Genomic DNA, 54,082 nt, shown 5'->3' with positions numbered 1-54,082 from the left:
GCAGCCGCAGACAGGTGCCGCAGGCCGTTTCAGACGCAGTCGCCATCAGCGCGGCCCCACCTTGCGGTCGCAGTTGAGATAGACCAGATTGGCCCGCCCCTGCCCTGCCCGCCGCGCCGCCTTGGCCGATAACATATCGGCGGTGCGACGCACGGCATCCAGCGCCTCGGCCAGGATCGCGATGCGGTCCTGCGCGCCATCCTCTGCGAGAGAGGCACCACCAACCAAGGCAATGACCGCGCAGCGCAGGGCATGATCCGCACGCGATACCGCCGCGTGATCGCCCGTCTCGGCTGCTGCGACAAGCGCGGTCGTCAAGTTACGGATCTGATCGCCAAGAAGGCTATAGGTCATCTGTTGTACCACACGTGTCATACCGCCTGCGCCTTGACCTGAGATCCGATCTGTTGCCAGGCGTCCAGAATATCGCCCATGGCGGCGGCGGCCTCGGTCAGGCGCGCGCCCTCCTCGCCCCGAAGACCTTTGAGCACGTGGAACCGTGCAAATTCGTACAGCTGGAACAAATCCCCTGCCAGATCGCCACCCGCCTCGAAATCAAGGCTCGATTGCAGGATGTAAATCGCCGTCAATACCCGATTGACGTGATCAGAGGGCAACGGGCGCGCCTCTTGTTGGGTCCGCGCCAAGACACCAAGCGAGCGGTTGAGTTCGCGCAGCGTGACAAAAACGATGTCATAGGGGTCGGTGGCCGCCTCCTGCACGAGGGTCTCGGCCTGACGGTAACGGGAACGGGCGAAGGCGAAACTCATCGAAACTTCCTTTGACATGATTGCCAGATCTGTTTTTCAAAACGGCAAAATGCGTCAGGATGTTAGCCCCGGTGGCATGACCACCGGGGCAGAGTTTCACGCGGCCACGCTCGCTGTGCGCGTATCGCCCGAAACCAAGGCGCTGACGGCCACGACCATGCCCACTTCGCCCCCCGACAGGACGGCGATACCGCTCATGTCGCGCATCCCCGACAGAACGCCCTGCAATGGACGCAGCATCACAAGCTGCTGCCCCAAGAGTTCGTCCACCGGAATGGCGATGCGCGTTTCGTTGCTGCTCAAAATCACATAGAGCCGCGCACCCCGCGCCGCCTCGGGGGCCTCTGGCATCAGCGGATGCACCGGCACCAGCGCGCCCTCATCGATATTGAGCATCCGCGTTGCCCCAGAGGCCGACACAGGCAAAAGCCGGTCGGTCTGAAGGATGCGGTGAATCGTGTCCACAGGCAGCACATAGCGCACATGCCCCACCCGGACGACCATGCCATCGAGGACGATCATATGCTGCGGCACGCGCAGATGGAACCGCACCCCGGCCCCAGCGGGCAGGCTGACGCGGCGCAGCGCACCCTTTTTGCGCGCCATCTCATCGGCTAGCGCAGCATAGGCTGGGGCTGTCGCAGCCTCGGGGCTGTTATCGGTCAGCTCGACGCGCACGTGATCGCTTTCGGCCTCGACCGAGATATGAAACCGCGAGGCAGGGTATTCTCCCGCCAGTCGCAGATTGACCAGGGTCTTGAGCGGGCCGCGCAATTCCTCGATCAACATTTGGTCGAGCATTGCATCGCCGCCCACATAGGTGACAGTTGCATCGACCCCGATCTTGCGCGCGCGTGTGGCGACATAGGCCTTGAGCGGACGCAACAGCACCTCGGCCGGGCGCGACCGCTGCGCCACGCTTTCTTGTTGCAGATGTGACAGCTCTGTCGAGAGTTGCGCACCGGACTCGCTGATTTCCTGAAGCCGCAGATGATGCTGCTCCAAACGGTCGCGCAGGACAGAGCGCACACGCTGCTCCAACTCACCCACCCCGGCGACGCGCAGCGCCTCCAGCACATCCTGCACCAGATCAACCGAGGCCAGTTGCGTCAATTCATGCTCAAGCTGCGCATGGCTGGCGGAAATCGCCCCCACCGCCTCGAGCAACGCGAGGCTGTCGCCAACATCCGACATCGGGATCAGGTCGAGCGTGTCAGGTTCGACGGCATCGCTTTCAGATGCCTCACTTACCCGCAACGCCCGCGCCATCATCAGACGCGCGCCGGTTGGGTCGAGCATGGCAAGCCGCTCGACCATCCGATCTTCTTCCAACGTCGAGGCGACGAGGAAATCAAACAGGGTCGCCTTATCCAAGAACACCGTCACGTTGGTGATCATGCGGACGACGCCAGTGGTAATCCACTCAAGAAAACCCTGCGCCAGCGCGTCATCATCATTCAGATCGGCGCGCAAAACGTAGAAATGCAAGCCTTCCTTGATCGCCTCATGGGCGGTCTTGACGCTCTCGGGCGACATCACGCGGTGGAATTCCGGTGGCAGGCCCAACCGCGTCTCGATGCTCTTGGCGGTCATCACGCCACTGGCTACGAAACAGGCGTTGGTCGCCTCTTCAAACATCTTTTCGATCCGCGACGTATCGGGCGTATCGCCCTGATCCAGCGCATCGAACACCAGTTCCATCGTATCGATGAACCCGCGCCCCATCTGGAGCAGGATCACATCTGGTGCCTTTTGATCAACGCGCACCCGCGCGAATAGATCAATCAGCGCCATCGTCAGTTGCGACGCGGTGTCGATCCGATAGTTCAAACAGGCGAAATGAACCTGCCGCATCAACGTGTCGAAGGCCGGGAACCAATTGGCCTCTGCCTCGCCACCGCGCGCCTCCAGACCCTTGCGCAGGCTTTGCAGCGTCTCAAAGATATGATCGGCGCACCACATGCTCAAAAGCTTGCTTGGTGCCATTCTCTCGGCATCGAAGACCGAGGCGGGCAGGCTGCGCTCGACGCTGACCAATTCCTCATACAGCGCCAGTTCAGCCGCGCGGTAAGCCTGGCCTGCAGGCTCTTGCGACAGCCTATGGGCGCTATCGACCAGCCGCACATAGCCGCGTGGCGCGGCCAGATCGGCAATCCGTTCCGCCAAATCGCGCCGCTCGTCCATGGTGCAGGGCGTTTGGCCCGCCATCCGTATGCCTTGGTCGGAAATCAGCGGATAAAGCTCTGCAACCGCGTTGAAGAACGCGCGACCATCGCTGATCGCATCGACCGGCTCAGGCGTGGGCGTAGGGATGTGACCGGCCGTGAAATCCTTGGCATAACGGGCCCGCAGCGCGGCGACATGGCCGTCGGCGTCGGGGTGGCTCATGCCTGTGGCGTCGGCTATCGGGTCCAGCAGCGCAACCCAGTCTGCCAAATCCAATTGCCGCGCGGCATAGCGCAGGCCATCCGCTTCTTTGCGCAAAGTGGCTGGGCTTGTCGCCTCTGACCAATCCGAGCAAAGCGCGTCTAGTTTCTCGAGCGTTTTGGCCACCATATCGGCAAAGATCTGATGATACGTCGGGTCTGCCCGCAGCTTGCCTTCGGTGATTTCGACAACGGGTTTGGGCCGTGCTTTGGTTTTCTTTTGCGGCTCAGCCTCGGGTTCAGGGGCGGCCGCAACCTCGGGTTCAGGCTCTGGCTCAGGGGCCGCAACCGGGGCCGGCGCTGGCATTGGCTGTGCCTCTGGGGCGGGCATGTCCACCGCTTCAGGCTCGGCGCTCTCTCCGCCCAACAGGCGACGCATCGCCTTGCTCAGATCGCGGGTTGCGGTAAGGTCCGGGGCATCTGCATCTAGAAACGGTCCCAACAGGGCCAGCCAATCGGCAAGGTTCAATTGCCCGGCCGCATAGTGCAGGTTATCCGCTTGTTTGCGCGCAGCACGAGGGCTGCTGTCCTCGGCCCAATCCGCAACCAGAGCGTCAAGCCCGTCGCACGCCTTGACGGCCATATCGTTGAAAATCTTGTGATGCTCCGGGTCAGGTGCCAAGAGCTTGCCTTCTGTAACCTCGGCTACGGTCTTGACCTGCGGTGCGGGCTCAGGCTCGGGCTCCGCCTCCAGCTCTGGCTCTGGCTCCAGCTCGGGCTCAACGTCAGGCTCTTCCTCGGCCTCTGCCTCGGGGGCTAGGTCTTGGTCAAACTCCGGCTCGTCATCGTCACCTTCGAATTCGTCGAAATCCGCGCCATCGCCGCCATCCAATTGATCCAGCAACCCCGCCAGACCCATATCAAAGGCCGGAACCTTGGGTTTGGGTGCGGGCGCGGGCGTGGGCGTGGGTGGAGCGGCTTCCGGCTCTTCTTGCACGTCAGCGGGCGTCGGCGCTGTCTCATTCTGCGGCTCGGCGGCCTTGTCCTCAGACGGGGCCGCGGGTGCCTCGGCCTCGCGCCCTGTCAGCCGCCCGATCATCGCGCGCAAATCCTGTTTCAGCCCCGCCGTCGGTCCTGGCTCTACATCGGCGCGGGTGTCGGCGGTTTCTTCCAGCATCCCGCGCAGCGCATCACCGGTGCGCATCAGGATGTCGGTGATCTCACCACTCATCGGCACGCCTTCATCGCGCACCAGCCCGATCAGATCCTCGGCCAGATGCGCCAGCCCCTCGACCTGGGCCAGTCCCAGCACGCGCGAGTTGCCCTTGAAGGTATGGACAGCCCGGAACAGAGCGCCGATATGCGCGCCCATATCGCCTGCGCCCCCTTCAAGGGCATCGAGCGCCGCTTCCATAGCGTCAAGGGACTGCGCGCCGTCATCGGCATACAGCATCCAGATTTCGTCCATCTCGTCCATCATGGTGTCACCCGCCCAGTGGGTTGCATTCCGGCCCTTAGGCCCCGACCAGCGCCCGCATTACGCGCGTCAACTCGTCTCCGGTCTTTTCCTCGAGGTCATGCGACACCGTGCCAGAGGGCTTGGAAACCACCCCATCCGCCCCCAGTTCGCGCGCCTTGGCAGCCAAGGGCGACCCCTGCACCGTCACCGAGGACAGCATGCAGATTTTGGCCCGCGTCTTGAGCTTGGCGTGACGCAGGAATTCCAACCCGTCCATCACCGGCATCTCGATATCGAGCAGGATCAGGTCAAGGTCCGGAAGATCCGGCAACTTGTCCAGCGCCTCTTGCCCATTGGCAGCCTGTGCCACAAGTTTGAAATCCTTGCGGGATTTCAGAAAGCTGGAGATGTAGAGCCGCATCATTGCGGCATCGTCCACCACCATTACATTGTAAACCATCGTCATTACTCCGAATTATCTGGAATTGCGCGGGAATGAGGCGGCACCGGGCCGCCCCCCGCTTGCCTCAGAAGCCGTGAAAGCCGCGTGCGTCGAGATCAAGCGATCCGCCGCCGTTCAGACGCCCGTTGGGCTTGCCGCTCATCATCGCCTGAATCTGCGCCATCATCTCGGGCGTCAGACCGTTGAAGCCCCCCATCGGCATAGCCGCAGCCGTGCGACGCAGCTTGAAGCGGCCGATTTCCTCTTTCATCTGCTGGGTGGCCGCACTCATCTCGGCGGCTCCGGCAGCAAGCTCATCCGCCTGTTGGCTGGAATCGAGCGCGGATTTGGCGATTTCGGTCATAGCCATCGAAATCTGCGCCACGCCGCGTGACTGTTCCGCGCCAGAGCGATCAATCTCTTCGACGATTTCCTTGACCTGCGTGATCTGCTGGGAAATGCCGGTGAAGGCTTCGGATGTCTCATCCGCAATGCGCACACCCGCATTCACCCGGTTCGACGCATCTTCGATCAGATCCGAGGTCTCGCGCGCTGCTTTGGCAGAGCGCCCGGCGAGGTTGCGCACCTCTTGTGCCACCACCGCAAAGCCGCGCCCGTGCTGCCCAGCCCGCGCCGCCTCGACCGCCGCATTCAGCGCCAAAAGGTTGGTCTGGAACGCAATCTCGTCGATCACTTTGATGATCTTGGCAATGTCCTGAGAGGAGGTCTTGATGCCATGCATGGCGGTGACCATGTCCTTGATCTTGGCGGCACCCTGATCGGCCAGACCCACGGCGCTGCCCACGAATTTCGACGCTTTCTGTGTCGACTCGGCGTTGGCGCGCACCTGCTGGTCTGTCTGGTTGACCGACGCAGACACCTCTTCGACCGAGGCCGAGGCGACCTGTGAATTGGTCGAGAGCGTCTGGCTCGAATGGGCCACCTGAGTGACCGTTGTCGCCACCTGATCCACCTGCTCTGCAATCACCGCAAAGGCACTGTTGAGGCTGCCAAACGCCTGCTCGAAAGATTCGATCACACTGCGGTATTCACCCTTGAACTTGGACAGGTCGGCCTGCACGTCAAGATTGCCCGCGACAATGGAATCCGACAGCGTGCGGATTTCAGCAACGACCCCCCGGAAGTTGCCGCGCACCTTCTCGATGATGGTGTTGAGGAACACCTTCTTGCGCGGCATCTGCGGGAAGGGCGCATCGAAATTACCTTCACCGAACTCTTCAAAGACACCCATCGCCAGCTTCTTGGTCTCGATATGCGCCAGCACCATAGCATTGAGCATCTCTGCCGCCTTGCGGACCTCTGCCTTGTCAAAGGTGTTGCTGTCGATGAAGACATCGATATCGCCCGCATCATGCGCCGCGGCCATTTTTTCCATCTCGGACAGCAGAAGCCGGAATTGATCCAGCGTGCGGTCATTCTCGGCCGTGACGCGCTTGATCTCGGTCACGTCACGCCATTCCACCAGCACGAATTGCGTGCCGCGCTCGACGCCCGGCACGGGCGTCGCGGTGAACTCCAGAGAGATGCCTCCGACGGTAAACGCCCCCTCGTGCGGACCTGTCATGTTGTCCATGATACGCCGCTGGTAATGCGGGTTCTTGTGGAACACATCGACATTCTTGCCGATGATGTCGCGCGCCCGGAAATTCGGCAGATCGCACCGGATGTCATTCTCGATCCGCTCGAACATCTGGAACCCGGTTTCGTTGCAGTAGAGGATGTTGTAATCCTCATCCGCAACCATGATGGGATTGCCAAGCGAGGCCAACAGCGTGGTGGCCACAACGCGCTTCGAGAAATCCATTTCTTTCATATCGTCCATGGTGTCGTTGGCCTTGGGTTTGCTGTCGCGCGGGGATTGCGAGGTCATTTGTTCTTTCCTTTCGGTGTCGCCGGCGGGCTGGTCCGGCGCGGGCTGGGGGGAGGATGTCTCCGTCGTCGGCGTTGCGGCCGACCGGGACGTGAAAACAAGGTCCGGATCGGTCTCCGGGGGATTGGGTTCTGGGGCAGCCATGGATCAGGCCTCGGCCATCATTGGCGGGACGAGCGCGTCATCCTCGACCAGAAGGTTGACATTGAGCAGGATGGCCACCCGCTCTTCCAGACGGCCCAGACCCAACACAAGGCTGCGGCCCTCAGAGCCCGAGAAACTATGCGTCCGGTCAATCTGGTTCGCCGGAATATCGAGCACCTCGTTGACACCATCGACAATCAGGCCCACCGGCGCATCATTGACCTGCAACACGATCACCACGGTACGGTCATCATAGGCCTTGTCCGGCATGCCAAAGCGCAGCCGCACATCCATCAGCGGGATTACCTTGCCACGCAGGTTGATCACGCCCTTGATGTAATGCGGCACGTCCGGCACGCTCATGATGCGTTGCAATCCGACAATCTCGGTCACGACGCCAATCGAAACCCCGTAGAGCTCAGAGCCGACCGGAAAGGTCAGATACATGGTCTCAATGGAATCCGACGGCTCGGCCTGAAGCTCGGTCTGCGGTGTCTGCGTATCGGCAAACGCGGTTTTGGTCATGGTCAGACTCCTCTATGGGTCATTCGGGGGGCCGGGGCGGCGGGTGCCCGCTGGGTTGCAGATGTCGTGCCAACCGAAGCCAGCAATTGCGCCGCCATCTGGTCGAGCGGCACTTGCGCCAGCGCAGCCCCTCTCTCCCAGGCGCGTGCAGGCATGCCAAAGACCAGCGATGTTGCTTCGTCCTGCACATAGGTCTGCGCCCCGGCAAGACGCGCAGCCAGCAGGCCATTGGCCCCGTCGCTGCCCATGCCGGTCAGCACGGCGGCACTCAGGCGCGGCGCAGCCACTTGCGCGGCTGATGTCAGCAGCACATCGACGGAAGGCATCGAAAAACAAACCGGATCGCCCGTCACCAGCTCGACCGCCAAGGCCCCCGAAGCGGCGCGGCGCAGCCGCATGTGCCGCTCGCCCCCCGGCGCAATAAGGGCGAGGCCAGGGCTCAGACGGTCGCCATGTTGCGCCTCGCGCACCTCGATGGCGCAGGTCGCGTTAAGCCGTCGGGCAAAAGCCTCGGTAAAACCCGCAGGCATATGCTGAACAATCACGACAGGCGGACAATTGGCAGGCAGTGCTTGCAACAAAGAGCCAAGCGCCTGAACCCCGCCTGTCGACGCGCCAAGCGCGATCACCCAATCGCGCGATAAAACAGGAGCGGCCAGCGTCGGCGACGGCACTGGCGCTGGATCCGAAACCGGCGATTTCATCCGGTGCATATCGACCTGTGCCACCGCCCGCACCCGTGCAGCAATGGTCGCCAACGCGATATTGTCGACCATACCCGGCGCCACGCCTTGCGGCTTGGGCATCACATCGACCGCCCCGGCCTCGAGCGCCTCGATACTGCGGCGCGCCCCAAGCTGCGTGCTTGACGAGACAACGATCGTGGGAATTCGCAGCCGCGCCACAGTCTGACGCAGGAATTGCATCCCGCCCAGCCCCGGCATTTCCAGATCAAGCGTGATCACATCCGGACGGCGCGCCATGACAAACTCATGCGCCTCTTCGGCACTCGCGGCCTCGCCGATCACCTCGATGCCGGGATCAGCACCAAGCGTCCGGGTCAGAAAGCGCCGGAAAAAACTTGAATCGTCTACGACAAGCACCGTGACGGGTGCAGCAGAGCGGGTCATCATGACCTCCTTCGGTAAAGACCGGTGGCGACAGGCTCCCATAGGGTGCCCAATTGGCGCACGGATTCCGTCACAGAGGTGATCAGCCAGCCACCCGGCTCGACCACGTCATAGAGGGCATTCACCGTGGCAACCTGATCGGCCCGGTCGAAATAATAGAGCACGTTCCGGCAGAACACGGCCTGAAACGGAAGGTTGAACGGATAGGGTGTCGCCTTGAGGTTCATGCGCCGAAAGGTGCAGGCCCGACGCAACTCGGGCGCCACCCTGTATTGATCCAGCCCCGCAGGTTCGAACCAACGCTTGAGCACCATCGGATCGGTCTGCGAAAACTGGCGGTGGGAATAGATGCCCAACTCGGCCCGCTCGACCATCGGATCGCTGATGTCAGTGCCCAGAATATGCGTGCGGTTCAGCGCCGCGGGCCCCAACCGGTCGGCCAGCATCATGCCGACGGTATAGGCTTCTTCGCCACTCGAGCAGGCCGCCGACCAAAAGCGGAACTCAGGCCGCTCTTTCAACTCGGGCAGGGCAAGGTTCATGAACTGATCCAACACCTCGATCTCGCGAAAGAAATAGGTGTGGTTGATCGAGGCCGCGTGCAGCACCGCAAGCTGTAGATCCTGCGCGCCGACGCGGTCCAACTCGCGCGCGAGATGGTTCAGATCGGGCAGATCAAACCGCCGCAACACGCGCTCCATACGCTGCCGCAGCAGATCAGCCTTGGACGGACCAAAGGTGATCCCGCAGCGGCGGCTCAACCAATCGCGCAACTGCTCGAATCCGGCCTGATCCGCATAGACCTGCATCAGCGCCCGCCCCCGTTTGCCAGTCGCTCGCAATCGAGCACCATCGCCACCTCGCCAGAGGACAAGAGAGCAAAGCCCCAGCTCGCGCGCACCCGTGTCAACGTGCCTTCAAGCGGCTTCATCACCACCTGCTGACGGTCAAGGATTTCATCAACGGGCACCGCAATCGGCCCAGAGGTCGACTCGAACACGATGAACACCATCTCTGACAGCGGCGGCAATTCGCTACGCATACCGTCAAAGAACTTCTCAAGGCGGCACACCGGAATGAACCGGTCGCGCTGTCGCAACATCTCGCATCCGCCCTCGGCGGACAGGGCCAGGTGATCCCCGAGACCCGGTTTGACGATCTCGGCGATATCGTCGATGGGCACACAATAAAGCTGCGTGCCCAGCCGCAGGATCACGCTATCGAGAAAGGCCAAAGACACCGGAATATGCAGCGACACGGTCGTGCCCTTGCCTTCTTCGCTCTGGACCCCGATCCGCCCCCGCAAATCTTTCATGGTGGTGTTGAGCACATCCATACCCACACCGCGCCCAGATAGGGTTGTCACGGCTTCGGCAGTCGAAAAACCGGGCTCAAAGATCACCTTCCAAACGGCGGCATCTTCAGGCTCTTCGGTCGGGCCAAAGAGACCCCGCTCGCGCGCCTTGGCCAGGATCTTACCCCGGTTCAGCCCGCGCCCGTCGTCGATCACCTGAATACGCACCTCGCTGCCCACCTGAGCGGCAGACAGGATTATGCGGCCCGCAGGCGATTTGCCCGCCGCCTCGCGCTCGGCCGGCGGCTCTAGTCCGTGATCGGCGGAATTGCGCACCACATGCAGCAACGGATCATACAGACGGTCCGCTACCAGCTTGTCGATGGATGTATCCTCGCCACGCATCTCAAGGTCGATCTGCTTGCCGGTTTCACGCTGCAATTCGCGCACCATGCGCTTGAGCCTGCGAAACACCTCATCCACCGGAACCAGCCGCAATTCGCTTGCGGCATCCTGCACCTCGCCCACGATCATCGACAGCCGATGTGCCGCCGCCTCGAACCCCACAAGGTCGAGATTGGCCAGTTCCGGCGCGTTGATGGTTTCAGACACCGACAGCGACAACTCGCCCACGAGGTCCATCAATCGCCCGATCTTGTCCGACGAGACGCGAAGCAACGCCCCGCCAGAGGCCTGCTCGGGCACCTGCTCTGCACGCGCCGTCATGCCTGCGGCCCTCGTTCAGGACACAGCTTGTTTGGGAACACACTCGCCATGTGATCAGGTCTTTCTCAATCTGTCGGCCTGCTAGCCGGTGACATCTGCATGCGCCGATGCAACCGGCGTGCCAGACTAAATCCCGCGCTCAGGCGGCATCTTCGGCGTTCCCATCGAAATTGAAAATACAGACCCCCTCGAACCCGGTAGATCGAAAGAGAAAGGTTTTCTTCATCGTCTGGATGAAGCCCCCATGTTTCTTTTCGAAGTTCTTGAGATCCGCGATACTCGGGAAGAACAGGTTGACGGAAATGTCCCCCTCCTTGCCGATCATGACGGTCAGGCCTGAGATACGGCATTCCGGAATCGCATTCCCCAGAATCTCCGTGATGAAAGGGGCCGCGATCTGTGCCGCATCGAGGCTTGGAAACTTGAGATGATACGTTTTCGATAACATTGTTGCCTACCAGTTGAGCTCTTCTGAGTTCCCAAACGGACCCCTGCCCAAAAATGTGAGCGCCCAGACGACATATCTCGCGAGTATCTTTGGTGCGTGCCCGCTCGCTTTTGGCGCGATCCGACGCTGAAAGCGCAACATGATCCAAAGGACAGCGCCGCATCTCTGCCCGAATGACGAAGCCTCGACACGTGACAGTCGACACCTCGCGTTTTCGTCGGAGTTGCGACGTTTTCAGGGTCCTGGGACCGAAATTTCCCCACAAAATCGCGACTTTGGGCAATTCCGGGGGTGAATTGCCCCCAAATCCCGCGTGGCACGATCCCTGCTTACAGTTTTCATATCGCAATCAACGAGGTTTCCCATGGCCGACATCTGCATCACCGCCGCGAATTTCCCTCAGGCACAAGCCCTCAAGGCCCTGCTCGACGGGCGTCGTCTGAATGTTCGCATCGGCTATCAGCCCACCTGTCACACCTTGGTGCAGGGGGCGCCCGTGACCGACCAGCGCGCGCTGGTGGAACTGGCCCGCAAGCTGGGGGCGAAACGGATCGTGGTGATCGAAGGTCAGGCCGCAGAATTTGCTCTGCGCGAGGATCTGGGCGGACGCATGCTGACCGTATCGCTGCCCGATAGCGGCCTGCCCGCGCTGCGCGATGCCGCCTTGATGGCAGTGGCCGATCTCTTGGCTGCTCCGTTCGGCACCATGGTCGCCGCCGACCCGAACTCTGGCGCGCTGATCGACATGGCCCGCCGCGTCGCTCGCTTTGACGTCAGCGTCTTTATCAACGGCCCCACCGGCAGCGGCAAAGAGGTGCTCTCGCGCCTGATCCATCAGGCCTCGCCGCGCGCCGACAAACCGTTTGTCGCCATCAACTGCGCCGCCATCCCCGAGAACATGCTCGAAGCGCTGCTCTTTGGTCATGAAAAAGGGGCCTTCACCGGGGCCAACACCGCCAACAAAGGTTATCTGCGCGCCGCCGACGGCGGCACGCTGCTCCTTGACGAGATTTCCGAAATGCCGATGGCGCTTCAGGCCAAACTCCTGCGCGTCATTCAGGAAAAGGTCGTGACCCCGCTCGGTAGCCAGACCGAAGCTCAGGTTGATGTCCGCATCCTTGCCACCTCCAACCGCGATATGGAGGCCGAAATTGCACGCGGGGCCTTCCGCGAAGACCTCTACTACCGCCTCAACGTGTTCCCCTTGGAAACGCTGGCCCTCTGCGCCCGTCCGCAGGATGTGCCGGTGTTGGCGCAGGCCATGCTGCGCCGCCACACACCCGAGGGCCTGCCCACGCCGCTTTTGTCGCCCGAGGCCTGCGACATCCTCGCCGGTCACGCCTGGCCCGGCAATGTACGCGAGTTGGAAAACGTGATGCAGCGCGCGCTGGTGCTCGCCGATGGCATGGTGATTGCACCCGAACATATCATGCTCGTTGCCCGCCCCACCTCTTTGACACGCTCGCGTCCCGCAGCCCTTCCCACCTCTCTTGCCGCCTGATCCTGACCTGACATGAGCCTGACCGGCATCTCCTCTTCCGTCAGCATGATGCACGCCTCGCAGGCGGCAGCACGCCCTGACCCTATTCAGCGCCCGACCGCCATGGCCGACGCGCAGGGGCCGGGCTTTGCTGAACGGCTGGGCAAGGCGGTCGAGAGCGTGAACACCCAGCAAAGCAAGGCCTCGCAGGCCGCCCGCGATTTCGAAACCGGGCGGACCGAAAACCTCGCCGCCGTCATGGTCGAGCAACAGGTCGCATCGCTGGGGTTTCAGATGACGATGCAGGTCCGCAACAAGGCGCTCACCGCCTATCGCGACATCATGAATATGCCGGTCTGAGGCCCAGACTAGAACCACGGAAGTAGAGACTATGGACGGACAGCAAACCACCCTCCCGGCACAGGCTGGCGCCACCTCGCTTGTGCAACGGGCGCGCCTTGCGCTCTCGGGCATGGATGGGTTCATCGCCCAGCCTGCCCTGCGCCGTGCCCTGCCCGCGATTGGCGTGCTGTTGGTCGTGACCCTTGGTCTGGCCGCGTGGCTACTTTTGGCCCCCGCCAACCGCGTGACCCTTCACGCGGGTCTGCCCGAAGCGGAAAAATCCCTGGCCCTCGACGCGCTGACTGCGGCTGGCATGGACGCCCGGCTTGATCCCTCTTCCGGCGCGCTTACCGTGGCCGCTGACCAGTTTCACAGCGCCCGTATGCTCTTGGCCACCCAAGGTTTGCCCGAAGGGGCGACCGACGGCATGTCGGCCATTGACGAAATGCCCATGGGCACCTCGCGCCAGATCGAATCCGCGCGCCTGCGCCGGATGCAGGAACTCGACCTTGCCCGATCGATCCAGGAATTGCGGCCAGTGCGCGCCGCACGCGTGCACCTTGCCCTGCCCGAGCGCAGCGCCTTTGTCCGCGACAGCCAGCCGCCCCGCGCCTCTGTGTTTCTCGAACTCGCCCCGGGCATGGCCCTGGACCAAGCACAGGTGCGCGCCATTGTCAGTCTCGTTGCCGCCGCCGTGCCCGATATGCCGCGCGGCAATGTCTCGGTCGTGGATCAGACTGGCACGCTGTTGACCAGCCCCGAAGAAGACCCGGTGCAGGCCGAAGCGGACCGCCAGATGCAGCACCAGCGCCGGCTTGAAACCCTCTACCGCGACCGCGTGCTGTCGCTGCTCACCCCCATCGTGGGCGCGGGCAATGCCGCCGTCGAAGTAACACTCGATATGGATTTCACCCGCTCCGAGATCACCAGCGAAGAATACCTGCCCGACACCGCCCTGCGCAGCGAGCAAAGCAGCAGCCAGCAAACCAGCGGCGCGCAGGCGGGCGGCATTCCCGGTGCCGTGGCCAACACGCCCCCGAATGAGGCGCAAATGGCCGAGGCCGCCACCCAAGGTGCCAAGAGCGGCACCACCAACAGCGCCACCTCCTCGACCCGCAATTACGAGGTCAGCCGCCGGGTGGAAACCCGCCAGCCGCAGACCGCTCAGATCAACCGCGTGCATGCCGCCGTGCTTTTGCACCGCCTGCCGACCCCCGCCGCCCCTGCCGAGGGTGAAGCCACCTCCGCCGCCCCCGAGGCCGTGCCCCTCGCGGAAATCGAGGCGCTGACCCGCTCCGCCATCGGCTATAACGCAGAGCGTGGCGATATCGTCACCGTGGCCAGCGCCCCGTTTGTGGTGGCCCCCTCCGTCATTTCGGCAGAGCGGTGGTATGACGCGGCTTGGCTGCCGACGCTGGGGCGCACGCTTGCTCAACTGGCGCTCTTTGGCATCATCGTGCTGGGTGTCGTGCGCCCGATCCTCAATCGCCTGCTGCCCCCCGTCGGCGCTACTGCCGCCACTGGCATGACCTATGGCGATGCCATCGAAGTACCCCGTGGCGAGAGCCTGTCAGCCCTGCGCCAGCGCCTTGAAACCGCCGCCCCGAATGCCGAGGACCTCAACGGTGCCATCACCTATGAGGAAAAGATCGACCTCCTCCGCCAGATGGCTGGGTCCGAGACCAATCGCATCGCGGGCGTCTTCAAATCCATGATCACCCCCACTGGTGAGGACCGGCCATGACCCTCGCGCTCCCTGCCCCCTCTGGCACGCGCCCCGGCGCGGACCTGACCCCGGTGCAAAAGGCCGCCATCCTTATGATGATCTTTGGTGAGGAAACCGCCGCACAAATCCTGCGCGCCCTTTCCCCCTCCGAAGTGCAGGTTCTGGGCGAGGCCATGTTCACCGTGCAGGGCGTCGATCACGACACGGTTGATGCCGTGCTCAACGAGTTTCTGGGGCTGGTCAGCAACCAGACCGGCATCGGAATCGGTGCGGGCAATTACGTGCGGCAAGTGCTTGATCAGGCGCTTGGCGCCCATAAGGCGCAATCTGTGCTTTCGCGCATCGTGCCCTCCAACAGCGAACGCCCGATCGAAATCCTTGACTGGATGGACCCCTCTGCCGTGGCCGAGCTTATTCAGGATGAACATCCGCAGATCATGGCGCTGGTCATCGCCTCGCTCGACTATGCCCAAGGTGCCGAAGTGCTCAAGCTGCTGCCCCCCGAGGCACAGCCCGAAATCATCCGCCGCATCGCCACGCTCAACACCGTACAACCCGAGGCGCTGCGCGACCTCGAAGAGGTGATGCGCGCCAAGTTCAAGGCCAACACCACACTGCGCGCCTCGCAGATTGGCGGGGTCAAGGCCGCCGCACGGATCATGAACTTCACCCGTCAGGACATGGAAGAGCGGATTATGAAAGACATCCGCAAGGATGACAAATCGCTCTCCGAGGATATTCAGGACAATCTTTTCGTGTTCGATTACCTCATCAAATCCGACGAACGCGCCCTGCAAACCGTGCTGCGCGAGATCGACAGCGAGATTCTGATCCTCGCCCTCAAAGGGTCCAACCCAACCCTGCGCGACAAGCTCTTGGGCTGTGTTTCGGCCCGCGCCGCCGCCAATATAATGGACGAGATGGAGGCCATGGGCCCCGTACGCCTGAGCCAGGTGCAAGAGGCCCAGAAACAGGTCATCACCGTCGCCCGTCGTCTGTCGGACGAGGGTAAGATCACGCTCGCCGGACGCGGCGGCGAAAAGATGGTCTGAGACCATGACCGCCATGCCTGCCCCTGACCTTCCCCCCGCGCCCGGCGCACTTACGCCCGAGGATCTGCTGGCGCTGGTGCGCCGCTCTTCGCAGCAATTCCAGCGCCGCGATCCTGCCATCCCTGAAACGCAAGCCGAGAGCAGCTTTGCCCCGCAGACCGTGGTGCGCCCCCTGCGCGCGCCCGCGCCAGAGGCAGAGCCCGCGCCTGTCACCGCAACGCCCGAAGAGAAACCCACCGCCAGCTTCACCCCTGCGCCACCCCCGGCCACTTTTGACATCGAGGCCGAGCGCCGTGTCGCTTGGGCCGAAGGCCACGCCGCCGCCCTGCAGGACATCGAGGCCGCCCGCGCCGCCGCCCGCGCCGAAGCACTGGAAGAGGCGCGCGCCACCGCCGCGCAGGATATCGCTGAAACGCGCGATGCTTTCACTGCCGCGATCACCCGCCTCACCAGCGCCGAAAACGAACGTTTGGCAGACCTGAGCACCAAACTGGAACTGGCCGTGCGCCAATTGGCCACCCAACGGGCCGGGCAGAAAATCGACGAGGCCCCCCGCCCCTTTCTGCGCCGTATCGAAAAGATCACCCATCAAATCGCCGCCGGGGCCGAGAATACCGTCGTGTTGATGAACCCCGCCGACCTTATGGCGATCAAACCGCATATCAAGGATTTTAGCCCATTGGCCAAGGGGCGGCTGTCGCCCGACACCACCTTGGGGCGCGGGGATCTGCGCATTCGCATGGAAGATATCACCTTCTCCGATGTGATCGCCGAACGCGACGGGGGGCTGGCATGACCGATCTTCTGGCGCGTCTCGCACAGGCCACCGAGGCCATGACCGAGGTGCCGCCCCCCGGCTATTCAGGTCAGGTGCTGCGCTATGATGGTCTCATCCTCGAATGTGCGGGCTTTCCTGCCAGCCCCGGCACGCGCTGCCACATAGACACCGAGGATGGCAAGGGCGCCACCGGCGAAATCGTGGGCTTTGCCAATGGCCGCAACCTGCTCTTTCTCGATCAACCCGGTGCGCGCATCACCCATGGCTGTCAGGTGCACAAGATGCGCGGCGGTCACAACGCCGCCATGGGCGACGCCCTCTTGGGCCGCGTGCTTGATGCGGAAGGCGCGCCGCTTGACGGCTATGGTCCGCCCGATTGCCCGGAAACCCGCCCGCTCTCGGGCCGCGAACAAAACCCGCTTGCGCGCCAGCCCGTCGATGCCCCGCTTGATGTTGGCGTGCGCGTGATCAACGCCGCCCTCACCGTCGGGCGCGGTCAGCGCGTGGGCATCATCGCAGGCTCGGGCGTCGGTAAATCCGTGCTCATCGAAATGATGACCCGCTACACCTCTGCCGATGTGATTGTCGTTGGGTTGATCGGGGAACGCGCCCGCGAAGTGGGCGATTTCGTCTCCAAGGTCATGACCGGTGAGAACCGCGCCAAGACCTGTGTCGTCGCCGTGCCCGCCGACCGCTCGCCGCTTCTGCGGCTGCGCGCGGCACATCGCGCCACCGCGATTGCCGAATATTTCCGCGATCAGGGCAAGCAGGTCATGCTGATCATGGACAGCCTCACGCGCGTGGCGCATGCCCGCCGCGAAATCGGTCTGGCATTGGGCGAGCAACCCACCGCCAAGGGCTATACGCCCTCTGTCATCTCGATGATCCCCGGCCTGATCGAGCGCGCCGGTCCGGGCCTGCCCGGTCAGGGCAGCATCACCGCGTTCTATACCATTCTGGCCGATGGCGACGACACCACCAACGATCCCGTTGTGGACACGGCCCGCGCCATTCTCGACGGGCATTTCGTGCTTTCGCGCAATCAGGCGCAGATGGGCATCTATCCCGCCATCGACCTCACCCAATCGGTGAGCCGTGTGATGAAGGACATCGCCGAGAAACCCCACCACGCAGCCGCCATGCGCCTGCGCCGCCTCATTGCCCTGTATATGGAGAACCGCGACATGATGCTCATGGGTGCCTATTCCCCCGGCCAAGACGCCACGCTTGACGAGGCCGTCACCCTCTGGCCCCGGATCGAGGCCTTTATCCGGCAGGATATCCATGAACCCGCCAGCCTTGAGGACAGCATCAGCGCCCTTTGCGCGCTGACAGGCGGTGCCGCATGAGCGCGCGCCAGCACCGCCTGCTGACCCTGATGGCCCGGCAGGAAAACCGCGAGTTGGGGCACCTCTCCATGCAGCTTGGCCATTTGCGGCGGCAGGAAATGCAGCAATTCGACATGGCCGACCGACTGGGTCAAATGCTCGACCAGAGCGCACAGGCCCCGGCCGAGCCGATGACCCCCGGCCAACTGAGCACGGCGCATTTCATGGGGCGCACCCTGGTGCAGCAGCTTGAGGCGACGCGCAGTCAGATGGCCCGCACGCGGCAAGAGCGCGCCGCCGTGGAACAGGACTTCTCGCAGCACCAACGCCGCCAGCAGATCCTGCAAGAGCGCGCGGACCTTAGCCGCCGCGCCCTGCACGCGGCCCGCGCCGAGGCCGAAGACAACGCCACCCTGCCCCGTCGCACGCGGTAACGCGATAGCGCCGCTATCGCACCAGCCCGTCACGCAACGCGCGCAGATGCGCGGGGATCTCCCGCGCCGTCACCCCTGCCTCGCGCACCAGCCCGTCGAAATGTAACGTGATCGCCTCGATACGTTCGGTGTCGCGAAACACCATATAGTTGCGCCCAAGATAGAGCACCGCCAGCAGCGGCCCAAAAAGCGTGATCGGCGCGGAATAAACCCGCCGCGCGTCAAAGAGATAAAGCCGCAGGCGCGGATAGAGCTGCGTCGTCGTGGCAATCAGGTGATCAAGCTGCGCGCGGCGCAGATCTGCGGGCAACCCGCGATAATAGCCCTCGCCGCGCGCGAAACTCTCGATCTCATACAGCGGCAAAGCAATCTCGTAATCCGACCGCGCCGCCCGCATCCAGGCCATGCGATCCTCTGATGCGCCAATCGCCTGATCGGTGGAACGGCCCAGATGCGGCGCATATTCCCATTCCAGCATTGCGCGGGTCTTGAGCATATCGGGCAGCGCGGCCGGCACATGGCGGATTTTGTATCCCGCCGCCTCCTTGTGCCACGCGAAAATCTGTTCATCGACAAGGGCGCGTGGGGCCTCGGTCAACGACAGCGTGTTGGCCAGCATATCGGCGGCGGTTTCGGGTCGGTCGGTCAGGCCCAACAGCCAATCGGCAGAGACCCCTAGCGCCGAGGCGCATTCCCCCACCACCTGCGCATTGGGCAGCCGCGCAGCATCGCCCTTGAGCAATTGCGACACGGTCGAGCGATCCACCTCAATCGCCCGCGCCAAAATGCTCTGATTGCTGCCCCGACGGCGCATCGCCTCGGTCAGCCGGTTTCGAAACAGGGTGGCCCGCAGGCGTTTGTCGATTTTTTTGGACATGCGGTGACTATAATCACAGTTGCGGAGAAATGTTAACCATTTCCGAAATGGCGCACTCAGAAGATTGAAACGACTGTCAGAGGAAGATGCACATCAAAAGGACCCAGAATGCACGCCCCATCGCAGCTGAACGCGCGCCCCGAAGCAGGCAGACAGCCGCCCAAGACGCGGCAGGCGGCTCGCGTTGAATGGCCCACGCTTGGCCTGCTGGCGCTCTGCTACGCGATGTGGATCTTTGGCACCACTGCGGCGTCGGCCCTCGCGTTGCCGCTTGGCATTGTCGTCACCGGCCTCGCCATCGCCCTTCATTCCTCGCTCTGCCATGAGGCGCTGCACGGGCACCCGTTCCGCTCTCAGCGCCTGAATGAAACGCTGGTCTTTCCCGCCCTCTGCCTTGCTATCCCCTATGCAAGGTTCCGCGACACCCATCTTGCGCATCACCGCGACGAATTTCTCACCGACCCCTATGATGACCCCGAGGCGAATTACCTTGATCCGACTGTCTGGGTGCGGCTGCCGGGTTGGGTGCGGGCGGTGCTGCGGTTCAACAACACGCTGGCGGGGCGGATGCTGATCGGGCCAATGGTGGCGCAGATCTCTTTTCTGCGCAGCGATTGGCAGGCGATCAAGACAGGCGACCGTGCCGTGCGCGATGCTTGGCTCTGGCATATCCCGGCGGTGGCGCTGGTGCTGGCTTGGCTGTGGATTGTGCCGATGCCGGTCTGGGCCTATCTGCTGGCGGTCTGGCTGGGCTTGGCGATCCTGAAAATCCGCACCTTTCTAGAGCATCGCGCCCATCTGCGCGCCAGCGGCCGTACCGTACTGATCGAGGATCGCGGCCCCTTGGCGTGGATTTTCCTCAATAACAACCTGCATGTGGTGCATCATATGCACCCCGAGGTGGCATGGTATCGCCTGCCCGCGCTCTATGCGGCGCGGCGCGACCATTACCTGCGGCGCAACGATGGCTATGTCTATCGCTCCTACGCCCAGATTTTCGCCGCGTATTTCTGGCAGGCCAAGGACCCGGTGGCGCATCCGCTCTGGCCCGGGCGCTCTGACGGCGACGCATAGGCAGCAGCACGGGTTAACCCCGCAGCACCGCCCCCGGATTCATGATTCCCAGAGGATCGAGCGCCGTCTTGATCGCGCGCATCGCGTCCAATTTCACCGGATCACCATAGCGCTCCAGATCCTCGACCTTGAGCCGCCCGATGCCATGTTCGGCGCTTACCGATCCGCCCATCTCATGCACCAGATCATGCACCGCACGCTTGATCTCGTCGCGCTCCGCCACATGATCCGCACGTCCCCGCCCCGGCATGGGAAAGACGTTGTAATGCAGGTTGCCATCGCCCAGATGCCCAAAACAGTTGATCCGGAACGCGCCGATCCCAGCGATCACCGCATTCGCCTGCACGATAAAATCGGGGATCAGCGACATCGGCAGCGAAATGTCATGCGAACTGATGGATCCGATGCGCCGGTTGGCCTCTGGAATTTGCTCACGCACCTCCCAGAACTGATGCCGCTGGGTTTCGGATTGCGCGATCATGCCGTCGCTGACCAGCCCAGCCTCGAACGCCTCGGCGAATAATCCCTCCAACACCGCCGCCGGATCAAGCCCACTGGCAAGCCCCACGTCGATCAGCACGAACCATTCAGGCATCTTGGCAAAAGGCTGGCGGATATCGGGCAAGGTCTCGGCCAGAAACTCGAGCCCGGCTCGGTGCATGATCTCGAACGCGCTGACCCCCTCGCCGATGCGCGCACGCGCCAGCGCCAAAAGGTCAAGCGCGGCGCGCGGTCCCTCGACCACCATCAGCGCCGTGCCCTCGCCCATGGGGCGCGGTGAAAGCTTGAGCGCCGCAGCAGTGATCACCCCCAAGGTCCCCTCGGACCCGATCAGAAGGTTGCGCAGATCATAGCCTGTGTTGTCCTTGCGCAGGCGTTTCAGACCATTCCAGATGCGCCCATCGGGCATCACCGCCTCTAGCCCCAGACACAAATCGCGCGCATTGCCATAGCGCAGCACATTGACGCCGCCCGCATTGGTGGCAAGGTTGCCGCCGATCCGCGCCGATCCCTTGGCGGCGATGCTGAGCGGGAAGAGCCGGTCCACTTCGGCGGCGGCGGTATGGATATCTTGCAGGATCGCCCCTGCCTCGACCACGATCACGTTTTCCGCCGGATAAATGCCGCGCACCGCGCGCATCCGCTCAAGGCTCAGGATCACCGGCGTCGGGCCACCGGGGGCGATCTGCCCCCCCACAAGGCCGGTGCCGCCGCCATAGGGCACCACCGGCACGCGCGCAGCGGCACAGGCACGGACAATCTCGGCCACGTCTTCGGTGTTGCCGGGGGCCAGAACCACGCCCTGCCCCTGCCAGCGACCGCGCGGCTCCTCAAAATAGCCGGGCGTGGCCTCGCGGAACACGGGCGCGGGCAGGCGCGCGCGCAGCGCGTCGATGAAAGCGGGGGTGGCTGGGGCCAAGGTGGGAGTGTGGGTCATGCGCTTTACCTATCACGTTGCCCGCATCGGTCCAGCCCTTCGTGAGAGGCAAAGAAGCGGCGCATGGAACGCGAATGCACGGCTTTCCCCCTTGTCTCTGCGCGCCCCTCGGGTCATTTTGCGCGCCATGCAGATGATACCCCGCGCCCCGCTCTTTCTTGGCCTTGCCGGCCTCTTGCCCTTTCTCTGGGGGGCACTGACCGTGGTCCTGCCCGACCTCGGCCTCTGGACCGTGCAGACCATCGGGCCGCGCTTTGCCGGACCCTATGTGATGCTTTTTTACGGCGCGGTGATCCTGTCGTTCATGTCGGGCGTGCTCTGGGGTTTCGCCACGCGGGCGACGGGCACGATGGCAAGCATCTGCTATGGCCTTTCGGTCATTCCGGCCCTTTGGGCGTTTTTCATGACCGGCGGCGGGCCAACCTCGGCGGGAACAAGCCTCATCTTCGGTTTTGCAGGCCTTTTGGCGCTGGATTGGCAATTCTGGCGATGGGGCCTCACCCCGCCTTGGTGGATGGCGTTGCGGGTGCTGCTAACGGCGGTGGTGATCGGCTGCCTTGCGGTGGGGGTGTTGCTCTGATGCCCGCGCTTTTCGCCTATACTGACGGGGCCTGTTCCGGCAATCCCGGCCCCGGTGGCTGGGGGGTGCTGATGCGCGCCATCGACGGCGACGCCATTCTCAAGGAGCGCGAACTCTCGGGGGGCGAGGCCGATACCACCAACAACCGGATGGAGCTTTGGGCCGCCATTGCCGCGCTTGAGGCGCTGTCGCGCCCCTCAACCATCACCATCGTCACCGACAGCGCCTATGTCAAAAATGGTGTGACCGGCTGGATGCACGGCTGGAAACGCAACGGCTGGCGCACCGCCGACAAAAAGCCGGTCAAGAATGTCGAGCTTTGGCAACGGCTGGACGAGGCGCAGAAACGCCACACCGTCACATGGGAATGGGTCAAGGGCCATGCAGGCCACCCCGAGAACGAGCGCGCCGATGAACTGGCCCGCGCTGGTATGGCCCCCTACAAGCCAAGCAAGGCCAAAGGATGAGCGCGCTCATCCTGCTCGATTACGCTTCAGTGCTGATCTTTGCGCTGACCGGCGCGCTTGTGGCCTCGCGCCAACAACTCGACATCGTGGGCTTTGCCTTTATCGCCTGCCTGACGGCGGTCGGCGGTGGCACGCTGCGGGATGTGCTTTTGGATCGCAACCCGGTCTTCTGGCTGGGCAATCCCAACTATATCCTCATTGCCTGCGTCGCCGCCCTTTTTGTGTTTTTCACCGCTCATCTGGTCGAAAGCCGCTATCGTCTCTTGCTCTGGCTCGACAGTTTCGCGCTGGCCGTGGCGGTGCCTGCGGGCGTAAGTGCGGCGATGGTGATGGGGCAAAGCCCGGTGATCGTGGTGCTGATGGGCATGGTCACGGGCTGTATGGGCGGGCTGATGCGCGATGTGGTCTGCAACGAGGTGCCACTTGTGCTCAAACAGGGCGAGCTTTACGTGACCGCCGCCTTTGCCGGAGCCTTGGGCGCAGTGATTGCCGCAACGCTCACCAACGATCCGCTTGTGATCTTGGGCACCTGCGCCGCCCTGACGTGGGCGCTGCGCGTGGGCTCTCTCACGCTTGGCTGGCGGCTGCCGGTCTACCGGGCGCGCCCGCCACGGCAATAAACCTCAGCGCCGCTGACCGATCATCTTCCACAGCCAGACGAGCAGCATCGCGCCCAGAACCGCACCGATCAACCCGCCAAGAAAACCCGTGATCATCAGCACCATGCGAATGACCACCGCCCCGATCAGCGTTCCGGCAATGCCGATCAGAATGGTGGGCACCACGCCCACCTCAACCCGCATCAACCGCGTCGCCAGAAACCCGGCCGCAATCCCCACGATCAAAAGCCCGATGATGCCCATGCCTTACCTCCGATTGCGCCAATGGGTCGGCACGATGATCAGCGCCCCGATTGAGGACAGGATCGCATCAATCCCCGGCGCGCCAAAGCGGATACCGAACATGATCCGGACAAAGTAAAACAGAAACGCGCCGCCGATGCAGATGATGATCGAGGGCAAATAGCCATTGCGGGTGAACCCGCTCTTTTCGCTGGCGTAACCCACGATGCCCGCGATCACCACCGTACCGAATAGCTGCATGAACATCGCGTCACCCCAATTGCGTGCCACGCGGCAAGGGCATGCCGCGCAAGAACTCGTCAGCATCCTGCGCCGCGCGCCCGGCCCGTTGCAAGCGCAAAAGCCGCACAGATCCCGTGCCGCAGGCTACGGTCAACCCGTCCGCCAAAACGACACCCGGCGCGCCGTGCGCCTCTGCCATGGCAGAACAAAGCAGCTTGATCCGCTCGCCCCCCACCTCGCACCAAGCCCCCGGAAAGGGCGAGAGGCCCCGGATCAGCCGGTCCACCTCTGTGGCGGGGCGCGTCCAATCCACCCGCGCCTCGGATTTGTCGATCTTGGCGGCATAGGTCACGCCCGCCTCGGGTTGTGGCTCTGGCGTCAAGGCGTCGAGCCGCTCCAATGCCGCGACGATCAACCGCGCGCCAAGGGCAGACAATCGGTCATGCAATTCCCCTGTGGTTTCTTGGGGGCCAATCGCCACAGGCTCGCGCAGCAGAACCGGCCCGGTGTCGAGCCCCGCCTCCATCTGCATGATGCATACGCCTGTCTCGGTATCCCCCGCCATGATGGCGCGGTGAATGGGCGCGGCCCCCCGCCAGCGGGGCAAAAGGCTGGCGTGAATGTTCAAACACCCGCGCGTGGGCGCATCGAGCACAGCCTGCGGCAGGATAAGGCCATAGGCCACCACCACCACCACATCGGCCTTGAGTGCTGCAAACTCCGCCTGCGCCACCGCCTCTTTCAAACTCACCGGATGGCGCACCGGCAGGCCAAGCGCTTCGGCGCGCGCCTGCACCGGGCTGGGGCGGTCTTTTTTGCCGCGTCCCGCCGGGCGCGGCGGCTGGCAATAAACCGCCGCCACCTCATGGCCCGCGGCAACCAAAGCCTCAAGCACCGGCACAGAGAAATCCGGCGTTCCCATGAAGATCACACGCATGCCGCCCCCTGTCCCTGTTCCCAGAATACTCAAATCCGCCGCTGCCCCAAACGCTGCCTCAGCCGATCTTGCGCGCCCGCCTGAGCAGCATATCGCGCTTGACCCGGCCCAGACGGTCGAAATACATCCGCCCCTGCAAATGGTCGATCTGATGCTGCACGGACGTGGCCCAGAGGCCGACAAAATCGCGCTCCTCAACCTCTGCGTCGGCATTCAGGAACCGCACCGTCACCGCGCGTGGCCGCTCGATCATCGCCGAGACACCGGGCAGGCAGGGGCTGGCCTCTTCATGGGGGCGCAATTGCACGCTCGCGTGCAGGATTTCGGGGTTGGCCATACGCACCGCTTGGCCCCGCGCCGTGCTGGCATCGACCACCGCAAGCGCCTGCATCTCGCCCAGTTGTGTGGCGGCAAGACCCACACCCGGCATCGCCTCCATCACCGCGATCATCTCATCCCAGAGGGCGCGCGTTGCATCCGTGATCTCCGAGACTGGCGCAGCGGGCTGGCGCAGCCGCTTGTCAGGCCAGCGCAGACAGGGGCGCGGCGCCACGGCTTAGCCCCGCGCCAGTTCGCGCTTGAGCTTTTGCATGCGCCGGGTGATGAGTTGCCGCTTCATGGCGCTGAGGTAATCAATAAAAAGCTTGCCATCGAGATGGTCGATCTCATGCTGCACGCAGGTGGCCCAAAGACCGCCAAACCCTTCCTGATGCTCAACCCCATCCAAGTCCATCCACCGCATCTCGACCTCTGCAGGGCGCGTGACATCGGCGAATTGATCCGGAATCGACAGGCAGCCTTCCTCATACACGCTCTTTTCCTCGGAAAAGGCGGTGATTTCGGGGTTCAACATCACGATCGGGCGCGGGGTGGCCCCCTCATCCTTGACGCAATCCAGCACGATCAGACGATCCATGACGCCCACCTGCGGCGCGGCAAGGCCGATGCCCGGCGCGTCATACATGGTCTCAAGCATATCCTGCGAGAGTTTGCGCAACGCATCGGTCACGTCCTTCACGGGCGTGCAGACCTTTCTCAGGCGCGGGTCGGGATGGATCAGAATGGACCGTTTCATGGCGGCTATTTAGGCGATGACCGGGCGTTCTGCAACGCCCCTTGCGCTCGGGCCGTGATCGGTTAGCCTGCGCGCCAAACGCAGAGCCGGAGACCCCTATGAATTTCGACGAGATCATCGACCGCCGCGGCACCCATTCCGACAAATGGGACATGATGCAGGCCAAATATGGCGTCTCGCCCGAGGATGGGATTCCGATGTGGGTGGCGGATATGGATTTCCGCCCGCCCGCCTGTGTCACAGAGGCGCTGATCGGCATGACGCAGCATGGCGTCTACGGCTACTATGGCGACGATGCCGCCTACCGCGCCGCGATCCAGTGGTGGATGAAGACACGCCACGGCTGGACGGTCGAGGCGGATGCGATCTTTACCACCCATGGCCTGGTGAATGGCACCTCGATGTGCATCGACACATGGACCGCGCCGGGGGATGCGGTGGTGGTCTTCACCCCCGTCTACCACGCCTTTGCCCGTGTGATCCGTGCTGCGGGGCGCGAGGTGCGCGAATGTCCCCTCGTCAACACCTCAGGCCGCTACGAGATGGATTTCGACGCCTATGATGCGCTGATGACGGGCAATGAAAAAATGCTCATCCTCTGCTCGCCGCATAATCCCGGTGGCCGGGTCTGGACCAAGGCAGAGCTTGAGGGCGTGGCCGATTTCGCCCGCCGCCATGACCTCATCCTCGTGTCGGATGAAATTCACCATGATCTTGTGATGCCCGGCCAGCGCCATACCGCCATGCCCCATATCGAGGGTATCGCTGATCGGCTGGTGATGATGACCGCCACCACCAAGACCTTCAACATTGCAGGCGCGCATCTGGGCAATGTGATCGTGCCCGATGCAAAGCTGCGCGCGCAGTTTGCCGCCCGCATGGGCGCGATGGGGATATCGCCCAATTCCTTTGGTCTCTTCATGGCCGAGGCCGCCTATAGCCCCGAGGGCGCAGAATGGGTTGATGCGCTCTGCCTCTATCTCGATGGCAACCGGCAACTCTTTGAGGCTGGAATGCAGGCCATTCCGGGCGTGCGCGCCATGCCGCTCGAGGCGACCTATCTGACGTGGATCGACTTTGCCGGCACCGGCATGCCAGCGGCGGACTATACCGCACGGGTCGAGAGGGATGCGCACGTCGTGGCCAACCACGGCCCGACCTTTGGCACCGGCGGCGAGAGCTTCCTTCGGTTCAACATCGCCACACCGCGCGCCCGCGTCGCAGAGGCGGTCGCGCGCATTCAGACCGCCTTTGCCGATCTGCAATGAGCGTCCGGGGCGCGGGCCGATGACGCGGGTTTTTATCACCGGCACCGCCGGATTTATCGGCTATCATCTGGCAAACCTGCTGCTGGATGAGGGCATAGTGGTGCATGGCCTCGACGGCATGACCGACTATTACGACGTCAGCCTGAAACAGCGCCGCCACCAGATGCTGATGCAAAAGCCGGGGTTTGTCGCGACCGAGGCCATGCTAGAGGATCAGACAGCGGTGGACGCCGCGATTGACGCCTGCGCCCCTGACATCATCGTGCATCTCGCGGCGCAGGCAGGCGTGCGCTACAGCCTTGAAAATCCGCGCGCCTATATCGACGCCAATATCGTCGGCACCTTCAACATCATGGAAGCGGCCAAGCGCCATGCGGTGCGCCATCTCCTGATGGCCTCCACTTCTTCGGTTTACGGCGCGAATACCGAAATGCCCTATGCCGAGACGATGAAGGCCGACAGCCCGATGACAATCTACGCCGCCACCAAAAAGGCGACCGAGGCCATGGGCCATGCCCATGCCCATCTGTGGAACCTGCCCACCACGATGTTTCGGTTCTTTACCGTCTATGGCCCATGGGGCCGCCCCGACATGGCCTATTTCAAATTCGTCGAGGCCATTCTGGCGGGTCGCCCCATCGACATCTACAATCACGGCGAGATGTATCGCGATTTCACCTATGTGGGTGATCTGGTGCGCGGTATCCGTCTGCTGATGGATGCCGCCCCCGTGCGCCCCCTGACGCCCGAGGATATCGCCCCCGGTGACAGCCTCTCGCCCGTCGCCCCCTACCGGATCGTCAATATCGGCAATTCCGAAAAGGTGCGCCTCTTGGATTTCGTCGCCGCCATCGAAGACGCGCTAGAACGGCCCGCCATCCGCAACATGATGGAGATGCAAAAGGGCGATGTGCCCGCCACTTGGGCGGATGCCCGCCTGCTCGAAACACTGACCGGATACCGCCCGCAAACCAGCGTGCGCGACGGGATTGCCCAATTCGTGCGCTGGTATCGCAGCTATTATCAGGTCTGAGCGGGAATCTAAGGGCAGAGGGCGGCAAGGGCCATGGCGTCGCGCGACCGGCGCTGCTAGCGTGCGCCTGAACTCAGCCCCCCAATGACGGAGACAGCCCGCCCATGAGCAAGACCGGCAAACCGATCAATCTGGCGCTTCAGGGCGGTGGCGCGCATGGGGCCTTTAGCTGGGGCGTGCTGGACTACCTGCTCGAGGATGGGCGCCTGCATATCGCGGGGGTCTCTGGCACATCAGCCGGGGCCATGAACGCCGTGGCTTTGGCAGATGGCTTTACCCGCGCCGGGCCCGACGGCGCACGCGCGGCGCTTGACCACTTTTGGCGCAGCATGAGCGGCAGTGTCAAACATTCGCCGATGCAGCGCACGCCGCTGGACCGTCTGACCGGCAACTGGGGGCTGGAAAACAACCCGTTTTACCATTTCATGAACGCGCTCACTGGCGTTGCCTCGCCCTATCAACTCAACCCCATGAACATCAACCCGCTGCGCGATCTGGTAGAAGAAAGCATTGATTTCGAGATGGTGCGCAAATGCACGGCGTTCGAGCTCTTTGTCTCGGCCACCAATGTTGAAACGGGCCGGGTCAAGGTCTTTGCCCGCGAGGAATTGACCGCCGATATGGTGATGGCTTCGGCCTGCCTGCCGCAGATGTATCAGGCGGTCGAGATCGACGGCGTGCCCTATTGGGATGGCGGCTATATGGGCAACCCGTCGCTTTTCCCGCTCTATGGCAAGACTGGCACCGATGACATCGTGGTCATCCAGATCAACCCGATCGAGCGCAAGGGCGCACCGCGCTCGGCGCAGGAAATCCAGAACCGCCTGAACGAAATCAGCTTTAACGCGAGCCTGCTCAAGGAACTGCGGGCCATTGATTTCGTGGACCGCCTGATTGCTCAGGACAAGCTCTCGACCGATCACTATCGCCCGGTCAAGGTGCATCTGATCGAGAATGAAGCAGCGCTGAAACCGATGGGGGCCTCGTCCAAGATGAATGTCGAATGGGCGTTTCTGACCCGCTTGCGCGACATCGGGCGCGAGACGGCAGCGGCATGGCTTGATGCGAATTACGACCATGTCGGCGTCAAAAGCACGGTGGACCTGCGCGCCATGTTTCAGGGCATCGGGGCCGAGCATCAGGGCTGAGAGGTGCTGCTGCGTGCAGTTTCAGGCGAACCGCGTCAACCATCCCAAACTTGCCTCTGTGCCCGCCTCACCGGGCCGGTACTCTGCCCCGAACGGCCCTGGCCAGCCGAGCGCCGCAATCTGCGGCAAAAGCCAGCCATAATCCACCTCGCCTTGGTCCGGCGCGCCACGGTCCGGCACGCCGGCAAACTGCACATGGCCAATGATAGGCTGATAGCGGGCAAAGCGGCGCAGCAAATCCCCCCCCATGATCTGCAAATGATAGCAGTCGAACATCATCCGCAAATTATCCCGCCTCAGCGCCGCGATGACAGAGGCAGCATGAGCCGTCGACGACAGGTGATACCCCGGCACATCGCGCTGATTGATGGGCTCGATCAGGATCATCAGCCCCACAGGCGCGGCCAGATCACAGGCATAGGCCAGATTGCTCCGAAATGCCGCCTCTGCCTCTGCCCCGCTATCGGTGCATCCGGCCATGACATGCACAGCCCTTGCTCCAATGGCCTGCGCATAGTCCACCGCCTGCCGGATCGCTGCGCGGGCCTCGTCCTCGCGGCCTGCAACAGCAGCCAGCCCGAAATCGCCCGCCGCGCGGTCGCCCGGCCATGTGTTCAGCCCCAGCATCGGCAGCCCGGTTTCCTCCAATGCCGCGCGCACCTCATCTGCGGCAAAGTCATAAGGAAAATGGCATTCCACCGCCGCAAATCCCGCCCGCGCCGCGGCATGAATCGCCTCGGGCAAAGGCCGGTCGGTGAATAGAAACCCCAGATTGGCCGAAAACCGCATCAGTCCCAATCCACCTCGAATTTGCGCACCACCTGCGCGATCTGCCCGGCCTCAAGCGGACGTGCCCCGGTGCCCCGCAAAATCAGCGCCAGCTTCGCGGTTTCCTCTAACTCTTCCATCGCGAACACCGCCGCCTCCAGATCCTTGGCCGCCACCACCGGGCCGTGATTGGCCAAAAGCACCGAGGCACGCCGCCCCGCCAACCCCCGGATCGCCTCGGCCATCGCGGCGTCGCCGGGCACATAGAACGGCAAAAGCGCCACCTTGCCTACCCGCATCACCGCATAGGCGGTAAGCGGCGGAATGGCATTGTCAGGGTCCGTGTCGGGCAGGATCGAGAGGGCGACGGAATGCGTGGAATGCAGATGCACCACTGCCCCCGCACTCTGCCGCGTCTCATAGAACGCCGCGTGCAGCGGCATTTCCTTGGTCGGCGGATCGCCCGAAATCAGCCGCCCGCCCGCGTCAAACCGGCTCAGCCGTGCCGGATCGAGCCGCCCCATACTGACCCCCGTCGGCGTGACCAACAGCCCGCCATCCTCGGTCCGCACCGAGATATTGCCCGAGGCCCCGCCGGTCAGCCCCCGGTCAAACAGCGACTTGGCCCAGAAACACAGGTCTTCGCGCAGGCGGTTTTCGCTCATGTCGAGGTCTCCATCCGCTGCGCCGCCTCGACAAAGAAATCCGGCCCGCCGAAATTCCCCGATTTGAGCGCCAGCACAAGGTCATGCCCCGCCCGTATCACCGGCACGCCGGGGGCAATCTCGGGTCCGATCTCAAGCTCTTTCAATCCCAACGCTTCGACCACCGCGCCCGAAGTCTCGCCGCCTGCAGTCACAAGCCGTGTCACACCACGCGCCACCAATGCGCGCGCCAGTGCCGCAAAGAGCGCCTCAATGGCCCCCGCCACTGCCACAGCGCCGAACTGCGCCTGATCCTGCGCCACCCGTGCCGGATCGGCAGAGGAATAGATCATCGCAATCCCTTCCTGCGCAGCGGCCCAATCCGCCAGATCCTCCGCCGCAACCCGGCCCGCCATGACGTCAGCCGCAGAGATTTCCCGCGCCGGATGCGCGGTTGCATGCCGCGCCACCTGCCCGCGCGTGGCCTCGGAACAGGACCCGGACAGAACGACCACCGGACCAGACTGCCCGTGCCACGCACCAGCCTTGCCCGCCAACTGCCCCCGCGCCCGAAAATTGTCAGGCAGGCCCATGGCGATCCCTGATCCCCCTGTGATCAGCGGCGACTCTGCCGCCACGTGGCCCAAGGCCACCAAATCCGCATCGCTGACCGCATCCGCGACAATCAACCGATGCTCTTGTGCCGCAAGGGCCGCCTTGATCGCCTCTGGCCCCTGCCGCACGATCTGCGCGTCCAGATGCCCGACCGTGCCGCGCACCTGTGCGCCCAGCCAGCGGCGAATATCAGGATCGGTCATCGGCGTCAGCGGATGATGCTGCAACCCGCTTTCGCTCAGCAGGCGATCCTTCACAAAGAGATGCCCTTGATAAACCGTGCGCCCCGCCCCCGGAAAGGCCGGGCAAAAGATCACCTGCCGCGCGTCCAAGGCATCGGCCAAGGCCTCGGCCACCGGGCCGATATTGCCCTCGGGCGTTGAATCAAACGTCGAGCAATATTTGAACAGGATTTGCTGGCAGCCCTGCGCGCGCAACCACTCTAGCGCCGCCAGCGCGTGCGCCACCGCCTCGGCCACAGGGATAGATCGGGATTTGAGAGCGACCACCCCCGCCTCAACCCCCGTATCGGCAGGCGCATCCGGCACGCCCACATATTGCACCGTGCGCATCCCGGCCTTGGTCAGCGTATTGGCCAGATCACTTGATCCGGTGAAATCATCGCCAATACAGCCCAGCAGCATCAGGCGTCCCCCGGCAGGCGCAATCCGGCGCGGGCCGCAATGTGTTTGGTGATGGCCGCATCATCCTCGCGCCCCAATCCCGCGCCCGACGCCGCGCGATATTCCGCCAGCGCCGCCGCAACCAGCGGCAAAGGCAGAGCCACGCGCGCGGCCATCTCTGCCACGATCCCAAGATCCTTGGGCCAGATGTCGATGGCCGAACGCGGGGCATAATCCGCCTCGATCACATGCGGCGCGCGGTTTTCGAACATCCACGAATTGCCCGCCGAGACCTTGATCACTTCCAGCACACGGGCCAGATCCAGCCCCTGCGAGGTGGCAAGGCTCAGCGCCTCGCCCATGGCCGCGATATGCACGCCCGCAAGCAATTGATTGACCGCCTTCATCGCCGATCCCGGCCCGGCGCAATCGCCCAAGCGATGCACCGTTTCGGCCAATGCCGCCAAAGCCGCATCGGCCCGGTCAAACGCCTCGGCCCGGCCTGACGCCATGATCGAAAGCCGCCCCTCGGCCGCCTTGACCGCCCCGCCGGAAATCGGCGCATCCAGATAGAGCAGCCCCCGGCGCGAGGCCTCTTCTTCCATCTCGCGGGCAAACTCCGGCGCGACCGTGGCACAGCCAAGGATCACACCGCCCGCCTGCACCCCTCCGGCCCAGCCTTGCGCCCCAAAGAGTGCATCGCGCGTCTGCGCGGCATTGAGCACAACACAAACCAGCACCGCCGCCTTGGGCGCACCCCGATTCAGCGCGCGCGCCCCCGCCGCAACCAGCAAATCGCGACGCCCCGCGTCCGGATCATGGCCATACACCTCGAACCCCGCCCGCAGCGCCGATTGCGCCATGCCAAGGCCCATCGACCCCAGCCCAACAAAATGCACGATCTCTGTCATTGTCCCACCGAAAGAATGGTCTGCATCGGCCAGAGCGTAATGGCCGGAATATAGGTGATCAGCATCAAGGCCCCGAACACGGTCAGCACGAACCAGAAAAGATGCGGAATGACCTTTTCAATCGAGAGATTGGCCACCGCACAGGCCGCGAATAGATTGACGCCCAGCGGCGGCGTGATCATCCCCAGCGCCAGATTGACCACAAGGATCAGCCCGAAATGCACGGGATCAACCCCGTAAGACACGGCAATCGGGGCCAGAATTGGCGCCAGCACAAGGATCGCCGCCGAGGTCTCGATGAACATGCCCACCACCAGCAGCATCAGGTTCACCACCAAGAGAAACGCAAAGCGGCTCTCGAAAATATCCTTGAACCAAGCCGCGATTTCATTGGGCAGACCCGAGCGCGTGATGAGAAACGAGAAGAGCGCCGCCGCCGAGATGATCAACATGATCGCCGCCGTCGCCAACACCGTCTTTTTCAGGATTTCGGGCAGGTCCGCAAACCGCAACTCGCGGTAGAACACCATGCCCACGATCACGGCGGCGGCCACAGCGGCGGCGCTCGCTTCGGTCGGCGTGAAAACGCCCGAATAAATGCCGCCCAAGATGACCACCGGCACGATCAACGCGGGCAAGGCAGACCAGAGCGCCGGGCCAACCCTTGGCCGGTCGCGCCCATCCTCAAGCCCGATACCCCGCACACGGCACAGGATCAGCACCAGGGCCATCAGCGACCCCGCCACCAAAAACCCCGGTCCGATGCCTGCAAGGAACAACTGGCCAATCGAGGTATCCGTCGACACGCCATAAAGGATCAATGGAATCGACGGCGGAATAAGCACGCCCAGTTCGGCGGAACTCGCCTGAACCGAGGCCGCCATCGGCGCGGGGTATCCATGTTTCACCATCGCCGGTATCAGGATCGCACCAATCGCAAAGGTCGTTGCCACCGACGAGCCAGAGACCGAGGCGAACATCATGCACGTCAGCACGCAAGAGGCCGCAAGCCCGCCTTGGATACCGCCCACGATGGATTTCGCCAGTTCCACCAAACGATGCGAAATCCCCCCCGCCGACATGAGATTGCCCGCCAGAATAAAAAGCGGGATCGCCATCAGCGGAAAGCTGTCGATGCCCGTGAACATGCGCTGCGCCACCAACAGCAGCGGCAAGCGCCCATTGGCCTCGATCCCGATGACCGAAGCCAGACCAATCGCCACCGCAATCGGCACGCCAGCCAGAAAAAAGATCGCGAGCGAAAGGGCAAGGGCAGCGTTCATTGCAAATCCGCCGAGAACGCAACCGCGCCCTTTTGAACCGCCCGCAACATGCAACCGAGAATGGCCAAGAGGATAAACACCGATCCCACCGGCAGCGCCGCATAGACCCAGGCAATCGAGATTTCCAACGCCGCCAGCTTTTGCGACATGACCCGTTCGGTCATCGCCCAGCCTTGCCAAAAGAGAATGCAGAAAAACACCACCGACAGGCTCATCGACACGAGGTAAAGCGCAAAGCCCAGACGGGGCGGCAAGATCTTTTGCACGATTTCAACCGCGATCATCGCCCCCTCACGGAACGCCGGGGCCACGGCCAGAAACACGCACCAGATCATCGCCGAGCGCGTGATGACCTCGGACCATGTCGACGGGTGCCCGAACACAAACCGCGTGGTCACCTGATACAGCGCAAGACCGACCGCGATCAGCAAAAAGACAATCGCCAACCGCAGGGCCAGTTGCGTGGTGATGGCCTCAAATCTCAGAAACAACGTCATGCGCGCCCTTCCGTCCGCCCCGGTGCGTGGGACGCACCGGGATCAGCTTCGTGCCTTGGATCACTCGACGGCCTTGATCCGTTCGATCATCTCGCCACCGTATTGATCCGTGTAAACGGAATACGAGGCCTGTTCCGCCAGCGCGGCAAAGGGGGCCTTGTCGATATCGGTGATCACCTCCATGCCGTTTTCCCGCAAAAGCGCAACACCCGCCTCTTCCAGCCGGTTGACCTCGGCCCGCGTCGCCGCTGCCGAGGCCTTGGCCGCCTCATCGAACCAGCCGCGCTGCTCGTCGGTCAGACCGTCCAGCAGAACCGGCGAGGCCAGAACAGCGGCAGGCGAATAGACATGCCCGGTGAGCGAGACATATTTCTGCACCTCCCAGAATTTCGACGCCGTGATCACCGTGACCGGGTTTTCCTGCCCGTCGACCACACCTTGTTGCAGGGCCGAAAACAGCTCGGGGAAGGCCATCGGCGTGGGGGCCGCGCCCATACCTTCGAACGCCGCCATATGCACCTTGTTCTCCATCGTGCGCAGCTTGAGCCCCGCCAGATCCTCTGGCGTGCGCACGGCGCGCTGCGAGTTGGTCACATGGCGAAACCCGTTCTCGGACCAGGCCAGCGCCACCAGATTATTCTTGCTGATCTCATCCAGCAATTCCTGCCCGATCTCGCCATCCAGCACAGTGCGGGCATGGTCATAGTCGCGAAACAGGAACGGCAGATCGAGCGCATAGACCTGCGGCACGAAATTCCCCAGAGGGCCGGTCGACGTGATGACCACATCCAGCGAGCCGATCTGCAAGCCTTCGATCATATCCCGCTCGCCGCCCAACTGCCCGGCGGGGGCCTGCTCGCCGGTAAAGGCACCGCCCGACAATTCGGTCAGCGTGTCGATAAAGGCCTGCGCCCCCACCCCGTAATGCGACGTGGGCGAGAGCGCATGCCCCACCACGATATTCTGTTGCGCCTCTGCCGCCGTGGCCAAACCCAGCGCGGCAAACGCTCCGAGTGCAAAATGTTTCATGTGATCCTCCTCCTTTGTTTTCGTTGGTTCAGTCCACCGGGGCCTCCCGCACCCCGTTAGCCTGTTGTCAGACTATCCATATATTCGCGAACAATCTCGGCAAAATCCCGGTTGGGTGCAAATCCCAGCGCCTCGGCGCGTGGCGTCATGATCTGCCCCGGCCATGTGCTCACGATCCGCTCGATCGCGGCATCGGGCTGCTCTGTCACCCGCGCCGCCACCTCTGCGCCCGCCACGGCCTCTAGCGTTTCCAGCATCGCGCCAACTGTCACCGAAATCCCCGGCAAGGTGACGGTGGTCTCCAGCCCCAGATCGGCTTGCGCCAGCCCAATGGCGGTCAGCGTATAGTCAAGCGCCTTGGCAGGCGAGGCCAGATGCATCCGCAATCCGCGCCCCACCGGCAACTCGGCCGCAACACCGGCCAACGGCTCGCGGATGATCCCGCTGGCAAAGCCTGATGCGGCGCGGTTGGGCTTGCCCGCCCGCACCGCGATGGTCGGATAGCGCAGCGCGCGGCCTTTGATAAATCCCTTGCGGCTGGCATCGCGCACCAGCAACTCGCCCATCAGCTTTTGCGTGCCATAAGAAGACAGCGGCGCAGGCAAGGTCTCTTCTGAAATCGTGTCATTGTCGGCGCAGGAAAACACCGCGACCGACGAGGAAAAGACAAAGACCGGCGGCTTGCGCAGGCTACGGCAGGCGTCGATCAGGGCAATCGTGGATTGCAGGTTAACGGCCATGCCCAGCGCGTAATCCTCTTCTGCCTGCCCCGAGACGACACCGGCCAGATGGATCACCAGTTCGGGCGCATCCTCGACAATCCGCGCCAGCACGTCGGCACTGCCCAAGGGGCCGGGCACCGCATGCACCCGTCGGCAGGACTGCGCCAGATCAGCCAACGGAGCCTCGGCAATATCGGTGGCCAAGATGGCCGCGATCCGGCGGTCCTGTCCGTCCACGATCAGGCTGTCACGCTCAGAGAGCGCGCGAACAACGCGCTGACCGATAAATCCCGCCGCTCCGGTAATCAGAATACGCACGCCAAATCCCCCTCGACCCAGACTGAACCAAGTTATGACAGCGCTGTCAACATGGTTCTAACCCACCGCCTCATTGCCGCAAGATCGGCGCGCGCGCCAATTTACAAACGACAGCGATCCGGCCTGACAGGCACCTTGGCCCCTATCCCCAAGGTGCGGCCTCAAAGCGCCGCGGTCACCGCCGCGCAGCACCCGCCTGTCCCCTCGGACGGGCACTGTTACTTCAAATCAAAACATTGATAATTATCATATATTTTCAGAAACGAAATGCCCGCCCGTCAAATTACAGCGCCTATGCAACGGACGATCACCGCGCGGTTCATCGCTTGGGGTCAAGGTCTATTTCTGCCCGAACAGAACCTGCCCCGCCATTCCTCTCAGTCTCAAACATCAGGTGCCACCAGCCCCAAAAATCATTCCTCTGCTACAGATTCTCAATGACAGCGCCGTCATTTTGCGCAATCTGGGGATATGGACCCGAACGCGCCCGAACCCCCTATCCGTCGGCCCACCCTCTCTCAGGTGGCCAAGGCCGCAGGCGTCAGCGAGATCACCGCCAGCCGCGCCTTGCGGGGCGGCAGCGCCGTGGCCAAATCCACCCGCCAAAAGGTCGAGCGCGCCGCACAGGCCCTAAACTACATGCCAAACCGCCTTGCCGGAACGCTCGCGGGCGGGGCGTCGCGCCAGATCGCGGTGGTCCTGCCCTCGCTCTCCAACATCGTCTTTGCCGATGTGCTCAAAGGGCTGGAGCGTCGGCTTGAGGATGATGGCTATCATCCGATCTTGGGCATTTCGCATTACGACGCCAGCCGCGAAGAACACCTGCTGCGCGATCTTTTGTCATGGCGACCAGCAGGCCTCGTTCTTGCGCCCACCTCTGGCAACGCGGCCACGCGCGCACTCTTGCGTGCCGCCGAACTGCCCGTGGTCGAGGTGATGGATACAGACCCAGACCCCGCCGATCTGGCCGTGGGCTTTTCGCACCGCGCCGCAGGCCGAACCATGGCGCATTACCTGATCGGGCGCGGGTATCGCCGGATGGCCTATATCGGCCATGACATCGCCACAGATTTCCGCGCCCTTGCCCGGCTGGACGGCTTCAAGGATGCGCTAAGCGACGCGGGCCTCACCCTATCCGACACGCTTATCCTCGATGGTCCCTCCTCTGTGCCCTTGGGACGAGAAGGGCTGGCCCGGTTGCTCAGCCAGAGCAAGGCAGCCCCCGATGCGGTCTTTTTTTCCAATGACGACATGGCTGTCGGTGGGGTCTTTCATTGTCAAACCGCCGGTCTCGCGCTGCCCCATGACATCGCCTTGGCCGGGTTCAACGGGCTGAGTATCGGGCAGGCATTGCCCACGCCGCTGACCACCATCGCCTCGAACCGCGAACATATCGGCTATGTCGCCGCCGACCACATCCTGCGCCGCCTCAAGGGCGAGGCCCCGCCCCGGATCACGCAAATTGACTTTCGCCTTGTACCCGGTGCCACGGCCTAAGGCTGGCAATCGCGCGCGCCCGCCCCATCTAGCCCCTCACCAAGGCTGAGCAGAGGCAGGCGGCATGACCGAACAGAACAATCAGACCCGCACCGCCCCCGTGCCCGGCCACCGCATTGGGCGCATGCTGCGGCTGGGTGGCATGACCACCGGCATCATGGGGGATATGCTGGCCGGTGGCCTGCGCCAGATGGCGCAGGGCCAGCGCCCGCATCTGCCCGGCCTCTTGCTCAGCCCCGCCACGGCCCGCCGCGTCACCCGCGATCTGGGTCAGATGCGGGGCGCTGCGATGAAACTGGGGCAGATGCTCTCGATGGATACAGGCCTTGTGCTGCCGCCCGAGATGACCGCAATCATGGCGGCATTGCGGGCCGAGGCCCCGCATATGCCACCCAAGCAGTTGCAATCCGTGCTTAACACCGCATGGGGCACAGGCTGGTATGGGCGGTTCAAGCGCTTTGATTTGCGCCCCTTCGCCGCCGCCTCTATCGGACAGGTCCACCGCGCCCAAACGCCCGATGGTCGCGATCTGGCCATCAAGGTGCAATATCCCGGCGTGCGCGCCAGCATCGACAGCGATATCGACAATCTGGCAACGCTCCTGCGCGTTCCGGGTCTTATCCCGCGCGAGATGGACCTTGCCCCGATGCTGCACGAGGCCAAGGCGCAACTGCATCAAGAGGCGGATTATATCGCAGAGGCCCGCCACCTGACGGCGTTTCAGACGCTTCTGTCTGGCTCAGATGCATTCCGCCTGCCCGAGCTGCACCCCGACCTCAGCACGCCCGAGGTGCTGGCCATGACCTATGTCGACAGCCAACCCATAGATGCACTGACCGATGCGCCCCAAGATCTGCGCGATCACGTGGCGCAACAGTTGATTGACCTGACCTTGCGTGAACTGTTGGAGTTTGGCCTGATGCAGACCGATCCCAATCTGGCCAATTACCGCTTTGATCCCGCCTCGGGACGGATCGTGCTTTTGGATTTCGGGGCGGTGATGGCGATTGATCCGGCCCTCACCGAGGAGTTTCGCACCCTGCTCAACGCGGCATTGGACGAGGATGCCGCACGCACCCGCGCGGCCATGCTGCGTATCGGCTATTTCAGCGCCGCCACCGCCCCCCGGCATCAGGCCCTGATCCTCGAGATGTTCAACACCGCCATGGCCCCGCTGCGCCAAAGCACAGCGTTTGATTTCGGGGCCTCCGATCTGGTCCGCACCCTGCGCGACATGGGTATGGCCATGGGCTCAGAGCGTGAGTTGACGCATGTGCCGCCCCCCGCCACGATGTTCCTGCATCGCAAGATCGGCGGCATTTACCTTTTGGCCAGCAAATTGGGTGCCCGCGTCGCACTGCGCCCACTGCTTGAGCGCCACCGCTGAGAACGGCGCCTAGTCGGCCAGAACCGGCAAGATTGCCGCGTCTCCCAGCACCGGGCAACGCCCACCCAGATCCAGCAACCCATGGCCAAAGATGTCATCCACGCCCGGCGCGCCCAGATCGGCGGCGCTCTGGCTAAGCGCCGCGCGCAGCTCTGCCGGGGTCATCCCCGGATTGCCCTGTTGCCAGAGCGCCACCGCCGCCGTCACATAAGGCACCGCAAAAGAGGTGCCGGTTTTCCACCGCGCCCCCTGAACCGAGGCCGCAGTCCAGACCTCGACCCCCGGTGCCGCCAGATCCACATGCGGCCCCCGCCCGGCGCGGCGATAGATCCCCCCGGCCTTGTCCACCGCTGTCACGGCAATCACGCTGTCATAGGCGGCGGGATAGGCGGGCGGCGCGTTTGGCCCGCCATTCCCCGCCGCTGCCACCACAACGACAGTCTGCGCCGCCTCAAGCGCTGCCAACGTCTCTTGCAAGACGCTGTTGGGCGGCCCCGCAAGGCTGAGGTTGATCACCGTCGCCCCGGCCCCGACCAGCTGATCAAGGCCCCGTACCAGCGTAAAGGCATCGGCGCGCTCATCCCCCGACTCCTTGTGAAACGCATCCACCGCCACCAGCGGAACTCCCGGCAAGAGCCCCGGCGCACGGGAGGCCGGATCGCCCACCAGCAGCGCCGCCACCGCCGTGCCATGAATGGCACTCGAGGCGTTGTAATCCTCAGGGGCCACCCGCGTCAGTGCCACCTGCGCGCCCGTAAGCGCGCTGTGATCGGTGTTGATCCCGGTGTCGATCATCCCGATCGTCACCGGCGCACCGCATCCCTGCGGCCCCAGAGGGTTGGGCCAGTCAATCAGGGCCCGCGCCGGACAATGCAGCCCCTCACAAGGCAGGGGATCACTGGTCTCCTCATCCGGCGCGCGGCTTTCCTCGGCTTCGACCCGGTAATAATGGTTGAAATCCGCCGTCTCGCCGGTGGGCAACGCCTGCACCGCCGCCCGCGCCTCGTCCAGCGTGGTGCCCTCTGGCACCGAAAGGCGTTGGATGTTCACACCAAGGCTAACCAGATCAATGCGGTCGATAATGCCATAGCCCTGCGCCACCAAAGCGGCGGCATCCACATCATTCAGCCCGCGCGCAATGATTTCGTTGGGGGCTTCGGTTGGGCGTGGCGCTGCACGGGGGGCTTGGGCGCGGGCGGCCTGCCGCGCAGGTTCTGGCAACGCGCCCCGAAAGAGCGCACGCAGATTGCGGCGATAGTCGCGAAGCGTGGTCTCACCCGTTCCAATCCCGCCAGACTTGCCACCGCTTCGGCTGCCACTGCTGCTGCTACTGCTGCTGCTACTGCTGCTGCTCCCGTCATCCCCATCATCCCCGTCGCCGTCGCCGTCACCATCACCATCACCGCCGTCGCCGTCATCGGCCCAAGCCATCGAAGCAGAAAAGCCCCCCTCAGGCCAAGGTCCAAGAGGCACAAGCCCAAGGATCAGAACCCAGACCAGTATCGCTCGTAACACGCGCACGGAATTTCCCCTCTTGTCGCCTTGCCTCAACATGCCATGTTACACAAAACGCTGTAACCCCGGTTTTATTCCCGCCCCCGTTTCAAAGGCCGCGCCGCAATGCCAGACAAGTTTACCGAGGATGTCGTGGCCTTGCTGCCTGCCCTCAAACGCTTTGCCCTCTCGCTCTGCCGTCGGGGCGATCTGGCCGATGATCTGGTGCAGATCACCGCCGAACGGGCGTTTCGCGCCCGCGACCGGTTTGACCCCGCGACCCAATTGCAACCCTGGCTCTTTCGCATCCTGCGCAATGCCTGGATCGACACGCTGCGCCGCGATGCCACCCGTGGTGAGGTGGTGGACATCCACGAAAGCCCCCAGCCCGATCCCTTGGACAGCGCCGCCCAAACCGATGATCGCCTGACCCTGAACGCCGTGCGTCGCGCGATGGAGGAATTGCCCAACGACCAGCGGCAGGTCTTGCACCTCGTCTGCATCGAAGGGCTCAGCTATGCCGAAACCGCCGCCACTCTCGACATTCCCCAAGGCACCGTGATGAGCCGCCTCAGTCGGGCGCGCTTAGCGCTTGCAAAATCCGTGGGAATAGACCGAGACCCCAGCCGTTAACCCCGTGTCAGGGGAAGGATCACACCGATGCAGATGGATGACGACAGATTGATGGCCCTCGCCGATGGCGAGATCACCGGCAGCGAAGCCGAGGCGTTGCACGACCGCATCGCCGCAGACCCGGACTTGGCCGAGCGCTATGCGCTTTTTGTCGAGACCGCGGAATTGGCGCGCCAAGCGATGCAGGACCTGCCCGAGGCGCAGGTTTCCGACGCGCTCGTCGCACGCATCCGCGCGATGGGCGCGGCCAGCGCCCCGCCAGAGGCCTCTAACGTGGTGCCCCTTCGCACCGCGCCAGCGCCCGCCGCGCCAACCCGCTGGCAGCCGATGGCACTCGCCGCCAGTCTTGCGCTTGCCGTGGGTCTGGGCGCGGGGCTGATGCTGTCAAACGGGGCTGAAACGCCGGTTGGTGCGCCCTTCAGCACCGCCCTGACCGAACATTTGGACAGCCTGCCTTCGGGCAATGCCGCGCAACTGCCCGATGGCACCGCCCTGACGGTGGTCGCCTCCTTCACCGATGCCGCAGGCCAGTTCTGCCGGGAATATGAGGCGGCAACGCCCGGACGCGGTGGCTTTGTCGCCGTCGCCTGCCGCGAGGATGCCGGATGGCAGCTGCAATTTGCCATGGCGCAAGCCGGTAACGCAGGGGCCGAGGCCGGATATGCCCCCGCCTCCGCGCTCGAAACGCTTGATGCCTATTTCACCGCCACCGGCGCAGGCCAGCCGATGACCCCGGACCAAGAGCGCGGCTTTCTGCGGTAAGGGGGCTGCGGGGCGCAAGGCACCCTAACCCGGAATGACAAACCGCCGGTCCGGATGCTCCAGCCAATCCGCAGATCGCGCCCTCAGCGCGCCCACCAAGGGCGCGAACCAATCCCAATTGGCCGCCGCACTGTCATTCACCACCAGCATCTTCTTGCGGCTATAGATCGGGGCCTCGCGCAACTCAAAAAGCCGCCCCTCCGACACCAGTGGTGCCGCCAGCGCACGCGGCAGATAGGCCGAGCCCCCCCGCTCCAGCAGGAATTGCAGCGCCCAAAACGAACTGTCAAAACTCACCCGCGCGATTCCGGCATCGTGATACGTCTCGCCATGGGCGCGGCGATACTCCTCGCCATGATCCACGAAAATATACTTGGGATCAGCCCGGATCGAAGTCACTTCGCGGTCAGAATAGAGCACCAATTCCTCGGGCGGCAACGCATGCGCGGTCTGATTGCCCCGCGCCGAGGCCCCATAGGTCAGGATCACATCCACCAGCCCCGCCGCCAGCCAATCCTCCAACTCGCGCCCGCCGCCCTGCTGCACCGACACCGCCATATCAGGATGGCCCTGCACCACCCCGTCAAAAAACGCCCGCCCCGGCCCGTGCCACAACTCGCGGTCACAGCCAAAGGTGCAGACCGAACTCAACCCCGCAGGCAGGCCCGTTTCATAGCGCGCCTGCCGCCAAAGCCCGGTCATGATCCGCGCATAGCGCAACAGCTTGGTGCCTGCAGGCGTCAGCGTCGTGCCCGATTTCTGCCGATTGAGAAGCTGTTGGCCCAACTCCTCTTCCAGCGATTTGAGCCGCGCTGTCACCGTTGATTGCGTCACGTTCAGCTTTTGCGAGGCCCGCACCAGATTGCCGGTCTCGACAATGGCCAGAAACGTCTGCAGGGCGGTGATGTTCATAGGGGTGCGCTCTCAATTCGAATTTCCCGCATATTTGCAGCAAAACAATTCGTTTTCAAGAATGCTGCTTTTGTGCGAATTTCCCCCGACCCGCCGCCTCGGCACCCCAGAACACGCAGGACAGACCATGACCCTAGAGCTTCGCCGCAGCCTTACCCTCGTGCAACGCACCCACCGCGAAGGCGGCAAGGACGTCGCCGACCCCACGCTGCTGGTCGCCGCCCTGGCGATCATTCGCAACCCGTGGTTCGGGCGCGGCCATGTCGAGGATCTCGGCCCCGAAATCCGCGATCAAGGCCCGGTTCTTGGCCGCCTGCTGACCGACATGATCCTTGATGTCACCGGCGACCGGCTTGAGGGATATGGCAAGGCCAGCGTCGTGGGTATGGGTGGCGAATTGGAACATGCCATGGCCCTCACCCATACGCTCTGGTTCGGCAACCAGTTCCGCGATGCGGTCAAGGCCAAGACCTATCTCGCGTTTACAAACACACGCGGTGCCGCAGGCGCAGCGCTGATGATCCCGCTGATGGACAAGGACGACGCCGGGCGGCGCTCGCATTACCAGACCATCCACACCGTTGTGCCGGACGCGCCCGCCGAGGATGAAATCATCCTCGCCCTTGGTGCCTCGGTGGGCGGTCATCCGCATCACCGCATCGGCAACCGCTACGAAGATCTGCGCGAGATGGGCCATGATGTCGACAATCCGGCGGGGGTCTGAATGGCGCGCACACCCGAGGGCACGGCCTATGACCTGACCGGGCCTTTGGATGCACCTCACGTGGTGCTGATCCACGGCCTCGGCCTCTCGCGCCACAGCACATGGGGGGTGATCGCCCCTCTGCTTGCCCGACACTTTCGCGTGCTCTGCTACGATCTGCCCGGCCACGGTCAAAGCACGCCGCACCCCGGCCCGCTTACCCTCACCGCGCTCTCAACCCAACTCATCTCCTTGATGGACCGGCTCGACATTCCGCGCGCGGCCCTCGTGGGGTTTTCGCTGGGGGGCATGATCAACCGGCGCGCAGCGCTTGATCATCCTGCCCGCGTGACCGCCCTCGCGATCCTCAATTCCCCCCACGAACGCGCCCCCGATCTTCAGGCGCGGGTCGCGGCGCAGGCGCGGGATGCCGCTGCGGGCGGTCCGGCGGCCACGATCGACGCCGCGTTGGACCGCTGGTTCACCCCAGAATTTCGCGCAGAAAACCCCGCCAAGGTAGACGCCATCCGCCAGACCGTGCTCGCCACCGATCCCGCCAGCTACGCGGCGCATCGGTTGGTGCTGGCAGAGGGCGTGACCGAATTGATCCGGCCCCAGCCACCTCTGACACCGCCCGCGCTTGTCATGACCTGCGAGAATGACAGTGGCTCGACACCTGCCATGGCCGAGGCGATCGCGTCAGAGATCGCAGGCAGCCAGTGCCATATCCACCCCGCCCTGCGCCACCTCGGGTTGATTGAGGCGCCACAGGCCTTCGCGGGCAGGCTCACGCAATTCCTAAGCCGACATGCCTGAGCTTAGTCAGCCGCGTCGCCCAGCCATTTATACATGACGCGCGCATCCACCAGACCGGCCTCAGGATGGCGAAAGGCCCGTGGCAAATGGCCGACTGTCTCAAACCCAAGGCTCTGCCAAAGCGCAATCGCGCCCCGGTTGGTCTCGACCACGAAATTGAACTGCATCGCCAGATAGCCCAATTCGCGGGCCTCGTCCTGAGAATGCACACACATGGCCCGCGCAATACCCTGCCCGCGCGCGGCCTCAGCCACCATATAGCCGGCGTTGCACACATGCGCCCCGCCACCGGCCTGATTTGTCTTGAGATAATAGGTGCCCAGCACCTCGCCACCGCGCTCAGCCACATAGGTGGCGCGCGGCATCTCCATCCACAGAGAACGCACCGCCTCGCGGGTCAGCCCCGGTTCGATGGCATAGGTATCGCCTGCCCGGATCACATCCCGCAGGATGGGCCAGAGCGCTGCGAAATCCGCCTCGCGCGCCAGCCTGATGATGATACCCGCCTGATCTGTCATACCATACTCCCCCGCCCGCCATGGCTAGCGGCGGGCGCAGGGTTTGGCAAGCCTCAGCCGTTCAGATCAACCACAACCCGGCCCTTGACTTGCCCTTTCAGGATATCTGCCCCCAGACGCGGCAAATCCTCCAGCGTGGCGGGCGTGATCATCGCCTCCAGCTTGTCCATGGGCAAATCCCGCGCGATCCGCTCCCAGGCGCGGACCCGGTTGGCATAGGGCTGCATCACGCTGTCGATCCCCAACAGGTTGACGCCGCGCAACAGGAACGGAATGACCGTCGCTGGCAGGCCCGCGCCCCCCGCCAATCCCACGGCTGCAACGCTTGCGCCGTATTTCATCTGGCCCAACACCCGCGCCAGCATGGCCCCGCCCACGGCATCGACGCAGCCGGTCCAGTTCTCGCTCTCCAACGGTCGCTTGACGGTCTCCGCCAGTTCCTCACGCGGCACGATGCGGCTGGCCCCCAATCCGCGCAGATAGCCTTCTTGCTCGGGGCGTCCGGTCACGGCAGCCACCTCATGCCCCAGATGCGCCAGAATGGCCGTGGCCACCGATCCCACACCACCTGCGGCACCTGTGACCAGCACTTCGCCATGCCCCGGTTTGAGCCCGTGATCCTCAAGCGCCATCACCGCCAGCATGGCGGTAAAGCCTGCGGTGCCCACCGCCATCGCCGCGCGGGTATCCAACCCCTCGGGCAGCGGCACCAGCCAATCGGCGCGCACCCGCGCCTTCTGCGCATATCCGCCCCAATGCGCCTCGCCCACGCGCCAGCCGGTTAAAACCACACGGTCACCGGGCTTGTAGCGCGCATCATCACTCGCCTCGACCGTGCCGGCAAAATCAATCCCCGGCACATGCGGATAGGACCGCACCAAACCGCCGCCCGGCCCGATGCAGAGCCCGTCCTTGTAGTTCACCGTGGAATATTCGACCGCAACCGTCACCTCGGCCTCGGGCAGATCCGCAAGCGTCAACTCTTTGACGCCTGCCGATGTCTTGCCGCTCTCCGCGTCTTTCTCGACGACCAATGCCTTGAACATCTCTCTCTCCTTCTTTCTGCAAGGCGCGCGCGCCTCGCTTCATCTGGCCAAAAATACCTCGGGGGGGACGCCCGGAACGGGCGGCGGGGGCAGCGCCCCCATGCCCCCTCTCAGGCCCAGAACCCCGCCTGCACAGAGGCGTGGCGTTCCCCATCAGGCGTCACCACTCGCAACTCCGTCCCCGCCTCCCAATGGGTCATCCGCACCATGCCGATGGCTACGTTGGTGGCAAAATCCGGCGACCACGTGGCCGAACTCACCCGGCCCACACGCGCCCCCTTCTCTGACAGGACCGGCCACCACTCGCGGCAGGGCGGCACCGCCGCCCCCTCGATAGCAATGGCGCGGATCTGTTGCACCGGCCCTTCCTTGGCCACGCGGAGCAGCGCATCCCGCCCGATACACCCAATCGCCGTATGGGTGTTGCAAAACTTGCCCAGCCCGCATTCATGCGGCGTGTTGTCATCGGTCATGTCATTGCCATAGCTCAGCAATCCGCCCTCGATCCGCTCGATCAGGTTGGGGCAGCCGGCGTGCACATCCATGCTCTTGCCCGCCTCCATCAGCGCATTCCAGAGCGGCATGCCAATATCGCTGCCTTCGACATAGATTTCAAACCCGCCCTGCTTGGAATAGCCCGAGCGCGCGATCACCATATCCCGGCCTTGAAAATCAAAATGCCCAAAGCGGAAGAACCGCACATCGCGCACCGCGTCGCCAAACACCGCCGCCATCAGATCATCGGCGCGCGGGCCTTGAATGGCCAGCGGGCTCACGTCCGGCTCATCCACCAGCACATCCAGCCGCCAGCCCTGCGCGATCCCCTTGACCCAATAGAGCAGATCACTATCGGCAATCGAAATCCACCAACGGTCCTCGGCCAGCTTGACCGCCACCGGATCGTTGAGCATGCCGCCGGTCTCATCCACGATGGGCACATAGAAACACTGCCCCGGCGTCATGCCGCGCAAATCGCGCGGGGTCAGCATCTGCATCAGGCGGCCCGCATCCGGCCCCCGCAATTCCACCTGCCGTTCGCAGGCCACGTCCCAGACCTGCACCGCCTCTTTGAGGTGGCGATAATCCTCTTCGATCGAGCGAAAGACCGTGGGCAACAGCATATGGTTATAGACCGTATAGGCCTTGACCCCCGCCGCCTCGACCCCTTGGGAAAAGGGCGTGCGGCGCAAGCGGCGCGACGGGGACAGAAGCGGAGCGTTCATTGGGCCTCCTCAGGCATAAAAACAAGGTCGGTAATCGGCGCGGACAGGCCCGCGCGCGTCAGCATCGCATGCACCTGCCCCCGGTGGTGGGTCTGGTGGTTGAAAAAATGGGTGACGCAGGTGGCCACCGGCCGGGTGATCTCGCCGCCCACGGACCCAGAGTAAAACGTCAGATTGCCGGTAAGGTCGATACTGTGCACCCGCCCCGCCCACGCCTTGATCCGCCCATCGGTGGTGAACCGTTCCGCACTCCATGCGGCCCCCGTCGGGGTCAGCGTTGTGCTCTGCTCAAAGCGGGTCTCGGGCGGTGCGGCGCTGGCATCAAACCGGCTAAGCCACATCTGATCCGCCCAGAGAATATGGTTGAGCGTGCCGAGGATCGAGCCAAAGAAGGCCCCGTGATCCTCGGTCAGCACCTTGCGGCTCACCCCGTCTATCGCACGCATCACCTGCGCGTTTTGCCACGCATTATAGCGCGCCATCAGGCGCACATGATCCGCCGCCAGCAGCATCAGCGCGGGCCTTTCCAATCAATCTGGCAGATTTCCGCGCTGCGCCCGTCAAAATCCCACACCCGGCCAAAGGCGCGCACGCGCCCCTTGGTGGCGGTGGCAACGGTGATGTCGGGCCCCATCCAGTATTCGGTGTTGGTGACGACAATATCCTCGCCCTTGTGGCCCGGCACCGGCACCACTTCGCCTTGGATCATCTTGCCCACCATCAGGCGGCGCGCATTGCCTTCGGTCTCGAAAATGACCGGCGCGCGTTCGGCCCCGATAAACTCGCTGACCAGCACCCCAAAGAGGCCGGTCGCGCCGCGCGCCTTGCCGCTGAAGATATTGACCAAAGCGTCATAAGCGGCCTCGCTTGCGCGCTCGTCGATAAAGGCCGCCGCCTTCCAGTTGCCGCGCGCCATCAGGCCGGGAATTTCCAGCATAAGACCGACGTTGAGCCCGCTCAGGTCCTCATCGCCATAATGGCCCTCGTCGATGCGCACGCCCGACCACGCCTGACAATATCCCTCGGTGGGCGCATGCTTGCCCAAAGAGACCACGCAGGGGCAGAATACCGTGCAGTTGCAGTTGAGGATCAACTCCCCCTTGATCGCCCAGGGCACTGTGCCCAAAGTATCCAGAGCCATTTTTGGCCTCCTCTCTTAGATTGACGTGAACAGAACCCAAACCGATGCGGCCATCAGCACCGCGCCCAAGGGCCGGGTCAGATAGCGCCCAACTTGGGGCAGTTTTTCCAGAACCATGATCACCGTCGCGAGCCCCATGAAGGCAAGGTTCATGACCCCCCCGACAAAGGCCAGCGCCATCAGCGCCCAGCAGCAGCCAAGGCACACCAGCCCCAGCCGCACGCCGTTGCGCAGCGCACCTTCATCCCAATGCTGCATGAAGAACGACAGCGGGCGGCGGCATTTCGACAGGCAGGCCTCCTTGACCGGGCTGAACTGATAGGCCCCGGCCACGGCCAGCAAAACCGCCGACAAGACGCCAGAGCGGCTATCGCCAAACGCCGTCAGCAATCCAGCCTGAAACAGCGCCATTTGCGCCCCTGCCGCGATCACCGAAAACCCAAGCCAAACGCCCAGATACCCCACCACCAGCGTGCCGAACTGTGTCTCGCCGGTATGGCTCAGTTCTTCATAGGTCGCAAAGGCAGGCAGTGCTGTGGGGGCCATCATCGCCGCCGACATCAGCGCCCACATCAGGATGATGCGGCCAAATCCGGCGGCATCGGGCGTGACAATGCACAGGCTTTGCAAGAAATCAGCGCCGTAAATCACCGCCCCATCGCGCAAATCTGCGGGCAACGCCATCGCATAAAGCAGCGCCCAGGCCCCCAGAATAAGCGCGAACAGCACCAGCCAGTGCCCCCCACCCATTCGCCTGACCTGTGCTGCAATCATCGCCTCATCCCCGCGACTCACCTCTTGCGTTTAAATTGTCAGACATTTAAATGTATGACAAATGAAAATTGATCCGGATAACAAAGCCGACCTTTCGGCCCAAATAGCCGAGGCGATCCGCGATGCGATCGTCTCGGGTCAGCTCATCGTTGATGAACGCCTGCCCTCCGAGGCAGAGCTTGCCGATCACTTCGCCGTGTCGCGCCCCACGGTGCGCGAGGCGCTGAAACGGCTGGCCGCGCAATCGCTCATTCGCACCCAGCGCGGGGCCTTTGGCGGCGCCTTCGTCAACCGCCTCAGCTATCCCGAGGCCTATGGCCAGCAGATCACCACCGCCACGCTGCTCCTCAGCATGAACAGTATCAGCTTTGATACCGCCTGCGAGGCGCGCTATGCCTTGGAACGCGCCTGCACGCCCTTGGCGGCCCAGCGCCGCACGCCCGACACGCTCGCCACCATGCGCGCAGAGATTCACCGGCAGGGACAGCCGGGGCTGACCGATGAAAGCTTTTGCGCCTCTGACGTGGCGTTTCACCGCGCGCTTGTGGACAGTGCGGGCAACCCGGTGCTCAGCTATCAACTCGCCGGCGCGGTCGAGGCGATGCAGCCCCTGATGAATATGATCACCTTTACCGCCCGCTCGCGCGAGGCCATCGTGGGCCTTCACACCCGCATCGCCGATGCGCTGGCCTGTTCAGACGCCGAGGCCGCGCAAACCGCCCTGACCGAGCTAGAGGCCTATACGCTGACCCTTGGCCGCGATGTCATGGCCGCGCGCGCGCCAAAATAGCCCCTCAGACACCCCAAGCCGCGCATTTGCGGTCAATCGTCTTGCGCGCTACGCCCAAACGTCGCGCCGCCTCGGCCCGGTTGCCGCCGCAAGCATCGAGCACCGCCATGATGTGACGCTGCTCGACATATTCCAGCGTCTCGAGGGCCTGCTCGCCGCCGCCCCGGCCAGAGCCCGCGAATTCCTCGGGAAAGGCCCCAAGGATCACTGACCGCTCGATGAGATTGCGCAATTCCCGCACATTGCCGGGCCAGTCATAGCGGCTCAGCTTGAGCAGGACATCGGCATCAAGATCAAGCGCGGGCATCCCCAACGCCCCCGAAAATTCGCTCATAAAGAGCGCCGCCAGTTCAACGATATCCTCCTGACGCTCCTTGAGGCTGGGCATTTCCACGTTGACGATATTGATCCGGTGAAACAGATCCGCCCGGAACCGCCCGGCGTTCACCGCCGCCTTCAAATCGGCATTGGTGGCAAACAGGAACCGCAGATTAAGCGGGATTTCCCGTTCAGACCCGATGGGTCGAATACGCTTGTCCTCCAGCACGCGCAGCAGCGCCGCCTGCACATGTTCGGGCAATTGCGCCACTTCATCCAGCAAGAGCGTGCCGCCATCCGCATGCAGCAGCAGACCATCCTTGCGCGCGCGGCCATCCTCGACCACGCCAAACAATTCCTCGGCAATCCGATCCGCCGAAATCGCGGCACAATTAACCGCGACAAAGGGCTTCTCCGCCCTGTTCGATAGCCCGTGCAGGGTACGCGCCGCAATCTCTTTGCCGGTCCCGCTTGCCCCGGTGAAAAGAACCGAGGTGGGCGCAGGGGCCAGCTTGCCCAGCATCGCCCGCACGCTTTGAATCGCGGGCGAATGCCCCAGCAGCCGACCGCGCGCCGCCTGCCCGCCCGCCGACAATTCGTGCCGCAACAGGTAATTCTCCCGCGCCAGATATTTGCGGTCCAGCGCACGCGCGACCGAATTCAGGATCTGGTTGGCGCGAAACGGCTTGAGCACGAAATCCGTGACACCCGCCCGCAGCGCCTTGATCGCCGTATCAAGATCCGCGTAGGCGGTGATCAGGATCGTATCGGCAAATAACCCGACCCGCCGCTGCTCCTCCAGCCAGTCAAGGCCGGTCTTGCCGGGCATGATGTTGTCGAGAATGACCAGATCGAAATGCATCTGATCAAGAATCATCGCCCCCTCTGCACAGGTGCGCGCCTGCTCCACGTGACGGCACCGCGCCCCCAGCGTCTTGATAAGGAAATTACGCATTCCCGGCTCGTCGTCGATAATCAATACCGACGCATGCGCAAGGTTCTGGCCATAATCCTCCGCTGTTTCTTCGGGCGCGGGATGCGGCGTCATTCGGCCGCGTCACCCAACCGGACAGCATCACCCGCGCGCTTGGCCTCAGACGTATAGCCCAACTCGTGCAGCACGGTGGGGGCGGCGGCGGAGATCACCGCGCAGGCGATAAAGGCCGCAATCATCGCTTTCATTCTCTCAGTTCCCTTCTGTTGCGGTGGCACGGCGAAGATAGTCAATCATATCCTGCCGGTCCTCAGCCGCTGTGATCCGTTGCATTGGCATCTTGGAGCCGGGGATATAGTGATCCGGTCCAAGGTCGAAGAGCGCATCAATCGTTGTGTCATTCCAGACGATCCCAGCCCCATCGAGGATATCGGAATAGGCATAGCCCGGCACTGTCCCCGCCTGACGCCCAAAAAGACCATAGAGCGTCGGCCCCGCCTTGCGCGAAGGCGGCGGCGTCAGAGCATGGCAGATCGAGCATTTGCGCATGAATTGCCGCTCGCCATTTTCCATCTCCTCGGGCGCGCGCAAAAAACTGTGATCCGTCTCGCCCGCCGGGTCATACGCGCCCAGCATCTCGACCGGCCAGCCATAGACGACCTCGCTCAGCCCACCCGCATAGATCATACGCCCGTCGGGCGAAAAATCCAACGCCCAGACCGGACCGCGCGCCATGGCCTGAAAATCGCGGGCGATCTGCCAGGCATTCGTGTCGATCACCATGATATAGCCCTGCCCATCCCCCGCCGCCAATTGCGCTGTCGCGGCGTGATGGGCCATAGACAGCACCGGGCGACGCTCCAGCGTGAAATCCGCGATCTGCTCACCGCTTGCCGGGTCGATCACCCGCGTGGCCCCGTCAACCGCGCCATAGGCCAGCCACGCATCCTGAGGCCCCAACACGATCTTATTGATCCCAAACCCCTGATTCAGCAGTTCGCGCGGCGGGGCATCCACCTCTTGCCAGCGCCATTCCTGCAATGACCCATCCGCAGACGAGGAATACAAAAGCGACCCATCGCTGCTGAATGCCACATCGCTGACCGCCGCATCATGCCCCGTCAGAAAGCGCGCAGCCCCCCCCGCCACCGGCCAAATCCCAATCGAGCCGTCCCAACTCGCCGAGGCAATCCACGCCCCATCCGGCGACACATCCAGCGCCGCAACCTTGCCTTTGTGGCCAACGTGCCGGGTGCCCTCTCCGGTTTCCCTATCCCAGACGATCAGCGTAAAGTCATCGCCCCCCGACACAAGCCGCCCATCCTCCAGTGCCGCAACCGCAACCACCGCCGCCGCGTGACCTTCGAACCAGCGCGGGGTGCGTCCCTCCCAGAGGCCCACGGAATTGTCGAAACTAACCGACACGACCTCGCCACTCTCAGGCAGCACGCTCAGCCCCATGACCGGCCCGCCATGCCCTTTGAGCGTGGTGAACTCTTGCGCTGCCAGAGGGCTTGCCCCCGCCAGCGCCCACAGCCAGAGACCAAAGGCACGCGCCCCCATGGTTATTCCGCAGGATGCGCGGCCTTGCCGGGATCAGGCGCATGGCCCTTTTCCTGCAACTCCTTAAGCCACAGGCCATGATGCTCGCGCGCCCATTGCTCTTCGACCTCGCCCGACCCCATGGCGTCAAACGCGCCCTCCATGCCGACCGACCCAATGTAGATATGGGCCAGAATGATCGCGGTCAGAACAAAGGCCATGATCGAATGCCAGAGCGTCGCCAGTTGCATTTCCTCATGCGGTGCCAGCATCACCGGCAATTCGCCAAAGCCGACCGCTTGTGGCAATCCGGTCTGGTTGAGCATGACAAAGGTCTTGGCAAACATCGGCATCTCGAACGGAAAGAGCAGCGACAGGCCCGTGGCCGAGATCGACGCGCCAAACACGATCACCGCCCAAAAGATCATCTTTTGCCCGGCGTTGAATTTCTTGGCGGGCGGATGCACACCCTTGCTGAAAATCCCGCCGCCCACGGCCAGCCATTTCAGGTCCGTCCGGTTGGGAATATTGTGCAGAACCCACATAAAGAACACCATCACCAGACCCAGCATAAAGGCCCAGGAGATGTTGTTATGCACCCATTTTGACGCCACCGCGATGGTCGCGAACGCCTCATGCCCCAACAGCGGGATCACCACCGTTCGGCCAAACAGAACCACCAGACCGGTGATCGCCAGCACCACGAAAGAGCCCGCCATCAACCAATGGCCAAAGCGTTCGACCGCCTGAAAGCGGGTAACCGTGCGGCCCGTCTTGGCCCCGTCGATCCGGATTTTGCCCCGGACAAGGTAGAAAAGCGCCAAAAGGACCAGCGTACCCCCCAGCAGATAGGCGCCATAGGTGG

The 54,082-nt window shown here is 63.5% G+C and carries 59 protein-coding genes (2 of these 59 running past the window's edge); 21 read left to right on the top strand and 38 right to left on the bottom strand.

Annotated features, from left to right (window positions below; genetic code table 11):
• The 11 genes from ROSMUCSMR3_RS15775 to ROSMUCSMR3_RS15725 form a co-directional block, all read right to left on the bottom strand.
• On the bottom strand, window positions 1–46 hold the 5' portion of the coding sequence (locus ROSMUCSMR3_RS15775) for a hypothetical protein (protein ID WP_081507920.1). Its footprint begins 176 nt before the window's first position; the window shows 46 of its 222 coding nt (coding positions 1–46); it begins with the start codon at window positions 44–46; the stop codon falls past the left edge of the window.
• Window positions 46–375: a hypothetical protein gene (locus ROSMUCSMR3_RS15770; protein WP_081507919.1), complete on the bottom strand. Its 330-nt coding sequence runs from the start codon at window positions 373–375 to the stop codon at window positions 46–48. The genes ROSMUCSMR3_RS15775 and ROSMUCSMR3_RS15770 overlap by 1 nt, the downstream gene beginning before the upstream one ends.
• Entirely contained in the window at window positions 372–788 is a 417-nt protein-coding gene (fliS, locus tag ROSMUCSMR3_RS15765; protein ID WP_232279160.1) for a flagellar export chaperone FliS, read from the bottom strand. The genes ROSMUCSMR3_RS15770 and fliS overlap by 4 nt, the downstream gene beginning before the upstream one ends.
• A 78-nt stretch (window positions 789–866) precedes the next feature.
• Complete coding sequence (locus tag ROSMUCSMR3_RS15760) at window positions 867–4,613, bottom strand: chemotaxis protein CheW (protein WP_198385539.1); 3,747 nt, start codon at window positions 4,611–4,613, stop codon at window positions 867–869.
• A 37-nt stretch (window positions 4,614–4,650) separates the two neighbouring features.
• Complete coding sequence (locus ROSMUCSMR3_RS15755; RefSeq protein WP_037273780.1) at window positions 4,651–5,055, bottom strand: response regulator; 405 nt, start codon at window positions 5,053–5,055, stop codon at window positions 4,651–4,653.
• Window positions 5,056–5,122: 67 nt separating this feature from the next.
• Window positions 5,123–6,928, bottom strand: a complete 1,806-nt coding sequence (locus ROSMUCSMR3_RS15750) for a methyl-accepting chemotaxis protein (RefSeq protein WP_050775727.1) — start codon at window positions 6,926–6,928, stop codon at window positions 5,123–5,125.
• 147 nt (window positions 6,929–7,075) lie between these two features.
• Window positions 7,076–7,597, bottom strand: coding sequence for a chemotaxis protein CheW (locus ROSMUCSMR3_RS15745; RefSeq protein ID WP_081507917.1), 522 nt, complete (start codon window positions 7,595–7,597; stop codon window positions 7,076–7,078).
• Between the two features lie 2 nt (window positions 7,598–7,599).
• Window positions 7,600–8,727: a chemotaxis-specific protein-glutamate methyltransferase CheB gene (gene cheB / locus ROSMUCSMR3_RS15740; RefSeq protein ID WP_237183463.1), complete on the bottom strand. Its 1,128-nt coding sequence runs from the start codon at window positions 8,725–8,727 to the stop codon at window positions 7,600–7,602.
• Entirely contained in the window at window positions 8,727–9,536 is an 810-nt protein-coding gene (locus ROSMUCSMR3_RS15735) for a CheR family methyltransferase (protein ID WP_008279899.1), read from the bottom strand. Before ROSMUCSMR3_RS15735 ends, cheB begins: the two co-directional genes overlap by 1 nt.
• Window positions 9,536–10,747 (bottom strand): chemotaxis protein CheA, encoded by a 1,212-nt coding sequence (locus ROSMUCSMR3_RS15730; protein ID WP_008279898.1) that lies wholly within the window; start codon window positions 10,745–10,747, stop codon window positions 9,536–9,538. Before ROSMUCSMR3_RS15730 ends, ROSMUCSMR3_RS15735 begins: the two co-directional genes overlap by 1 nt.
• Window positions 10,748–10,886: 139 nt before the next feature.
• Window positions 10,887–11,195 carry a hypothetical protein gene (locus ROSMUCSMR3_RS15725; protein ID WP_008279897.1) on the bottom strand — a complete coding sequence of 103 codons (309 nt, stop codon included), beginning with the start codon at window positions 11,193–11,195 and terminating at the stop codon, window positions 10,887–10,889.
• A gap of 364 nt (window positions 11,196–11,559) precedes the next feature.
• Between ROSMUCSMR3_RS15725 and ROSMUCSMR3_RS15720 the strand changes: the two genes are divergently transcribed.
• From ROSMUCSMR3_RS15720 to ROSMUCSMR3_RS15690, 7 genes are read left to right on the top strand one after another with little or no spacing between them, the layout of a single operon-like run.
• The gene (locus tag ROSMUCSMR3_RS15720; protein ID WP_008279896.1) at window positions 11,560–12,696 is read left to right on the top strand and encodes a sigma-54 interaction domain-containing protein; all 1,137 of its coding nucleotides are present in this window, start codon (window positions 11,560–11,562) and stop codon (window positions 12,694–12,696) included.
• Window positions 12,697–12,708: 12 nt separating this feature from the next.
• On the top strand, window positions 12,709–13,035 hold the full coding sequence (fliE, locus tag ROSMUCSMR3_RS15715) for a flagellar hook-basal body complex protein FliE (RefSeq protein ID WP_008279895.1): 327 nt from the start codon (window positions 12,709–12,711) through the stop codon (window positions 13,033–13,035).
• Between the two features lie 31 nt (window positions 13,036–13,066).
• Entirely contained in the window at window positions 13,067–14,761 is a 1,695-nt protein-coding gene (gene fliF / locus ROSMUCSMR3_RS15710; RefSeq protein ID WP_081507915.1) for a flagellar basal-body MS-ring/collar protein FliF, read from the top strand.
• A complete protein-coding gene (gene fliG / locus ROSMUCSMR3_RS15705) occupies window positions 14,758–15,795 on the top strand; it encodes a flagellar motor switch protein FliG (protein WP_081507914.1) in 1,038 nt (345 codons plus the stop codon). The genes fliF and fliG overlap by 4 nt, the downstream gene beginning before the upstream one ends.
• Before the next feature lie 4 nt (window positions 15,796–15,799).
• Window positions 15,800–16,591, top strand: coding sequence for a FliH/SctL family protein (locus ROSMUCSMR3_RS15700; RefSeq protein ID WP_008279892.1), 792 nt, complete (start codon window positions 15,800–15,802; stop codon window positions 16,589–16,591).
• Between the two features lie 38 nt (window positions 16,592–16,629).
• Window positions 16,630–17,922 (top strand): FliI/YscN family ATPase, encoded by a 1,293-nt coding sequence (locus ROSMUCSMR3_RS15695; RefSeq protein WP_237183591.1) that lies wholly within the window; start codon window positions 16,630–16,632, stop codon window positions 17,920–17,922.
• On the top strand, window positions 17,919–18,335 hold the full coding sequence (locus tag ROSMUCSMR3_RS15690) for a hypothetical protein (protein ID WP_081507912.1): 417 nt from the start codon (window positions 17,919–17,921) through the stop codon (window positions 18,333–18,335). Before ROSMUCSMR3_RS15695 ends, ROSMUCSMR3_RS15690 begins: the two co-directional genes overlap by 4 nt.
• A 13-nt stretch (window positions 18,336–18,348) precedes the next feature.
• On the opposite strand, the gene ROSMUCSMR3_RS15685 is transcribed toward ROSMUCSMR3_RS15690, so the two are convergent.
• Window positions 18,349–19,212, bottom strand: coding sequence for a helix-turn-helix domain-containing protein (locus ROSMUCSMR3_RS15685; RefSeq protein WP_008279889.1), 864 nt, complete (start codon window positions 19,210–19,212; stop codon window positions 18,349–18,351).
• A 108-nt stretch (window positions 19,213–19,320) separates the two neighbouring features.
• Between ROSMUCSMR3_RS15685 and ROSMUCSMR3_RS15680 the strand changes: the two genes are divergently transcribed.
• Window positions 19,321–20,286, top strand: a complete 966-nt coding sequence (locus tag ROSMUCSMR3_RS15680; RefSeq protein WP_081507911.1) for a fatty acid desaturase — start codon at window positions 19,321–19,323, stop codon at window positions 20,284–20,286.
• A gap of 13 nt (window positions 20,287–20,299) precedes the next feature.
• Here the strand turns inward: ROSMUCSMR3_RS15680 and ROSMUCSMR3_RS15675 are convergent, their stop codons facing one another.
• Window positions 20,300–21,724, bottom strand: a complete 1,425-nt coding sequence (locus ROSMUCSMR3_RS15675) for an FAD-binding oxidoreductase (protein WP_081507910.1) — start codon at window positions 21,722–21,724, stop codon at window positions 20,300–20,302.
• A 127-nt stretch (window positions 21,725–21,851) separates the two neighbouring features.
• Between ROSMUCSMR3_RS15675 and ROSMUCSMR3_RS15670 the strand changes: the two genes are divergently transcribed.
• Genes ROSMUCSMR3_RS15670 through ROSMUCSMR3_RS15660 form a run of 3 tightly spaced genes read left to right on the top strand, consistent with a single transcriptional unit; the run spans window position 21,852 to window position 23,391 of the window.
• On the top strand, window positions 21,852–22,304 hold the full coding sequence (locus tag ROSMUCSMR3_RS15670; RefSeq protein WP_081508646.1) for a DUF3429 domain-containing protein: 453 nt from the start codon (window positions 21,852–21,854) through the stop codon (window positions 22,302–22,304).
• Window positions 22,304–22,771, top strand: coding sequence for a ribonuclease HI (gene rnhA, locus ROSMUCSMR3_RS15665; RefSeq protein WP_081507909.1), 468 nt, complete (start codon window positions 22,304–22,306; stop codon window positions 22,769–22,771). Before ROSMUCSMR3_RS15670 ends, rnhA begins: the two co-directional genes overlap by 1 nt.
• Complete coding sequence (locus ROSMUCSMR3_RS15660; RefSeq protein ID WP_008279883.1) at window positions 22,768–23,391, top strand: trimeric intracellular cation channel family protein; 624 nt, start codon at window positions 22,768–22,770, stop codon at window positions 23,389–23,391. The genes rnhA and ROSMUCSMR3_RS15660 overlap by 4 nt, the downstream gene beginning before the upstream one ends.
• Window positions 23,392–23,394: 3 nt before the next feature.
• Here ROSMUCSMR3_RS15660 and ROSMUCSMR3_RS15655 read toward each other — a convergent pair whose 3' ends face one another.
• The 5 genes from ROSMUCSMR3_RS15655 to def (ROSMUCSMR3_RS15635) are packed head-to-tail and all read right to left on the bottom strand — an operon-like array spanning window position 23,395 to window position 25,868.
• Complete coding sequence (locus ROSMUCSMR3_RS15655; RefSeq protein ID WP_008279882.1) at window positions 23,395–23,634, bottom strand: GlsB/YeaQ/YmgE family stress response membrane protein; 240 nt, start codon at window positions 23,632–23,634, stop codon at window positions 23,395–23,397.
• 3 nt (window positions 23,635–23,637) lie between these two features.
• Window positions 23,638–23,880, bottom strand: a complete 243-nt coding sequence (locus tag ROSMUCSMR3_RS15650) for a hypothetical protein (RefSeq protein ID WP_008279881.1) — start codon at window positions 23,878–23,880, stop codon at window positions 23,638–23,640.
• Between the two features lie 4 nt (window positions 23,881–23,884).
• Window positions 23,885–24,793 carry a methionyl-tRNA formyltransferase gene (fmt, locus tag ROSMUCSMR3_RS15645; RefSeq protein WP_081507908.1) on the bottom strand — a complete coding sequence of 303 codons (909 nt, stop codon included), beginning with the start codon at window positions 24,791–24,793 and terminating at the stop codon, window positions 23,885–23,887.
• Window positions 24,794–24,851: 58 nt separating this feature from the next.
• Window positions 24,852–25,346 carry a peptide deformylase gene (def, locus tag ROSMUCSMR3_RS15640; protein WP_081507907.1) on the bottom strand — a complete coding sequence of 165 codons (495 nt, stop codon included), beginning with the start codon at window positions 25,344–25,346 and terminating at the stop codon, window positions 24,852–24,854.
• A 3-nt stretch (window positions 25,347–25,349) separates the two neighbouring features.
• On the bottom strand, window positions 25,350–25,868 hold the full coding sequence (gene def / locus ROSMUCSMR3_RS15635; protein WP_008279878.1) for a peptide deformylase: 519 nt from the start codon (window positions 25,866–25,868) through the stop codon (window positions 25,350–25,352).
• A gap of 98 nt (window positions 25,869–25,966) precedes the next feature.
• Between def (ROSMUCSMR3_RS15635) and ROSMUCSMR3_RS15630 the strand changes: the two genes are divergently transcribed.
• The 3 genes from ROSMUCSMR3_RS15630 (at window position 25,967) to ROSMUCSMR3_RS15620 (ending at window position 29,317) form a co-directional block, all read left to right on the top strand.
• Window positions 25,967–27,136 (top strand): MalY/PatB family protein, encoded by a 1,170-nt coding sequence (locus ROSMUCSMR3_RS15630; protein WP_081507906.1) that lies wholly within the window; start codon window positions 25,967–25,969, stop codon window positions 27,134–27,136.
• A 19-nt stretch (window positions 27,137–27,155) separates the two neighbouring features.
• Entirely contained in the window at window positions 27,156–28,169 is a 1,014-nt protein-coding gene (locus ROSMUCSMR3_RS15625) for an NAD-dependent epimerase/dehydratase family protein (protein WP_081507905.1), read from the top strand.
• Between the two features lie 104 nt (window positions 28,170–28,273).
• Window positions 28,274–29,317 (top strand): patatin-like phospholipase family protein, encoded by a 1,044-nt coding sequence (locus ROSMUCSMR3_RS15620; protein ID WP_008279875.1) that lies wholly within the window; start codon window positions 28,274–28,276, stop codon window positions 29,315–29,317.
• A 21-nt stretch (window positions 29,318–29,338) separates the two neighbouring features.
• Here the strand turns inward: ROSMUCSMR3_RS15620 and ROSMUCSMR3_RS15615 are convergent, their stop codons facing one another.
• The 8 genes from ROSMUCSMR3_RS15615 to denD are packed head-to-tail and all read right to left on the bottom strand — an operon-like array spanning window position 29,339 to window position 36,727.
• Window positions 29,339–30,106, bottom strand: a complete 768-nt coding sequence (locus tag ROSMUCSMR3_RS15615) for a hydroxypyruvate isomerase family protein (protein ID WP_081507904.1) — start codon at window positions 30,104–30,106, stop codon at window positions 29,339–29,341.
• Window positions 30,106–30,750, bottom strand: coding sequence for a 3-oxo-tetronate 4-phosphate decarboxylase (gene otnC / locus ROSMUCSMR3_RS15610; RefSeq protein WP_081507903.1), 645 nt, complete (start codon window positions 30,748–30,750; stop codon window positions 30,106–30,108). The genes ROSMUCSMR3_RS15615 and otnC overlap by 1 nt, the downstream gene beginning before the upstream one ends.
• Window positions 30,747–31,988, bottom strand: a complete 1,242-nt coding sequence (gene otnK, locus ROSMUCSMR3_RS15605) for a 3-oxo-tetronate kinase (RefSeq protein ID WP_081507902.1) — start codon at window positions 31,986–31,988, stop codon at window positions 30,747–30,749. The genes otnC and otnK overlap by 4 nt, the downstream gene beginning before the upstream one ends.
• A complete protein-coding gene (gene ltnD, locus ROSMUCSMR3_RS15600) occupies window positions 31,988–32,878 on the bottom strand; it encodes an L-threonate dehydrogenase (RefSeq protein ID WP_081507901.1) in 891 nt (296 codons plus the stop codon). The genes otnK and ltnD overlap by 1 nt, the downstream gene beginning before the upstream one ends.
• Entirely contained in the window at window positions 32,875–34,161 is a 1,287-nt protein-coding gene (locus ROSMUCSMR3_RS15595; RefSeq protein WP_008279869.1) for a TRAP transporter large permease, read from the bottom strand. The genes ltnD and ROSMUCSMR3_RS15595 overlap by 4 nt, the downstream gene beginning before the upstream one ends.
• Window positions 34,158–34,658, bottom strand: a complete 501-nt coding sequence (locus ROSMUCSMR3_RS15590) for a TRAP transporter small permease (RefSeq protein WP_008279867.1) — start codon at window positions 34,656–34,658, stop codon at window positions 34,158–34,160. The genes ROSMUCSMR3_RS15595 and ROSMUCSMR3_RS15590 overlap by 4 nt, the downstream gene beginning before the upstream one ends.
• Window positions 34,659–34,718: 60 nt before the next feature.
• Complete coding sequence (locus tag ROSMUCSMR3_RS15585) at window positions 34,719–35,687, bottom strand: TRAP transporter substrate-binding protein (RefSeq protein ID WP_081507900.1); 969 nt, start codon at window positions 35,685–35,687, stop codon at window positions 34,719–34,721.
• Window positions 35,688–35,743: 56 nt separating this feature from the next.
• Window positions 35,744–36,727, bottom strand: coding sequence for a D-erythronate dehydrogenase (denD, locus tag ROSMUCSMR3_RS15580; protein ID WP_081507899.1), 984 nt, complete (start codon window positions 36,725–36,727; stop codon window positions 35,744–35,746).
• A gap of 471 nt (window positions 36,728–37,198) precedes the next feature.
• Here denD and ROSMUCSMR3_RS15575 point away from each other — a divergent pair, with 471 nt between their 5' ends.
• Together ROSMUCSMR3_RS15575 and ROSMUCSMR3_RS15570 are read left to right on the top strand one after the other, a co-directional pair.
• Entirely contained in the window at window positions 37,199–38,224 is a 1,026-nt protein-coding gene (locus tag ROSMUCSMR3_RS15575) for a LacI family DNA-binding transcriptional regulator (protein ID WP_081507898.1), read from the top strand.
• A gap of 64 nt (window positions 38,225–38,288) precedes the next feature.
• Complete coding sequence (locus ROSMUCSMR3_RS15570; RefSeq protein ID WP_081507897.1) at window positions 38,289–39,611, top strand: ABC1 kinase family protein; 1,323 nt, start codon at window positions 38,289–38,291, stop codon at window positions 39,609–39,611.
• A gap of 9 nt (window positions 39,612–39,620) precedes the next feature.
• Here the strand turns inward: ROSMUCSMR3_RS15570 and ROSMUCSMR3_RS15565 are convergent, their stop codons facing one another.
• Window positions 39,621–41,132, bottom strand: coding sequence for a S8 family serine peptidase (locus tag ROSMUCSMR3_RS15565; protein ID WP_237183462.1), 1,512 nt, complete (start codon window positions 41,130–41,132; stop codon window positions 39,621–39,623).
• Window positions 41,133–41,231: 99 nt separating this feature from the next.
• Here ROSMUCSMR3_RS15565 and ROSMUCSMR3_RS15560 point away from each other — a divergent pair, with 99 nt between their 5' ends.
• Window positions 41,232–41,738 carry an RNA polymerase sigma factor gene (locus ROSMUCSMR3_RS15560; protein WP_081507895.1) on the top strand — a complete coding sequence of 169 codons (507 nt, stop codon included), beginning with the start codon at window positions 41,232–41,234 and terminating at the stop codon, window positions 41,736–41,738.
• A gap of 27 nt (window positions 41,739–41,765) precedes the next feature.
• Window positions 41,766–42,500: an anti-sigma factor family protein gene (locus ROSMUCSMR3_RS15555; protein WP_081507894.1), complete on the top strand. Its 735-nt coding sequence runs from the start codon at window positions 41,766–41,768 to the stop codon at window positions 42,498–42,500.
• A 24-nt stretch (window positions 42,501–42,524) separates the two neighbouring features.
• Here ROSMUCSMR3_RS15555 and ROSMUCSMR3_RS15550 read toward each other — a convergent pair whose 3' ends face one another.
• Window positions 42,525–43,412, bottom strand: a complete 888-nt coding sequence (locus tag ROSMUCSMR3_RS15550) for a LysR family transcriptional regulator (RefSeq protein ID WP_008279858.1) — start codon at window positions 43,410–43,412, stop codon at window positions 42,525–42,527.
• A gap of 127 nt (window positions 43,413–43,539) precedes the next feature.
• Between ROSMUCSMR3_RS15550 and ROSMUCSMR3_RS15545 the strand changes: the two genes are divergently transcribed.
• Together ROSMUCSMR3_RS15545 and ROSMUCSMR3_RS15540 are read left to right on the top strand one after the other, a co-directional pair.
• On the top strand, window positions 43,540–44,136 hold the full coding sequence (locus ROSMUCSMR3_RS15545) for an amino acid synthesis family protein (protein WP_037297273.1): 597 nt from the start codon (window positions 43,540–43,542) through the stop codon (window positions 44,134–44,136).
• Complete coding sequence (locus ROSMUCSMR3_RS15540; RefSeq protein ID WP_081507893.1) at window positions 44,137–44,931, top strand: alpha/beta fold hydrolase; 795 nt, start codon at window positions 44,137–44,139, stop codon at window positions 44,929–44,931.
• Window positions 44,932–44,933: 2 nt separating this feature from the next.
• Here the strand turns inward: ROSMUCSMR3_RS15540 and ROSMUCSMR3_RS15535 are convergent, their stop codons facing one another.
• The 6 genes from ROSMUCSMR3_RS15535 to ROSMUCSMR3_RS15510 form a co-directional block, all read right to left on the bottom strand.
• Window positions 44,934–45,449 (bottom strand): GNAT family N-acetyltransferase, encoded by a 516-nt coding sequence (locus tag ROSMUCSMR3_RS15535; protein WP_081507892.1) that lies wholly within the window; start codon window positions 45,447–45,449, stop codon window positions 44,934–44,936.
• A 53-nt stretch (window positions 45,450–45,502) separates the two neighbouring features.
• Window positions 45,503–46,495 (bottom strand): acryloyl-CoA reductase, encoded by a 993-nt coding sequence (gene acuI / locus ROSMUCSMR3_RS15530; protein ID WP_081507891.1) that lies wholly within the window; start codon window positions 46,493–46,495, stop codon window positions 45,503–45,505.
• Between the two features lie 110 nt (window positions 46,496–46,605).
• Window positions 46,606–47,718, bottom strand: coding sequence for a dimethylsulfoniopropionate demethylase (locus tag ROSMUCSMR3_RS15525; RefSeq protein WP_081507890.1), 1,113 nt, complete (start codon window positions 47,716–47,718; stop codon window positions 46,606–46,608).
• Window positions 47,715–48,230 (bottom strand): DinB family protein, encoded by a 516-nt coding sequence (locus ROSMUCSMR3_RS15520; protein ID WP_081507889.1) that lies wholly within the window; start codon window positions 48,228–48,230, stop codon window positions 47,715–47,717. Before ROSMUCSMR3_RS15520 ends, ROSMUCSMR3_RS15525 begins: the two co-directional genes overlap by 4 nt.
• The gene (locus ROSMUCSMR3_RS15515; protein WP_081507888.1) at window positions 48,230–48,859 is read right to left on the bottom strand and encodes a DUF1326 domain-containing protein; all 630 of its coding nucleotides are present in this window, start codon (window positions 48,857–48,859) and stop codon (window positions 48,230–48,232) included. The genes ROSMUCSMR3_RS15520 and ROSMUCSMR3_RS15515 overlap by 1 nt, the downstream gene beginning before the upstream one ends.
• Before the next feature lie 15 nt (window positions 48,860–48,874).
• Window positions 48,875–49,609, bottom strand: a complete 735-nt coding sequence (locus ROSMUCSMR3_RS15510; RefSeq protein WP_081507887.1) for a DUF2182 domain-containing protein — start codon at window positions 49,607–49,609, stop codon at window positions 48,875–48,877.
• Between the two features lie 85 nt (window positions 49,610–49,694).
• On the opposite strand from ROSMUCSMR3_RS15510, the gene ROSMUCSMR3_RS15505 reads away from it, so the two are divergent.
• A complete protein-coding gene (locus ROSMUCSMR3_RS15505) occupies window positions 49,695–50,423 on the top strand; it encodes a FadR/GntR family transcriptional regulator (RefSeq protein WP_008279849.1) in 729 nt (242 codons plus the stop codon).
• Between the two features lie 4 nt (window positions 50,424–50,427).
• Here ROSMUCSMR3_RS15505 and ROSMUCSMR3_RS15500 read toward each other — a convergent pair whose 3' ends face one another.
• The 4 genes in view from ROSMUCSMR3_RS15500 to ROSMUCSMR3_RS15490 are tightly spaced (at most 4 nt apart) and all read right to left on the bottom strand, a layout consistent with a single transcriptional unit that may run on beyond the window.
• A complete protein-coding gene (locus ROSMUCSMR3_RS15500; protein WP_008279848.1) occupies window positions 50,428–51,789 on the bottom strand; it encodes a sigma-54-dependent transcriptional regulator in 1,362 nt (453 codons plus the stop codon).
• Window positions 51,786–51,923 (bottom strand): hypothetical protein, encoded by a 138-nt coding sequence (locus ROSMUCSMR3_RS21485; protein ID WP_008279847.1) that lies wholly within the window; start codon window positions 51,921–51,923, stop codon window positions 51,786–51,788. Before ROSMUCSMR3_RS21485 ends, ROSMUCSMR3_RS15500 begins: the two co-directional genes overlap by 4 nt.
• A 4-nt stretch (window positions 51,924–51,927) precedes the next feature.
• Window positions 51,928–53,238, bottom strand: a complete 1,311-nt coding sequence (locus ROSMUCSMR3_RS15495; RefSeq protein ID WP_081507886.1) for a c-type cytochrome — start codon at window positions 53,236–53,238, stop codon at window positions 51,928–51,930.
• Between the two features lie 2 nt (window positions 53,239–53,240).
• On the bottom strand, window positions 53,241–54,082 hold the 3' portion of the coding sequence (locus tag ROSMUCSMR3_RS15490) for a formate dehydrogenase subunit gamma (RefSeq protein WP_008279845.1). Its footprint extends 370 nt past the window's final position; 842 of the gene's 1,212 nt are visible here — the last part of the coding sequence; its start codon lies beyond the right edge, outside the window — the gene reads right to left on this strand; its stop codon occupies window positions 53,241–53,243.

The sequence above is a fragment of the Roseovarius mucosus genome (assembly GCF_002080415.1).
Lineage (GTDB): Bacteria > Pseudomonadota > Alphaproteobacteria > Rhodobacterales > Rhodobacteraceae > Roseovarius > Roseovarius mucosus_A.
This window is presented reverse-complemented; position numbering and strand designations above follow the sequence as displayed.

Bases quoted from the DNA above. Each gene is read 5' to 3' on its own strand.
- ROSMUCSMR3_RS15745 (WP_081507917.1), bottom strand. From the start codon at position 7,597: ATGACCAAAACCGCGTTTGCCGATACGCAGACACCGCAGACCGAGCTT.
- ROSMUCSMR3_RS15515 (WP_081507888.1), bottom strand. From the start codon at position 48,859: ATGGCTCTGGATACTTTGGGCACAGTGCCCTGGGCGATCAAGGGGGAG.
- ROSMUCSMR3_RS15495 (WP_081507886.1), bottom strand. From the start codon at position 53,238: ATGGGGGCGCGTGCCTTTGGTCTCTGGCTGTGGGCGCTGGCGGGGGCA.
- ROSMUCSMR3_RS15620 (WP_008279875.1), top strand. From the start codon at position 28,274: ATGAGCAAGACCGGCAAACCGATCAATCTGGCGCTTCAGGGCGGTGGC.
- ROSMUCSMR3_RS15615 (WP_081507904.1), bottom strand. From the start codon at position 30,106: ATGCGGTTTTCGGCCAATCTGGGGTTTCTATTCACCGACCGGCCTTTG.
- ltnD (WP_081507901.1), bottom strand. From the start codon at position 32,878: ATGACAGAGATCGTGCATTTTGTTGGGCTGGGGTCGATGGGCCTTGGC.
- ROSMUCSMR3_RS15685 (WP_008279889.1), bottom strand. From the start codon at position 19,212: ATGTCCAAAAAAATCGACAAACGCCTGCGGGCCACCCTGTTTCGAAAC.
- acuI (WP_081507891.1), bottom strand. From the start codon at position 46,495: ATGTTCAAGGCATTGGTCGTCGAGAAAGACGCGGAGAGCGGCAAGACA.
- ROSMUCSMR3_RS15700 (WP_008279892.1), top strand. From the start codon at position 15,800: ATGACCGCCATGCCTGCCCCTGACCTTCCCCCCGCGCCCGGCGCACTT.
- ROSMUCSMR3_RS21485 (WP_008279847.1), bottom strand. From the start codon at position 51,923: ATGAAAGCGATGATTGCGGCCTTTATCGCCTGCGCGGTGATCTCCGCC.
- ROSMUCSMR3_RS15670 (WP_081508646.1), top strand. From the start codon at position 21,852: ATGCAGATGATACCCCGCGCCCCGCTCTTTCTTGGCCTTGCCGGCCTC.
- def (WP_008279878.1), bottom strand. From the start codon at position 25,868: ATGAAACGGTCCATTCTGATCCATCCCGACCCGCGCCTGAGAAAGGTC.
- ROSMUCSMR3_RS15525 (WP_081507890.1), bottom strand. From the start codon at position 47,718: ATGAACGCTCCGCTTCTGTCCCCGTCGCGCCGCTTGCGCCGCACGCCC.
- ROSMUCSMR3_RS15735 (WP_008279899.1), bottom strand. From the start codon at position 9,536: ATGCAGGTCTATGCGGATCAGGCCGGATTCGAGCAGTTGCGCGATTGG.
- ROSMUCSMR3_RS15595 (WP_008279869.1), bottom strand. From the start codon at position 34,161: ATGAACGCTGCCCTTGCCCTTTCGCTCGCGATCTTTTTTCTGGCTGGC.
- ROSMUCSMR3_RS15690 (WP_081507912.1), top strand. From the start codon at position 17,919: ATGAGCGCGCGCCAGCACCGCCTGCTGACCCTGATGGCCCGGCAGGAA.
- ROSMUCSMR3_RS15655 (WP_008279882.1), bottom strand. From the start codon at position 23,634: ATGGGCATCATCGGGCTTTTGATCGTGGGGATTGCGGCCGGGTTTCTG.
- ROSMUCSMR3_RS15625 (WP_081507905.1), top strand. From the start codon at position 27,156: ATGACGCGGGTTTTTATCACCGGCACCGCCGGATTTATCGGCTATCAT.
- ROSMUCSMR3_RS15505 (WP_008279849.1), top strand. From the start codon at position 49,695: ATGAAAATTGATCCGGATAACAAAGCCGACCTTTCGGCCCAAATAGCC.
- ROSMUCSMR3_RS15675 (WP_081507910.1), bottom strand. From the start codon at position 21,724: ATGACCCACACTCCCACCTTGGCCCCAGCCACCCCCGCTTTCATCGAC.
- fliS (WP_232279160.1), bottom strand. From the start codon at position 788: ATGTCAAAGGAAGTTTCGATGAGTTTCGCCTTCGCCCGTTCCCGTTAC.
- otnK (WP_081507902.1), bottom strand. From the start codon at position 31,988: ATGCTGCTGGGCTGTATTGGCGATGATTTCACCGGATCAAGTGATCTG.
- ROSMUCSMR3_RS15560 (WP_081507895.1), top strand. From the start codon at position 41,232: ATGCCAGACAAGTTTACCGAGGATGTCGTGGCCTTGCTGCCTGCCCTC.
- ROSMUCSMR3_RS15575 (WP_081507898.1), top strand. From the start codon at position 37,199: ATGGACCCGAACGCGCCCGAACCCCCTATCCGTCGGCCCACCCTCTCT.
- ROSMUCSMR3_RS15680 (WP_081507911.1), top strand. From the start codon at position 19,321: ATGCACGCCCCATCGCAGCTGAACGCGCGCCCCGAAGCAGGCAGACAG.
- ROSMUCSMR3_RS15770 (WP_081507919.1), bottom strand. From the start codon at position 375: ATGACACGTGTGGTACAACAGATGACCTATAGCCTTCTTGGCGATCAG.
- ROSMUCSMR3_RS15545 (WP_037297273.1), top strand. From the start codon at position 43,540: ATGACCCTAGAGCTTCGCCGCAGCCTTACCCTCGTGCAACGCACCCAC.
- ROSMUCSMR3_RS15500 (WP_008279848.1), bottom strand. From the start codon at position 51,789: ATGACGCCGCATCCCGCGCCCGAAGAAACAGCGGAGGATTATGGCCAG.
- ROSMUCSMR3_RS15750 (WP_050775727.1), bottom strand. From the start codon at position 6,928: ATGACCTCGCAATCCCCGCGCGACAGCAAACCCAAGGCCAACGACACC.
- ROSMUCSMR3_RS15755 (WP_037273780.1), bottom strand. From the start codon at position 5,055: ATGGTTTACAATGTAATGGTGGTGGACGATGCCGCAATGATGCGGCTC.
- ROSMUCSMR3_RS15535 (WP_081507892.1), bottom strand. From the start codon at position 45,449: ATGACAGATCAGGCGGGTATCATCATCAGGCTGGCGCGCGAGGCGGAT.
- ROSMUCSMR3_RS15590 (WP_008279867.1), bottom strand. From the start codon at position 34,658: ATGACGTTGTTTCTGAGATTTGAGGCCATCACCACGCAACTGGCCCTG.
- ROSMUCSMR3_RS15550 (WP_008279858.1), bottom strand. From the start codon at position 43,412: ATGAACATCACCGCCCTGCAGACGTTTCTGGCCATTGTCGAGACCGGC.
- ROSMUCSMR3_RS15555 (WP_081507894.1), top strand. From the start codon at position 41,766: ATGCAGATGGATGACGACAGATTGATGGCCCTCGCCGATGGCGAGATC.
- ROSMUCSMR3_RS15760 (WP_198385539.1), bottom strand. From the start codon at position 4,613: ATGGACGAGATGGACGAAATCTGGATGCTGTATGCCGATGACGGCGCG.
- ROSMUCSMR3_RS15660 (WP_008279883.1), top strand. From the start codon at position 22,768: ATGAGCGCGCTCATCCTGCTCGATTACGCTTCAGTGCTGATCTTTGCG.
- fliG (WP_081507914.1), top strand. From the start codon at position 14,758: ATGACCCTCGCGCTCCCTGCCCCCTCTGGCACGCGCCCCGGCGCGGAC.
- fmt (WP_081507908.1), bottom strand. From the start codon at position 24,793: ATGCGTGTGATCTTCATGGGAACGCCGGATTTCTCTGTGCCGGTGCTT.
- ROSMUCSMR3_RS15630 (WP_081507906.1), top strand. From the start codon at position 25,967: ATGAATTTCGACGAGATCATCGACCGCCGCGGCACCCATTCCGACAAA.
- ROSMUCSMR3_RS15720 (WP_008279896.1), top strand. From the start codon at position 11,560: ATGGCCGACATCTGCATCACCGCCGCGAATTTCCCTCAGGCACAAGCC.
- fliE (WP_008279895.1), top strand. From the start codon at position 12,709: ATGAGCCTGACCGGCATCTCCTCTTCCGTCAGCATGATGCACGCCTCG.
- ROSMUCSMR3_RS15510 (WP_081507887.1), bottom strand. From the start codon at position 49,609: ATGGGTGGGGGGCACTGGCTGGTGCTGTTCGCGCTTATTCTGGGGGCC.
- ROSMUCSMR3_RS15725 (WP_008279897.1), bottom strand. From the start codon at position 11,195: ATGTTATCGAAAACGTATCATCTCAAGTTTCCAAGCCTCGATGCGGCA.
- ROSMUCSMR3_RS15650 (WP_008279881.1), bottom strand. From the start codon at position 23,880: ATGTTCATGCAGCTATTCGGTACGGTGGTGATCGCGGGCATCGTGGGT.
- ROSMUCSMR3_RS15540 (WP_081507893.1), top strand. From the start codon at position 44,137: ATGGCGCGCACACCCGAGGGCACGGCCTATGACCTGACCGGGCCTTTG.
- otnC (WP_081507903.1), bottom strand. From the start codon at position 30,750: ATGAGCGAAAACCGCCTGCGCGAAGACCTGTGTTTCTGGGCCAAGTCG.
- ROSMUCSMR3_RS15585 (WP_081507900.1), bottom strand. From the start codon at position 35,687: ATGAAACATTTTGCACTCGGAGCGTTTGCCGCGCTGGGTTTGGCCACG.
- ROSMUCSMR3_RS15570 (WP_081507897.1), top strand. From the start codon at position 38,289: ATGACCGAACAGAACAATCAGACCCGCACCGCCCCCGTGCCCGGCCAC.
- ROSMUCSMR3_RS15730 (WP_008279898.1), bottom strand. From the start codon at position 10,747: ATGACGGCGCGTGCAGAGCAGGTGCCCGAGCAGGCCTCTGGCGGGGCG.
- fliF (WP_081507915.1), top strand. From the start codon at position 13,067: ATGGACGGACAGCAAACCACCCTCCCGGCACAGGCTGGCGCCACCTCG.
- ROSMUCSMR3_RS15695 (WP_237183591.1), top strand. From the start codon at position 16,630: ATGACCGAGGTGCCGCCCCCCGGCTATTCAGGTCAGGTGCTGCGCTAT.
- ROSMUCSMR3_RS15520 (WP_081507889.1), bottom strand. From the start codon at position 48,230: ATGCTGCTGGCGGCGGATCATGTGCGCCTGATGGCGCGCTATAATGCG.
- rnhA (WP_081507909.1), top strand. From the start codon at position 22,304: ATGCCCGCGCTTTTCGCCTATACTGACGGGGCCTGTTCCGGCAATCCC.
- cheB (WP_237183463.1), bottom strand. From the start codon at position 8,727: ATGACCCGCTCTGCTGCACCCGTCACGGTGCTTGTCGTAGACGATTCA.